At 42.2% G+C, this 57,671-nt stretch carries 49 protein-coding genes and 1 tRNA gene (1 of these 50 running past the window's edge); 19 read left to right on the plus strand and 31 right to left on the minus strand.

From position 1 onward, the window contains the following. Positions 1 to 82 precede the first annotated feature (82 nt). Complete coding sequence (locus tag BM090_RS05600; RefSeq protein WP_091508866.1) at positions 83 to 2,710, minus strand: valine--tRNA ligase; 2,628 nt, start codon at positions 2,708 to 2,710, stop codon at positions 83 to 85. Positions 2,711 to 3,000: 290 nt separating this feature from the next. On the opposite strand from BM090_RS05600, the gene BM090_RS05605 reads away from it, so the two are divergent. Then, positions 3,001 to 4,626 carry a C1 family peptidase gene (locus tag BM090_RS05605; protein ID WP_091508869.1) on the plus strand — a complete coding sequence of 542 codons (1,626 nt, stop codon included), beginning with the start codon at positions 3,001 to 3,003 and terminating at the stop codon, positions 4,624 to 4,626. Positions 4,627 to 4,705: 79 nt separating this feature from the next. Here the strand turns inward: BM090_RS05605 and BM090_RS05610 are convergent, their stop codons facing one another. From BM090_RS05610 to gatC, 5 genes are all read right to left on the minus strand, one after another. Then, positions 4,706 to 6,043, minus strand: coding sequence for a chloride channel protein (locus tag BM090_RS05610; RefSeq protein ID WP_245756685.1), 1,338 nt, complete (start codon positions 6,041 to 6,043; stop codon positions 4,706 to 4,708). A 192-nt stretch (positions 6,044 to 6,235) separates the two neighbouring features. Next, positions 6,236 to 7,033 carry a hypothetical protein gene (locus BM090_RS05615; protein ID WP_091508876.1) on the minus strand — a complete coding sequence of 266 codons (798 nt, stop codon included), beginning with the start codon at positions 7,031 to 7,033 and terminating at the stop codon, positions 6,236 to 6,238. A gap of 173 nt (positions 7,034 to 7,206) precedes the next feature. After that, entirely contained in the window at positions 7,207 to 8,184 is a 978-nt protein-coding gene (locus BM090_RS05620) for an AAA family ATPase (protein ID WP_091508879.1), read from the minus strand. Between the two features lie 47 nt (positions 8,185 to 8,231). Beyond that, positions 8,232 to 8,537, minus strand: coding sequence for a DUF4286 family protein (locus BM090_RS05625; RefSeq protein WP_091508882.1), 306 nt, complete (start codon positions 8,535 to 8,537; stop codon positions 8,232 to 8,234). Positions 8,538 to 8,541: 4 nt separating this feature from the next. Beyond that, positions 8,542 to 8,829, minus strand: coding sequence for an Asp-tRNA(Asn)/Glu-tRNA(Gln) amidotransferase subunit GatC (gatC, locus tag BM090_RS05630; RefSeq protein ID WP_091508886.1), 288 nt, complete (start codon positions 8,827 to 8,829; stop codon positions 8,542 to 8,544). A gap of 312 nt (positions 8,830 to 9,141) precedes the next feature. Between gatC and BM090_RS05635 the strand changes: the two genes are divergently transcribed. Further along, entirely contained in the window at positions 9,142 to 10,320 is a 1,179-nt protein-coding gene (locus BM090_RS05635) for a thiolase family protein (RefSeq protein ID WP_091508889.1), read from the plus strand. Between the two features lie 56 nt (positions 10,321 to 10,376). On the opposite strand, the gene BM090_RS05640 is transcribed toward BM090_RS05635, so the two are convergent. Next, positions 10,377 to 10,559 carry a hypothetical protein gene (locus BM090_RS05640; RefSeq protein ID WP_091508893.1) on the minus strand — a complete coding sequence of 61 codons (183 nt, stop codon included), beginning with the start codon at positions 10,557 to 10,559 and terminating at the stop codon, positions 10,377 to 10,379. Positions 10,560 to 10,826: 267 nt separating this feature from the next. On the opposite strand from BM090_RS05640, the gene BM090_RS05645 reads away from it, so the two are divergent. From BM090_RS05645 to BM090_RS05680, 8 genes are all read left to right on the plus strand, one after another. Beyond that, positions 10,827 to 11,402 carry a YceD family protein gene (locus BM090_RS05645; RefSeq protein ID WP_091508896.1) on the plus strand — a complete coding sequence of 192 codons (576 nt, stop codon included), beginning with the start codon at positions 10,827 to 10,829 and terminating at the stop codon, positions 11,400 to 11,402. Between the two features lie 53 nt (positions 11,403 to 11,455). Further along, entirely contained in the window at positions 11,456 to 11,650 is a 195-nt protein-coding gene (gene rpmF, locus BM090_RS05650; RefSeq protein WP_091508901.1) for a 50S ribosomal protein L32, read from the plus strand. A 113-nt stretch (positions 11,651 to 11,763) separates the two neighbouring features. After that, a complete protein-coding gene (plsX, locus tag BM090_RS05655) occupies positions 11,764 to 12,717 on the plus strand; it encodes a phosphate acyltransferase PlsX (RefSeq protein WP_091508904.1) in 954 nt (317 codons plus the stop codon). An 8-nt stretch (positions 12,718 to 12,725) separates the two neighbouring features. After that, complete coding sequence (locus BM090_RS05660) at positions 12,726 to 13,724, plus strand: beta-ketoacyl-ACP synthase III (protein WP_091508907.1); 999 nt, start codon at positions 12,726 to 12,728, stop codon at positions 13,722 to 13,724. A 104-nt stretch (positions 13,725 to 13,828) separates the two neighbouring features. Further along, positions 13,829 to 14,332, plus strand: coding sequence for an acetyl-CoA carboxylase biotin carboxyl carrier protein (accB, locus tag BM090_RS05665; protein WP_091508911.1), 504 nt, complete (start codon positions 13,829 to 13,831; stop codon positions 14,330 to 14,332). A gap of 112 nt (positions 14,333 to 14,444) precedes the next feature. Beyond that, positions 14,445 to 15,788 carry an acetyl-CoA carboxylase biotin carboxylase subunit gene (accC, locus tag BM090_RS05670; RefSeq protein WP_091508914.1) on the plus strand — a complete coding sequence of 448 codons (1,344 nt, stop codon included), beginning with the start codon at positions 14,445 to 14,447 and terminating at the stop codon, positions 15,786 to 15,788. Positions 15,789 to 15,907: 119 nt separating this feature from the next. After that, positions 15,908 to 16,567, plus strand: coding sequence for a phosphatidylserine decarboxylase family protein (locus tag BM090_RS05675; RefSeq protein WP_091508918.1), 660 nt, complete (start codon positions 15,908 to 15,910; stop codon positions 16,565 to 16,567). 15 nt (positions 16,568 to 16,582) lie between these two features. Then, entirely contained in the window at positions 16,583 to 16,888 is a 306-nt protein-coding gene (locus BM090_RS05680) for a DUF3817 domain-containing protein (protein WP_091508922.1), read from the plus strand. 1 nt (position 16,889) lies between these two features. On the opposite strand, the gene BM090_RS05685 is transcribed toward BM090_RS05680, so the two are convergent. Beyond that, entirely contained in the window at positions 16,890 to 17,291 is a 402-nt protein-coding gene (locus BM090_RS05685; protein ID WP_091508924.1) for a group III truncated hemoglobin, read from the minus strand. A 256-nt stretch (positions 17,292 to 17,547) separates the two neighbouring features. On the opposite strand from BM090_RS05685, the gene BM090_RS05690 reads away from it, so the two are divergent. After that, entirely contained in the window at positions 17,548 to 25,122 is a 7,575-nt protein-coding gene (locus BM090_RS05690) for a PKD domain-containing protein (protein ID WP_091508928.1), read from the plus strand. Between the two features lie 85 nt (positions 25,123 to 25,207). Here BM090_RS05690 and BM090_RS05695 read toward each other — a convergent pair whose 3' ends face one another. After that, positions 25,208 to 26,170 (minus strand): SRPBCC domain-containing protein, encoded by a 963-nt coding sequence (locus tag BM090_RS05695; protein ID WP_091508932.1) that lies wholly within the window; start codon positions 26,168 to 26,170, stop codon positions 25,208 to 25,210. Further along, complete coding sequence (locus BM090_RS05700; RefSeq protein ID WP_091508935.1) at positions 26,167 to 26,493, minus strand: ArsR/SmtB family transcription factor; 327 nt, start codon at positions 26,491 to 26,493, stop codon at positions 26,167 to 26,169. The genes BM090_RS05695 and BM090_RS05700 overlap by 4 nt, the downstream gene beginning before the upstream one ends. Positions 26,494 to 26,758: 265 nt before the next feature. Here BM090_RS05700 and scpA point away from each other — a divergent pair, with 265 nt between their 5' ends. Further along, positions 26,759 to 28,897 carry a methylmalonyl-CoA mutase gene (gene scpA / locus BM090_RS05705; RefSeq protein ID WP_091508939.1) on the plus strand — a complete coding sequence of 713 codons (2,139 nt, stop codon included), beginning with the start codon at positions 26,759 to 26,761 and terminating at the stop codon, positions 28,895 to 28,897. An 85-nt stretch (positions 28,898 to 28,982) separates the two neighbouring features. Here scpA and BM090_RS05710 read toward each other — a convergent pair whose 3' ends face one another. Then, a complete protein-coding gene (locus BM090_RS05710) occupies positions 28,983 to 29,867 on the minus strand; it encodes an Rpn family recombination-promoting nuclease/putative transposase (protein ID WP_091508942.1) in 885 nt (294 codons plus the stop codon). 72 nt (positions 29,868 to 29,939) lie between these two features. After that, positions 29,940 to 32,084, minus strand: a complete 2,145-nt coding sequence (locus BM090_RS05715; RefSeq protein ID WP_143083882.1) for a VWA domain-containing protein — start codon at positions 32,082 to 32,084, stop codon at positions 29,940 to 29,942. Between the two features lie 168 nt (positions 32,085 to 32,252). Here BM090_RS05715 and cas6 point away from each other — a divergent pair, with 168 nt between their 5' ends. Beyond that, positions 32,253 to 33,056 (plus strand): CRISPR-associated endoribonuclease Cas6, encoded by an 804-nt coding sequence (gene cas6, locus BM090_RS05720; protein WP_091508982.1) that lies wholly within the window; start codon positions 32,253 to 32,255, stop codon positions 33,054 to 33,056. A gap of 57 nt (positions 33,057 to 33,113) precedes the next feature. On the opposite strand, the gene BM090_RS05725 is transcribed toward cas6, so the two are convergent. After that, positions 33,114 to 34,070 carry a transketolase family protein gene (locus tag BM090_RS05725; protein WP_091509498.1) on the minus strand — a complete coding sequence of 319 codons (957 nt, stop codon included), beginning with the start codon at positions 34,068 to 34,070 and terminating at the stop codon, positions 33,114 to 33,116. A 233-nt stretch (positions 34,071 to 34,303) separates the two neighbouring features. After that, positions 34,304 to 34,912, minus strand: coding sequence for a hypothetical protein (locus BM090_RS05730; RefSeq protein ID WP_091508986.1), 609 nt, complete (start codon positions 34,910 to 34,912; stop codon positions 34,304 to 34,306). 538 nt (positions 34,913 to 35,450) lie between these two features. Here BM090_RS05730 and fbaA point away from each other — a divergent pair. Next, entirely contained in the window at positions 35,451 to 36,524 is a 1,074-nt protein-coding gene (gene fbaA, locus BM090_RS05735; RefSeq protein WP_091508989.1) for a class II fructose-bisphosphate aldolase, read from the plus strand. Positions 36,525 to 36,600: 76 nt separating this feature from the next. Here the strand turns inward: fbaA and BM090_RS05740 are convergent, their stop codons facing one another. From BM090_RS05740 to rfbC, 10 genes are all read right to left on the minus strand, one after another. Beyond that, positions 36,601 to 37,026 (minus strand): hypothetical protein, encoded by a 426-nt coding sequence (locus BM090_RS05740; RefSeq protein ID WP_091508993.1) that lies wholly within the window; start codon positions 37,024 to 37,026, stop codon positions 36,601 to 36,603. A gap of 162 nt (positions 37,027 to 37,188) precedes the next feature. Then, positions 37,189 to 37,629, minus strand: coding sequence for a hypothetical protein (locus tag BM090_RS05745; RefSeq protein ID WP_091508997.1), 441 nt, complete (start codon positions 37,627 to 37,629; stop codon positions 37,189 to 37,191). Positions 37,630 to 37,705: 76 nt separating this feature from the next. Then, complete coding sequence (locus BM090_RS05750) at positions 37,706 to 38,965, minus strand: protoporphyrinogen/coproporphyrinogen oxidase (RefSeq protein ID WP_091509000.1); 1,260 nt, start codon at positions 38,963 to 38,965, stop codon at positions 37,706 to 37,708. 21 nt (positions 38,966 to 38,986) lie between these two features. Then, positions 38,987 to 39,964 (minus strand): glycosyltransferase family 2 protein, encoded by a 978-nt coding sequence (locus BM090_RS05755; RefSeq protein WP_091509004.1) that lies wholly within the window; start codon positions 39,962 to 39,964, stop codon positions 38,987 to 38,989. A 9-nt stretch (positions 39,965 to 39,973) separates the two neighbouring features. Then, entirely contained in the window at positions 39,974 to 40,861 is an 888-nt protein-coding gene (locus BM090_RS05760; RefSeq protein ID WP_091509008.1) for a glycosyltransferase family 2 protein, read from the minus strand. Beyond that, complete coding sequence (locus BM090_RS05765; protein WP_091509011.1) at positions 40,854 to 41,996, minus strand: glycosyltransferase; 1,143 nt, start codon at positions 41,994 to 41,996, stop codon at positions 40,854 to 40,856. Before BM090_RS05765 ends, BM090_RS05760 begins: the two co-directional genes overlap by 8 nt. A 28-nt stretch (positions 41,997 to 42,024) precedes the next feature. After that, on the minus strand, positions 42,025 to 43,071 hold the full coding sequence (locus BM090_RS05770) for a glycosyltransferase family 2 protein (protein WP_091509014.1): 1,047 nt from the start codon (positions 43,069 to 43,071) through the stop codon (positions 42,025 to 42,027). A 7-nt stretch (positions 43,072 to 43,078) separates the two neighbouring features. Continuing rightward, positions 43,079 to 45,505 carry a polysaccharide biosynthesis tyrosine autokinase gene (locus tag BM090_RS05775; protein ID WP_091509017.1) on the minus strand — a complete coding sequence of 809 codons (2,427 nt, stop codon included), beginning with the start codon at positions 45,503 to 45,505 and terminating at the stop codon, positions 43,079 to 43,081. A gap of 12 nt (positions 45,506 to 45,517) precedes the next feature. Then, positions 45,518 to 46,315, minus strand: coding sequence for a polysaccharide biosynthesis/export family protein (locus BM090_RS05780; RefSeq protein WP_091509021.1), 798 nt, complete (start codon positions 46,313 to 46,315; stop codon positions 45,518 to 45,520). An 11-nt stretch (positions 46,316 to 46,326) separates the two neighbouring features. Further along, positions 46,327 to 46,848, minus strand: coding sequence for a dTDP-4-dehydrorhamnose 3,5-epimerase (rfbC, locus tag BM090_RS05785; protein WP_091509024.1), 522 nt, complete (start codon positions 46,846 to 46,848; stop codon positions 46,327 to 46,329). A gap of 144 nt (positions 46,849 to 46,992) precedes the next feature. Here rfbC and BM090_RS05790 point away from each other — a divergent pair, with 144 nt between their 5' ends. Continuing rightward, the gene (locus BM090_RS05790; protein WP_091509027.1) at positions 46,993 to 47,931 is read left to right on the plus strand and encodes an NAD(P)-dependent oxidoreductase; all 939 of its coding nucleotides are present in this window, start codon (positions 46,993 to 46,995) and stop codon (positions 47,929 to 47,931) included. A gap of 50 nt (positions 47,932 to 47,981) precedes the next feature. Here BM090_RS05790 and BM090_RS05795 read toward each other — a convergent pair whose 3' ends face one another. Further along, entirely contained in the window at positions 47,982 to 48,791 is an 810-nt protein-coding gene (locus tag BM090_RS05795; RefSeq protein WP_177199844.1) for a DUF3108 domain-containing protein, read from the minus strand. 520 nt (positions 48,792 to 49,311) lie between these two features. Here BM090_RS05795 and BM090_RS05800 point away from each other — a divergent pair. Then, positions 49,312 to 49,710 carry a hypothetical protein gene (locus BM090_RS05800; RefSeq protein ID WP_143083883.1) on the plus strand — a complete coding sequence of 133 codons (399 nt, stop codon included), beginning with the start codon at positions 49,312 to 49,314 and terminating at the stop codon, positions 49,708 to 49,710. 81 nt (positions 49,711 to 49,791) lie between these two features. Here BM090_RS05800 and BM090_RS05805 read toward each other — a convergent pair whose 3' ends face one another. From BM090_RS05805 to BM090_RS05820, 4 genes are all read right to left on the minus strand, one after another. Next, positions 49,792 to 50,247: an LIC_13387 family protein gene (locus tag BM090_RS05805; protein WP_091509038.1), complete on the minus strand. Its 456-nt coding sequence runs from the start codon at positions 50,245 to 50,247 to the stop codon at positions 49,792 to 49,794. 80 nt (positions 50,248 to 50,327) lie between these two features. Next, on the minus strand, positions 50,328 to 51,152 hold the full coding sequence (locus tag BM090_RS05810) for a DUF6597 domain-containing transcriptional factor (protein ID WP_091509041.1): 825 nt from the start codon (positions 51,150 to 51,152) through the stop codon (positions 50,328 to 50,330). 129 nt (positions 51,153 to 51,281) lie between these two features. Further along, positions 51,282 to 51,929 (minus strand): ribulose-phosphate 3-epimerase, encoded by a 648-nt coding sequence (gene rpe / locus BM090_RS05815; RefSeq protein ID WP_091509044.1) that lies wholly within the window; start codon positions 51,927 to 51,929, stop codon positions 51,282 to 51,284. A gap of 51 nt (positions 51,930 to 51,980) precedes the next feature. Then, positions 51,981 to 53,432 carry a sodium:solute symporter gene (locus BM090_RS05820; protein ID WP_091509048.1) on the minus strand — a complete coding sequence of 484 codons (1,452 nt, stop codon included), beginning with the start codon at positions 53,430 to 53,432 and terminating at the stop codon, positions 51,981 to 51,983. A 176-nt stretch (positions 53,433 to 53,608) separates the two neighbouring features. On the opposite strand from BM090_RS05820, the gene BM090_RS05825 reads away from it, so the two are divergent. Then, positions 53,609 to 53,679 (plus strand) — tRNA-Cys (locus BM090_RS05825). Positions 53,680 to 53,769: 90 nt separating this feature from the next. Here BM090_RS05825 and ispG read toward each other — a convergent pair. Continuing rightward, positions 53,770 to 55,761, minus strand: a complete 1,992-nt coding sequence (ispG, locus tag BM090_RS05830; RefSeq protein ID WP_091509053.1) for a (E)-4-hydroxy-3-methylbut-2-enyl-diphosphate synthase — start codon at positions 55,759 to 55,761, stop codon at positions 53,770 to 53,772. A 525-nt stretch (positions 55,762 to 56,286) separates the two neighbouring features. Then, a complete protein-coding gene (locus BM090_RS05835; protein ID WP_245756686.1) occupies positions 56,287 to 57,051 on the minus strand; it encodes a biotin--[acetyl-CoA-carboxylase] ligase in 765 nt (254 codons plus the stop codon). Positions 57,052 to 57,194: 143 nt separating this feature from the next. Between BM090_RS05835 and rsfS the strand changes: the two genes are divergently transcribed. After that, a complete protein-coding gene (gene rsfS, locus BM090_RS05840) occupies positions 57,195 to 57,563 on the plus strand; it encodes a ribosome silencing factor (protein WP_091509058.1) in 369 nt (122 codons plus the stop codon). A gap of 65 nt (positions 57,564 to 57,628) precedes the next feature. After that, on the plus strand, positions 57,629 to 57,671 hold the beginning of the coding sequence (gene ftsH / locus BM090_RS05845; protein ID WP_091509062.1) for an ATP-dependent zinc metalloprotease FtsH. It continues 2,057 nt past the right edge of the window; the window shows 43 of its 2,100 coding nt (coding positions 1-43); the start codon lies at positions 57,629 to 57,631; its stop codon lies beyond the right edge, outside the window.

Below are 57,671 nucleotides of genomic sequence, written 5' to 3' on the forward strand. Positions count from 1 at the left end.
TGTCAATCAAAAACTCCCACCGCGTGCAAAATGCTGCAAACGGTGGGAGTTTTTTGTTTTATTTATTTTCTCAAAAAAACAATTACAGAGCCGCTAAAGCCTCTTCCAAAGTTTTGAGTTTGGCTTCTGCATCGGCAAGTTTTTGGCGTTCGCGCTCCACCAAATCAGGTTTGGCGTTAGACACGAATTTCTCGTTAGCCAATTTCTTGGTTACGCTGTCCATGAAACCGCGTGTATAATCCAACTCTTTCAATAAGTTTTCGCGTTCTTTGGTCGCGTCGATTTGGTCGGCCAACGGAATATAAAACTCATCAGATTTGACCACCAAACTCACCGCACCCGCAGGTTTTTCGGTTACAAAACTCAATTCGCTGGTGTTTGCCAATTTTGCAATTACACCGCCAAACTGCTCATATTGAGCCGCTTCCGATGTTTTTACAGATAATTCCAACTGTGTTTTTGGGCTAATCTGTTTGCTGTTGCGAAGGTTACGAACTTGAGCAATTACCTCAAACGCCTGTGCGGCGGCAGCCAACACGGCAGCATCAGCGGCTTTGGCTTCAGGGAATTGCGCTACACAAATACTGTCGCCTTGCTTGCGTTCGCGGATTTCTTGCCAAATTTCTTCGGTAATAAACGGCATGAACGGATGAACCAATTGCATGAGCGTTTCAAAGAAATTGATAGTTGCTTCCAGCGTCGGGCGGTCGATTGGGCTGCCGTAAGTTGGTTTTATCATTTCCAAATACCACGCGCAGAAATCGTCCCAAACGAGTTTGTAAGTAGCCAACAACGCGTCCGAAATACGGAATTTGTTGAAATGCTCGTGAATTTCGGCCAAAGAAGCATTGAGTTTGGCTTCAAACCACGCCACCGAAACCGTATTGGCTTGCGGCGCAGGCACGTCGGCCACTTCCCAACCTTTCACCAAACGGAAAGCATTCCAAATTTTGTTGGAGAAATTGCGGCCTTGTTCGCAAAGTTTGTCATCAAAAGGCAAGTCATTGCCCGCAGGCGAGCTAAACAACATACCAGTACGCACGCCGTCCGCACCAAATTGCGCGATAAGGTCAAGCGGGTCTGGCGAGTTGCCCAACGACTTACTCATTTTGCGGCCAAGTTTGTCGCGCACAATGCCCGTCAGATATACGTTGCTAAACGGTTTTTCTCCGAAATATTCATAACCCGCGATAATCATACGCGCCACCCAGAAGAAAAGAATTTCGGGAGCTGTTACCAAATCGTTGGTTGGGTAATAATATTTTACGTCTTCGTTGCCAGGGCGGCTCAAACCATCAAACACCTCAAACGGCCAAAGCCAGCTACTAAACCACGTATCCAAAACATCTTCGTCTTGTGTGAGGTCTTGCTCGCTTAGCGCGAAAAGTTGGTATTTGTCGCGGGCGATTTTGAGGGCTTCGCGTTTGGTTTTGGCCACAATCACCGTACCATCTTTCATGTAGAAAGCAGGAATACGATGTCCCCACCACAACTGGCGCGAAATACACCAATCGCGTACATTTTCCATCCAAGATTTATAAGTATTCTTGAATTTGGCGGGGTGAAGCTGAATGTTATCATTCATTACATTCTCCAAAGCTGGCTTGCTCAATTCCTGCATTTTCAAGAACCATTGCAAAGACAAACGCGGTTCTACTACTGCGCCAGTGCGCTCCGATGTGCCTACGTTGCTTTTGTATTCTTCGAGTTTTTCGATGTAGCCTTTTGCTTCTAATTCTTTGATAATCTGCTTTCTGGCCTCAAAACGATCAACACCTACATAGATTTGCGCTTTTTCGTTGAGCTTACCATTTTCGGCCAAAATGTCCGTTACTGGCAAGTTATGTTTTAAACCCAATTCGTAGTCGTTCAGGTCGTGGGCTGGTGTTACTTTCAGGCAGCCTGTACCAAAATCCATCGTAACGTACTCGTCCGTAATAATTGGTATCTCTTTGCCAATCAACGGAATGCGTACTTTTTTGCCGTGCAAATGTTTGTAACGCTCATCTTCTGGGTGAACGCAAATCGCGGCATCGGCCATGATGGTTTCGGGGCGAACTGTGGCAATCGTCAGGAACGTATCAGGTGCGCCAACTACTTCGTATTTGATATAACAAAGTTTTTGCTGCACTTCCTTCATGATTACTTCCTCGTCGGAAAGAGCCGTCAGACCTTGCGGGTCCCAGTTCACCATGCGCACGCCTCTGTAAATGTGGCCTTTGTTGTACAAATCCACAAACACAGAAATTACGGCATCGTAGTAGCTGGTGTCCATCGTGAAACGGGTTCTGTCCCAATCGCAAGAGCAACCCAATTTTTTGAGTTGTTCGAGGATAATGCCACCGTATTTGTCTTTCCATTCCATTGCATAGACCAAAAACTCCTCACGTGTAAGGTCTGTTTTCTGGATACCTCTCTCGCGCAACATGGCCACCACTTTGGCTTCGGTAGCGATAGAGGCGTGATCAGTACCTGGCACCCAACAAGCCTCTTTGCCTTCCATACGCGCCTTGCGGACAAGTACGTCTTGGATCGTATTGTTGAGCATGTGACCCATGTGCAACACACCCGTAACGTTTGGCGGCGGGATTACGACACAATATGGTTCTTTGTCGGGGTTGGGCTTAGAGGCGAAAAAACAATTTTCGAGCCAATAGCTATACCATTTACTTTCGGTTTCTTGCGGACTGTATGTTTTGGAAATGGACATAAAAAAAAGAAATATCAATACTAATTAAACCACAAAATTAGTAAATAATACAGATGCCAACCTGATTTTTTTTATATAAAAGAAAATAGACAAAGTGCCGCACAAAAGAGAGCCGCAGTGCATTGACCCCCAAACCTTACCAATAGACTTAACGGTCAGCAATTCGAATGTATATTGGTGATAGAGAGAATATTGTTTGGTAATTAAATTCAAATAAATTACATTTTTTGTTTTATTATTTTAATTAAATATTGGTAATATTGTAGTCTATTTTCAAAAACCAGTATTTTATGAATAAACTTACTCGATTTGGCTATACTTTGGCCATTGCTCTCAGTCTCTCTTCTTGCGACGAGGAAACAACCAACAACCTAAAAGATGCCGCTCAATCTTTGGGGCTTAATTTTACTTCAACAGACACCACAAATATCGAATCTGATTTGTATTTGGGTGCACAAGCTGGTAGCGGTTCATTACCTGCTTCAGTGGATTTGACCAGCAAATTTCCACCCATCAACGACCAAGGCCAGTACGGAACTTGTGTGGCTTGGGCGGCTGGCTACAATATGAAAACCTTTTTGGAAGGGGTTGATAAAGGTCTTACAACCAGCCAATTGGCCAATACAAACAATCAATTCAGTCCGAAGGATTTATTTTTGGCAATTCCCAGCGACGACAAAGGTTCTGGTTGCAACGGCACTTATTTCGAGGCAGCTTTGGACTTGATGATTTCCAGAGGTATTGCCACGCTTGGCAGCGTTCCGTACGCCGACATCAATTGTAGCAGCAGTGCTTCTTCCAGTGTGCAAACCTTCAAAATCAAAAATTATAGGCAAATCAAACATAACAGCATTAGCGAACTGAAAAGCTATTTGGCAGGCGGTCGCGCAGTGTTGTTTGGGGCAAAATTGGGCAACAAATTTATGTCGTGGGAAGGAAATAGCGTCATCAAATCTGATCCCGTACCCAACAACGGTCAACATGGTTACCATGCGATGGTTTTGGCGGGTTATGATGATAGCCGCAATGCATTCCGTGTCGTAAATTCGTGGGGAACGGAATGGGGCGATAATGGTTATATCTGGGTGGATTACACCTATTTTACCACAGACTTTGCTTATGCTGCTTACGTTGTTTCTAACGAAAAAACTGATTTTAATCCAGATGGCGGCGGCGGTAATGTAAATCCTGATGTAATTGTCAATAATAACATTGACCTCATTTCGTGGAGTTTAACAGACGAAAAAAATACCAGTGTGAGTTCGGGTCGTGGCCGCAACATTACGTACAATGTTTACAATCTTGGTACTAATGCCATTCCAGCCTCCAAGAAATGGAATATCGTGTATTGCATTTACGACGCTTACGATGCCAATAATTTTGAAGTATTATTGTATGATTATTATACCAATGAATACGGTACTTTAGGACAAAATGGCGATATGAGCAGCCTTTCGGGCAGTCCGCACCGCCCAGGTACATCGGGCAATTGGTGGAATTATGTCAATATTGCAGGTGGAAAAAGTGCCACAGGCTCCGATGAACCTTTTAGCTGGGGTTATACCATGCCCAATGTAACGGGAGATTATTATTTGGTATTGATTTCTGATGGCTACGATGTATTGAAAGAAGCCGACGAAGATAATAATTACCTTTTTGTAACGGCAGATGGTAGCACAGAGCCAATTCATTTGGAAAATGGCGTGGTTACCAGTGGTATTACGGGTGGTCGTTTGGCTGCACCTGCTGCGGCGTTGCCTAAAGCCGTTCATGCACTCAACAGAGCTAAAAATCCCAATACTTACACGCCACAAGAGCTAATGCAAGTAATTCAATATCAGAAAAAAGCAGGAATTTTGGAGGCCAAAATTAAGCAATATAATGCCGCTCAAAAAACTAAAAAAGTAGCATATTAAGCAGCTGTATTTTTATAACAAAAAAGCGATTGTAGAATTTTACTTCTACAATCGCTTTTTTTATTTTCTATCAATGTCATCATTTTGGTGGTTGATGTGTTGCCTCCTCTTTTTCTAATTCGGCAAGATATTGTTCTTTGAGTGTATCGTAAAAAGAATGTTTATTGATAAAATTCCCAACCAAATTGGCGATAAGGGCCGTAAGCATAATATAAAAAATGACGTTATGGCTGTTGGTCATTTCGAGCACCAAAATACTGGAAGTAAAAGGGCTACGTGTGATACTGGTCAGAAAACCTGTCATGCCACACAAAATCAGCAAGTTAGATTCGGTAGCCGACAGCTCCAACCAACCCGCCAGCACCGCCCCAATACTTGCACCCGCACCCAACGAAGGCGCAAATATTCCACCTGCTCCCCCAATCGGAAACGTAAGAATAGAACCCAAGATACGCATAAGCGGCACGTACCATTCCAGATATTTGTGATTGCTAAAAAGCGTAGAAACCATGATTTCTTTACCCGAACCAAACGCCCTGCCATCCAGCAGCACAGCCAAACCTGCCATCGCCAAACCGCAAACGCAGATAAAAGCAATGTTTTGCCACTTTGTTTTGAGTTGTTTTTTCTGGCGCAAAATGTACAGGATAATTTCCCCCATACCACTACCCGCCAAACCCGTAACAACGGCCAACGGTATAATGCTAAAAATAATCCCTAAACCAAAATTAGATAATTGCGGATAGCCCAAATAAAGATAGGGGCCGAGCAAACTAAGTGCCGTAAGTCCCGCGATAATAACCCCCGTCAGCAAGGCCGATTTGAAAAAATTAAAATGCGTTTTGGTAAGTTCTTCGATGGCAAAAACAATCCCACCTAATGGCGTATTAAAGGCGGAAGCCAATCCAGCGGCAGCACCTGTAATTATCATATTTCGTTTAGAAATCTTGGGATACCACGCAGGAAGCCAGTCATTTACTTTCTTGAAAACGGAAGCTGCAATCTGAATAGTAGGCCCTTCGCGCCCAACTACGCCACCGCCAATGACGGCAATAAGGCTCGAAACTATCTTAACAACCAACACACGAAAACCTAACAAAGCATTGACTTTGGAAAATTGTTTGGGATTGGCCAGCTCAATGGCCGCACTTACTTGCGGAATGCCGCTGCCTCTAGCAAAAGGAGAATATTTATCGACCAACCACCACGAGACCACAAAACATAGCGGCGTAATAATGAAAAAAGCCCAATTCGCTTCCTCGTAAAGTAGTTGTGTGGCGTGTTCCGCCCACGCAAATAATTTGGCATACAACACGGCGATGCCTCCCGTAACCAATGCAGCCACCCAAAACGGTAACGCATTGAGTATGTTTTTTTTGAGATTTTCATTATTGATTTTATCAAATTCCCTTTTCAAAAAACGCCTGATATCGCTGATAATTTCCATAACCCAATACAAAAAAATGAATAAGTAACGCTAATTAGCCTGCGCAAGTAAGACATTATTTTAAGACAGCCCAAGAAAAAACAACTAATTTTATATTAAAACAAGAATAAATACAATAAAAATGCCATTCCAAACCAAAATTAGAAACGGCATTTTTGTTTTCTATTTCAAGACAAAAGGCAGCAATGTTTTTTGTGCTTCGTATTCTTTTCGTAGTAACTTTTGAAGTTTTTCATTTCGTCGCAGCAGCATATACGCCGCACCTTGCGCACGCAAAAGCCTTTCATTTTTATCTACACCCAAATGAAGCGCGTAAAGTTCGCGCAGCGTTTCAGCCATTTCTTTTTGCATATCAAACTCCTCATTATCAATACTATTGAAAATAGAAGAAAAACAAAATGCTTCTACAAAAGGCTGCCGTTTACTTTCGGTTTTCTTGATGTCGTTCAGGCCAACGCAAATTTTGGCTACGTAATAACCTTCGTCGGAGATGCGCAGAATCGAAAAGTATTTGACGGCAATGTTCAAAAGCCCATCAAAAGTAACAGTATCTTTGGGTAACTGCTGGTCTGCGGTTTTGGCCAAAAGTTCTGTCATTACAGCCCCGAAAAGGCTATCACTTTGCAGCGCAACAATTCCTTTTTTCTGAATGCTACTGCTATCTTTTTCGTTTTTAAGTAACTGATAATAAGTATTTTTAGAGAAATTTTGGAACAAATAATCTATAAATACGGGGTTTTGATTAATCAGCGGCGAGAGACAATTTTTATTATTAACAGTCGATTCTGTCGCTTTATAAATTATGGTGTCTTTTTCTTCAATATAACGATTGAAGCGCAGAAAATCGCCATATTGTTTTTTGATGTCGCAAGTAGTTTGCTTCTTTTTTTGAGCAAAACTTTTTTGAATATTTCCAGCACACAAGGCCAGCACGAGCAGTAGAAAAAATGTTTTTTGCATGAGTTAAAATATAATTTTAGGTTAATGAAAATTAATAAACGGCCATATCTCCCAAATCTTATATTTAATGCAGAAAATCAACAAATAACAAACCTTGAAACGCTTGCCAAGCCCACCCTTTTTCTTCTAAATTACGCAAAAAAAGCCCCGCTATTACGGCGAGGCTTCTTGTATTATTTAGTGATAGAAACTTTGCTTAAAATGCGGTCTATAATCTGCCTTGCCGTTACGCCATCGGCTTCCGCCTCATAGTTGAGCGTAATGCGGTGGTTGAGTACGTCGGAAGCAACTTCCTTAATATCTTCTGGCAACACATAGTCTCTTTTATTGAAAAATGCGATAGCTTTTGCCGCACGATTCAAACTGATACTCGCGCGTGGCGATGCTCCAAACTGGATGTAATTGGCTTCTTCACGCAAACCATATTCGGCAGGCTTGCGAGTTGCAAAAATCAATTCTACGATATATTGTTCGAGTGATTCTGAGATATTTACGGCGTTAATAGCTTTCGTTATTTCAGCAACATCTTCTTTGGTCAATATGGTTTGGACTTCTCCCGCAAAACTCATATTGGCCATGCGGCGCATTACCTCCAACTCTTCGGCTTTGGTCGGATAGTCCACATACACTTTCATCATAAATCTGTCCACTTGCGCTTCAGGCAACGGATACGTTCCCTCCTGCTCCACTGGGTTTTGGGTAGCCAACACCAAAAACGGACGGTCAAGCATATAGGTTGTCTCACCGATGGTTACTTGCTTTTCTTGCATGGCTTCCAGCAACGCCGATTGTACTTTGGCAGGAGAACGGTTAATCTCATCGGCCAAAATCATGTTGGCAAAGATTGGCCCTTTCTTTACTTCAAAAACGCTTTGTTTTTGGTTGTAAATCATCGTTCCGATAAGGTCGGCGGGCAGCAAGTCGGGCGTAAACTGAATACGCTGGAATTGCAAATGCAGGATTTTTGATAAAGTATTAACTGTCAGTGTTTTGGCCAACCCAGGAACGCCTTCCAACAGAATGTGTCCGTTGGTAAACAGCCCAATGAGTAGCCGATTTATCATATAGCGTTGTCCCACGACAACCTTTCCCATTTCCGAGAAAATAGACTCAATTTGTTGATGATAGCGTTCTGTTTGTGTATTTTCCATTGAGCAGGCAAAACGGTTTTATTATAAAAACAACAAGCTAATAGCTGTTATTCAAGTATTTCTAATAAAGTTCTGAACGCTACAAAACGGTCTTTGTAACGCTTTGTGTGGTCGGCTTGCAAAGCTGCGGCATACGTGTTTTGATAGTCCACATACGCTTCCATCGAAGGGGCGAAATATTGGAACGAATACGTTGTGCCCCCATTTTCTTCTTCGGTGAGCAAACGCGCAATTTTATTTTGCACAAAACAGCCCGTAGCCATTACTTCTGGCACGTGTACGGTACGCATCCAATTGAGCCATTCGTCATGCACGGCATTGTCAATATTGACGGTTACGTTATAAAGTATCATGTTGTTATTCAATTACTTTTGGCACACGGAAATAATCTGAGTCTTTGCGAGGCGCGTTCACAAGGCCACGTTCGTGTGGCAAAGGCTCTTTGTTTTCGTCTTCGCGCAAAACGTTTAGCTCTGCCGAAAGGTGGATAAGTGGCTCTACACCAGTAGTATCCAATTCGTTAAGCTTGTCCATCCAATCCAAAATGGTGGTCATGCTTTTCATCATTTCGGCTTCGGCGGCTGGATCAAACTCCAAGCGTGCCAAATGCGCAATTTTATGTATGGTACTTTTATCTACTTGCATCTTAAATTTATTTTGGCCTCAAATATCGCAAAAAATGAAAAACTACTGTTACGAATACTCAAAAATTAGCAACCAAAAGCAGAAAACCTTTTGCGTCAAAGCATTGTTCGCAGAAATGAGATTGTATAACATTGCAGCAGAAATTTAATTTTACATATTCTTGTTTGTGCTATATTTTCTGTGAAGAAGTTATTTATATTTGTGCGCTGCAATCGTTTGAAATATGCTATTTTCAAACCGCTACTGATTTGAAAATCAATTTTATAACATTGCAAACGTCTTATCCTATTCATCAATTCACACCTTAAAAAAATGCAAGAAGTATATATTGTTTCGGCTGTTCGTACTGCTATCGGCAGTTTTGGCGGAATGTTCGCGGGTCTTTCAGCTACGCAATTGGGCGCGGCTGCTATCAAAGGCGCAGTAGAAAAAGCTGGTATCAAGCCAGAGCAAGTACAAGAAGTTTATATGGGTAATGTGGTTTCGGCTAATTTGGGTCAAGCTCCTGCACGTCAGGCGGCTTTGGGTGCTGGTTTGCCTGTAAATACCATCACCACTACTGTAAATAAAGTGTGTGCTTCGGGTACAAAAGCGATTATGTTGGCTTCTCAAAGCATTGCGCTTGGTCAGGCGGATATTATCGTAGCGGGTGGCATGGAAAGCATGAGCAACATTCCTTATTATGTGCCAAAAGCGCGTTATGGCTACAAATACGGACATGGCGAATTTTTGGACGGTTTGGTACGCGACGGTTTGGAAGACGTGTATCAGAAAAAAGCAATGGGCGTTTTCGCTGATGCCACAGCCAAAAAATACGAAATCACACGCGAAGAGCAAGACGCTTACGCGATTACTTCATACAAACGCGCTGCCGAAGCGACACAAGCAGGCAAATTTAAAGCTGAAATCGTGCCTGTAGCCGTTCCACAACGCAAAGGCGACCCGATTTTGCTTACAGAAGACGAAGAATACAAAAACGTATCTTTTGATAAAATCCCAGGTTTGCGTGCAGCCTTCACACCAGACGGTACTGTTACGGCGGCCAACGCTTCTACAATCAATGACGGCGCAGCCGCTTTGGTATTGATGAGCAAAGCAAAAGCTGAAGAGTTGGGCTTAAAACCATTGGCGCGTGTGGTGTCTTACGCAGACGCAGAGCACGAACCAGAATGGTTTACAACTGCTCCGACGGTGGCTATGCCAAAAGCACTAAAAGCTGCTAATTTGAGCGTTAGCGACATCGACTTCTTTGAAGTAAACGAGGCTTTCGCAGTTGTAACAATGGCATTTAATAAGGTGTTGGGCGTTGATGCTTCTAAAGTGAACGTAAACGGCGGTGCTGTGGCTTTGGGTCACCCATTGGGTTGCTCAGGCGCACGTATCGTAACGACACTCGTACACGTGTTGCACGCCAACGGCGGACGCTATGGCGCGGCTGCTATCTGTAACGGTGGCGGTGGAGCTTCTGCAATTGTTATCGAAAAATTATAATTATTCTGCTTAAATACTCCAAAGGTCAAGTTCTGTACAAAGAACTTGACCTTTTTTTATTGGTCGTCGGCCTTTTCGTTTTTGTCGCGCACGAGCTTAAACCAAAACAAAAATCCGAGCGTAAACATGAAAAGCCAGTAGCTATTGACTACGCCATAAAAAAGAGATTGATGTATGCCAATCACGAAAGTAACAAGCGAAAATGCCAATAAAATGATTTCGGATAATGTAAATTTCATGGATAAAACTTAATAAAAGGTTAAAATTTTGAAGCAAGCAAGGCAAGCAAACACGCGCAAGTCCCGTAAAGTTTGCCGCAAAATTAAGGGCTTTAGGCCGAAAACAGGCCAGTTGCTGCATTTTTAGTATAAAAAATTTACCTAACTCTCTGAAAAGCAAATAATGAGCAAGTGAGCAGCATTTGTTTAAAATATAGAAATGTTGGTTAATTATTTGTTATCTCATTTCAAGTATTTATCTTTGCGCCCTTTGAATTTGTGAATTAGGTGAAGACGCTGGATAAATATTCGATTGATATATTTGGGCTTTCTAACAAACGCCACGAATACGACTTTGAAGTCGGCAATGCTTTTTTTGAAGCATTCGGAAGCGAGTTAGTAGAAAAAGGCGCATTGCAAGTGCAGGTTGTTTTGGATAAAACCGAGACAATGATAGTGGCAACGTTTTCAATTGTAGGCTCAGTTGAATTAATTTGCGACCGCAGTTTGGAATCTTTCGAGCAGCCAGTAAGCGTAAATCAAAAAATGATTTATAAATTTGGCGAAGAAGACGAAGATCTTTCAGACGAAATTTGCATTATTGCCAAAGATACGCACCGTCTAAACATTGCGCAGCCGATATACGATTTTATTGCGTTGTCGTTGCCGATGAAGCGGATTCATCCCAAGTTTGAGGATACACAATATCCAGAAGACGCGGAACAAGAAGGTTTGTTGGTGTACAGCACTGCCACGGCAGAAGACGACGAGCCAACCGACGAAAACAACGACACTCCCAGCGATGAGGACACCATTGACCCGCGTTGGGCTGCTTTGCAAAAGCTGAAAGGTCGTGAAAACTAATAGATTAGCATTAATTTTAAATCAATTTATAATACCATAATTCTAAATTAACGATGGCACATCCTAAGAGGAAGATCTCGAAAACGCGCAGAGATAAAAGAAGAACGCACTACAAAGCAACTGAAAGAACAATTGCTGTATGTGCAAACACTGGTGAAGCTCATTTGTACCACAGAGCCTATGTTTCAGAAGGCAACTTGTTCTACAAAGGCAAAATGATTATCGAAAACTACGCAAAAACTGCTTAGTTGGAAATAAATTAACATTGATAAACGGCTGTGTCTGCGTGTGTTAGCGACAAGCATTTGTCCAGATACCCAACGGATACAGCCGTTATTTATGGCCATAACCCTTTTTTAAGATGAGAATTGCATTAGACGCAATGGGTGGCGATTTCGCGCCCCAAGCTGTAATTGAAGGTGCAATATTGGCAAAAAGCTCCTTGCCAGCAGACGTAGAAATACTGTTGATAGGCCGTGAGGCGACTATCAGAGAACATTTAGCAAAACACAACGTAAGCCCTTCTTTATTTGGTATTATCAATGCCGATGAAGTAATAGAAATGGGAGAACATCCCACGAAGGCATTAACCCAAAAACCGAATTCGAGCATCGCCGTAGGTTTTGGACTATTAAAAGCTGGCAAGGCTGACGCTTTCTGTAGCGCAGGAAATACGGGTGCTATGCTCGTAGGCGCTATGTTTAGCATCAAAGCCATTGAGGGCGTAATGCGCCCTGCGATTGCTGGTTACGTGCCAAAAGAAGATGGCCGTACTGGTATTATTCTTGATGTCGGTGCAAACGCCGACTGCAAGCCCGAAGTGTTGAATCAGTTCGGGGAATTGGGTTCTTTGTACGCACAATATGTGTTGGGTATCGAAAAACCAAAAGTTGCCCTCATGAATTTGGGCGAAGAAGAACAAAAAGGTACGATGCTTACGCAAGCAACGTATCAACTACTCAAAGCTAATACAAAAATTAATTTCGTAGGCAACATCGAAGGTCGGGACATGTTCAACGACAAAGCTGATGTAGTAGTGGCTGATGGTTTTACGGGTAATGTAATCCTGAAAATGGCCGAATCTATTTACGAAATCATGCACGCTCGCGGCATCAAAACCGATTCATTTTTTGACCAAATGAACTATGAGGCCATTGGCGGCAGCCCTATCATTGGTGTGAATGGTAACGTAATTATTGGTCATGGTGTTTCCAGCCCTCTGGCCGTTACGAATATGCTTCGCCAAGCCCAACAAATGGTAACAGCGGACATTCATACTAAAATCAAAAATGCGCTCAACGAACACTCCTCCTAACTTTTAATATGAGTAAAATACGTGCTGCTATCACTGGCGTACAAGGCTATGTGCCTGAGTATGTACTCACCAATGCCGAATTAGAGGGCATGGTAGATACCACTGACGAATGGATTGTTACCCGTACAGGTATCAAGGAAAGACGAATTTTGAAGGGTGAAAACAAAGGTGCTTCGCACATGGCTATCCCTGCTGTAAAGGCTTTGCTTGAAAAAACAAATACCAAACCTGAAGAAGTAGATTTGCTTATCTGTGCCACCACAACCCCTGACATGGTGTTTCCTGCTACGGCTAATATCATTGCCGCAGGTGTTGGTGCAAAAAATTGTTTTAGCTTCGACTTACAGGCGGCTTGTTCTGGCTTTCTTTACACACTTGTTACGGCCTCACAATATGTGGAGAGTGGCAAGTATAAGAAAGTAGTGGTAGTAGGCGCAGACAAAATGTCTTCTATCGTAGATTATACAGACCGTAGCACTTGTATTATTTTCGGCGATGGTGCTGGAGCAGTTTTATTAGAGCCAACTACCGATGGTACTGGTCTGATAGACTACATTTTGCGTTCAGATGGCACAGGTGAACCACACTTGCACATGAAGGCAGGTGGTAGCCGCAAGCCCGCCTCGCACGAAACCATTGACGCACGTTTACATACGATTTATCAAGAAGGTTCGGTCGTATTTAAAGTGGCGGTTACTAACATGGCCGACACCGCAGCCGAGCTCATGGAACGCAACGGACTGGTAAATGATGATATTGCTTTTCTTGCGCCACATCAGGCCAACAAGCGCATCATTGAGGCGACAGCCAATCGCACGGGCATTCCTTTGGAGAGAGTAATGATTAATATCCAGAAGTACGGCAACACGACTAACGCAACGATTCCGTTGTGCCTGTGGGAGTACGAAAAACAATTGAAAAAAGGAGACAATATCATCATGGCGGCTTTTGGCGGTGGCTTCACATGGGGAGCTATCTACCTGAAGTGGGCTTATGATCCTAAATAATCTACAAATCAGTTGCCTATTAGCTTGCCTTCGGGCAAATAGTGGGCAACTATTTTTTTGTTCTTGGTAAATTAAACATAATCCAAACCCAAGCATTTTTTCCAATGAAACCAAACGAAATACAACAACTTATAGGTGCAATTGCTGCTTCAGGTCTTGAAGAAGTAAACATTGAGTCGGAAGACATCAAGATTTCTGTAAAACGTAGTCCTGCTACAACCGTAGTACAAACTTTGGCTGCTGCGCCTGTGGCTGCTCCTGTATTTACGCCTGCTCCAGCAGTTGCTGCTGCACCTGTGGCCGCTACTCCAGTAGTTGCTGCTGCGCCTGTAGCCGAAGCAAAACCAGCTGCCGAAAACACAGCTAACCAAGTAACCATCAAATCTCCAATGATTGGTACTTTCTATCGTTCTTCTAAGCCTGAAGTTCCTTCTTTTGTGAACGTAGGTGACGAAATCAAACCTGGGCAAACAGTTTGCATCGTGGAAGCAATGAAACTTTTCAACGAAATTGAAAGCGAAATTTCTGGCCGTATCGTAAAGATTTTGGTAGAAAATGCTTCACCTGTGGAATACGACCAACCTTTGTTCGTCGTAGAAAAACTATAAGGTTTTTCCTGTATAGTTTTCGTGTTTTATTCGACATAAACACCTCCAAACACCTTCTTATTGCGTGAACTAATTTTTTTTAAACAGTTCATCATCAAAGAAAAAGACACTTATGTTCAAAAAAATACTTATTGCTAATCGTGGCGAAATTGCCTTGCGCATTATTCGTACTTGCCGCGAAATGGGCATCAAAACAGTAGCCGTGTACTCAACTGCCGACAAGGACAGTTTGCACGTGCGTTTTGCAGACGAAGCCGTTTGTATTGGGCCTCCCGTAAGCAAACAATCCTACCTTAACATCGCCAACATTATTGCTGCTGCCGAAATCACAAACGCTGACGCTATTCACCCTGGCTATGGTTTTTTGTCGGAAAATGCAGAGTTCTCGAAAGTTTGCCGCGATTATAATATCAAGTTTATCGGTGCAACGCCAGAGCAAATCAACGCAATGGGCGATAAGGCAACGGCTAAAGCAACCATGAAATTAGCTGGAGTACCTACTATTCCAGGTTCGGAAGGTTTGCTTGGCTCGGTGCAAGAAGGCTTAGAACTTGCCAACAAAGTAAAATATCCGATTATCCTAAAAGCAACAGCAGGCGGAGGCGGACGCGGTATGCGTGTAGTTCGCAACGACGACGAGTTTGAAAAAGCTTGGAACGATGCCAAAACAGAAGCTGGTGCGGCTTTCGGTAACGACGGTCTTTACTTAGAAAAATATATCGAAGAACCTCGCCACATCGAAATTCAAATCGTAGGCGACCAATTCGGGAAAGTATGCCACCTTTCAGAACGCGATTGCTCTATCCAACGCCGTCACCAAAAATTGGTAGAAGAAACGCCTTCGCCAATCGTAAGCGACGAGCTTCGCGAGAAAATGGGACAAGCTGCCGTAAAAGGTGCTTCTCATATTGGTTATGAAGGTGCTGGTACTATCGAGTTTTTGGTGGACAAATACGGTGAGTTTTATTTCATGGAAATGAACACTCGTATTCAGGTAGAACACCCTATTACTGAAGAAGTTACGGATTTCGACCTTATCAAAGAACAAATCAAAGTAGCGGCTGGCATTCCAATTTCGGGACGTAACTATTACCCGAAAGTTCACGCCATTGAGTGCCGTATCAATGCCGAAGACCCAATCAATGGCTTCCGTCCGTCGCCAGGCAAAATCACGAATTTGAATATACCTGGTGGTCATGGCGTGCGCGTAGATACACATGTTTACGCAGGTTATACCATTCCGCCAAACTACGATTCAATGATTGCCAAACTAATCGTAAGTGCGCAAACACGCGAAGAAGCATTGGTTCGTATGAAACGTGCATTGCAAGAGTTTGTAATTGAAGGAATCAAAACAACTATTCCGTTCCACATCAAGCTCATGGACGACCCCTCGTTCAAAGAAGGTAAATTTAATACCGCATTCCTTGAAACCTTCGATTTCTCGGATTTATAAAATAAAAACCACAAAACGCCGCACTCAACAAGCGGCGTTTTGTACTAAACAGATTTTGGTTCTGCCCTCAATTTGTTTAAAATTGCACTAGATTAGAACTTTCACTGATACTTACATACATGACAATCCACAAAGAAGGCTATACATCATTAGCGATTGCGTTGGTTTTTGGTGCGGTACTTTATGCGGCTGCACGCTTTGGTTTGCCAGATTACCCCGTAGTGCACACTGTTGCGCTCTCTATCGCCATTTTGGTGTTTTTAATTGTATTACAATTTTTCCGTAGCCCTACAAAAAATATTGTGCGTAATGCTAATCATGTGTTAGCTCCCGCCGACGGAAAAGTAGTGGTAATTGAAGAAATATTTGAGCCTGAGCATCTTAAAACAAATTGTATTCAGGTTTCTATTTTTATGTCTCCCATCAACGTACACTCCAACTTAAACCCAGTGGCGGGCGTGGTGAGTTATTTCAAATATCACCCAGGCAAATATTTGGTAGCGTGGCATCCGAAAGCCAGCACCGAAAACGAACGTACAACCGTAGCCGTGCGCATGGACAATGGCGTGGAAGTATTGTTCAGACAAATTGCGGGGGCTTTGGCCAAACGTATCGTATGGTACGTGAAAGAAGGCCAAACCGTAGAACAAGGTGCTGAATTTGGTTTTATTAAATTCGGTTCGCGCGTGGATATTTACTTGCCTTTAGGTACGAAAATAGACGTTAAAATCGGCGATAAAACCACAGGTGGCGAAAGTGTAATTGCACACTTTAATTAATAGAAAATCTTGATTATGAATAAATTTTTATATAATCATCGCGACCGTTTCAGAGGAATTGCATTGTTAGAAGGAATTTCTTACATCTTGCTTCTTTTTGTAGCAATGCCTTTAAAATACATATGGCAAATGCCCGCCGCAGTAAGAGCAGTGGGCATGGCGCATGGCGTGTTGTTTGTAGTGTACGTGTTAGCTTTGCTTTTGGCGGCTACCGAACGCAAATGGTCATTGGTTAAGTCTGTAAAATTGTTTTTGGCTTCGCTTATTCCGTTTGGCGCATTTGTGGCCGACAAATGGATTATGCAAGAAGAGAATAAATAAGTTATTCGATCGTTTTGTTGTGTATAAGCAACTGGTTTACAGATACTTTATACAACATAACTTCTGCTATATTTTCGGCGCGTAGCTTGGCATTGGCGGCGTTATCTCCTTCAAAATGCTCGTCTATGGTTTCATAGAAAAGTTTTTTCCAACGATCAAAATGCACGGAAGTCATGGGCGTAATCATACTCAACCGCAAGTGCGGCAGCATGGGACTACCTTTATAATTTCCCGTTCCGAACAATATATTCTCCCAAAAGTCATACATCTTGGGCAAATGCGTCTCCCAATTAACATGAGCTATGTGGTTGAAGATTGGACCGATCAGTGTATCTTCTCGTACTTTATTATAGAACTCATTGACCATCAGTTCTATATCTTCGCGGCTTTCGAGTGTTCTCATAGTTGTATTCATTTAACCAATACAAAAATAAAGTGATGCCAATCAAATGAATATGATTTTGGTCAGGGAGGATTAGGAGTTATTAGCTAAAATATAAAAATTATATGTGTAAATATGTATTATGTAAGCATTTATAAATAATCTTACCTTTACATAATAATTTAAGACATAAACAGTATCTTGTGCCAGCTTTTAATCCTACATCTTGTAATAAAACACTTTTATTATTTACAATTTACAAAACCCACAAATTTCTATGAGAAAATTTTTCCTATTTCTTGGCACAATTGCCTTGATGGGATTTAACAGTTGGGGACAAACAAGTAGAACGACTAAACAAACGTTTACCTCTTCCAATGTTGGTCTTCGCTCCCAACCTGCTAAATCTACCTCCCAAGTGCCAGCCGCCATACCAACGCCACCAGCACATCGAACATGTGCTTCGGTAGAGTACAATAACCGATTGGCACAACAATATCCGCAACAACGCGGCACTAATGCACAATTTGAACAATGGATTAGCCAAAAAATGCAGGAAGAACAAACAAAACGTTTGGCTAACAACAACAATACCAATAGCACACAGGCTACGCTTATCAAAATACCTGTGATTGTCCATGTAATTCATAATGGGCAAGCAGTTGGAACTGCACCCAATATTTCGGCAGCTCAAATCCAGTCACAAATAGACGTTTTAAACGAAGATTTCCGCAAGAAAGTAGGAACAGCAGGTTATAACACTAACGTTGTTGGTGCTGATATGGAGATCGAATTTGTGTTGGCATTGCGCAACCCAAGTGGTACTACATTGGCCGAGCCAGGTATTCACCGCTACAATGGCGGAGCAGCCAGCTATACAGAAGCTACCTTAGAAAGCACTATTAAGCCTGCTACTTCATGGGATCCGACCAAATACCTAAATCTTTGGACTGTCAACTTTGGTGGTGCAGACGCTCAAACATTAGGTTATGCGCAGTTTCCAAATTCTTCGGGGCTTGCGGGACTTAATGCCAACGAAGGAGTTTCCAATACCGATGGTGTGGTGATTGGTGCTAGTTACTTTGGTAGAGTCGGTTCTGTATCTGCTCCTTTTAACAAAGGGCGTACAGCTACACATGAAATTGGACACTGGTTAGGCCTACGCCACATTTGGGGCGATGCAAGCTGCGGTACAGATTATTGTAACGATACTCCTGTACACGCTGAGGAAAATTATGCACCAACAAGCAACCCGAACGGCTGTTTTACACACCCAAAATCTAATACGTGTGGCACAGCAGACGAAATGTTTGAAAATTATATGGATTACACCAACGATGCGTGTATGAATATTTTTACAAACGATCAAAAGAGTCGTATGAGAACCGTAATGACCAACTCTCCACGTCGTGCGGAACTTATTAACTCTACGGTAGCAACACCAGCGGGCGTACCTGTTCCGTCGTTTACTTCCAATACTGATGGCGGTTGTGCTCCTGTAACAATCACTTACACGAATACTTCTACAGGTAGCCCAACAGCTTATTCTTGGTCGTTCCCTGGCGGTACGCCTTCTACTTCTACGGCTACAAACCCAACCGTAACATATAGCACGGCAGGTGTTTATGACGTAACGCTAACAGCAACCAATGCCAGCGGTTCGGCTTCAACCACCTCTTCTCAGTATGTATTTGTAGGTAACCCAACCACCTATACATTACCTGCTAGTTTTGGATTTGAAGTAGCCAATATGCCTGTGGGTTGGTTGATTGGAAACCCTGATGCAGACACGACATGGCGTAGAATTGGGGTAGGGGCATTTGGTACAAGTTCTTATTCAGCTTATATCAATAACTACGAATATGACGGTGTCGGCAAAATAGATGCTATTTATACGGCAAAGTATAGCTTTGCTAACGCTACCTCAGGTCAATTAAAATTTGATGTGGCTTATGCAGCTTATAGTGCAACTAGTGCAGATACGCTATTGCTTTATTATTCTACGGATTGCGGAAATACATTTACGCAGTTCTACAAAAAAGGAGGAAATACCTTATCTACCAATGGAGGTGTATATGTTACTAGCTCTAAGTTTCTTCCTACGGCTTCTCAATGGCGTACCGAAACAATCACCTTGCCTACGATTCTGAATGGTAAGTCTAATGTGATGTTTGCTTTTGTAAACAAATGTGATTATGGTAATAACTTGTATTTGGATAACATCAATATATCTACGACAGTACCTGCCATTGTAGCCAATTTTGGTTCGTCATCTCCGACGGTTTGTATGAGTAATACAGTGTCTTATTATAGCACTTCTACGGGTAGCCCAACAGCATTTTCTTGGACGTTTGCAGGTGGCACCCCTTCTACTTCTACATCAGCAACTCCTGTAGTTACTTATAACACACCTGGTACTTATTCTGTTACGATGACGGCCAGTAATGCTAGTGGTTCAAACACTATTACCAAGACAAATTACATTACGGTTTTGGGTAGTGCGGTTTCTTATCCGTTACCATTTTCAGAAACCTTTGAGTCAACCACATTCCCACCTACAGCAGATTGGAAAGTGGCGAACCCTGATGCGGATAGCTACACTTGGGTTCGTTCAACGGCGGCTGGCGGATTTGGTACTTCTACGGCTTCCGCTATGGTTAATAACTATAACAATAGTGTAACTGGTAGAAAAGATACACTTTATACTCCTTACATTGACTTTACGGGAGCAAATAATCCTAATTTTGATTTTGATATAGCGTATGCACCTTATAATGCGACAAGTACAGATACACTTATTGTATTATATACAGTAGATTGCGGACAGAGCTATCAGCAACTATTCAAAAAAGGAGGATTGGAACTCTCAAGTACCAATGCCACGTATGCAGGATCTGGAATATTTCTCCCAACCGCAACACAATGGTACACACTCACTTCTGTTGCCAGCTATTGGGTGAATAAAAAAGTAAAATTTGCTTTTGTAAACAAAACAGGCTTCGGCAATCAATTATATATTGATAACATCAAAGCCTATAATGGCACATTGCCAACTGCGCCAGTGGCCAACTTTACATCTAACAAAGATGGAGGTTGTGCACCGCTTGCGGTTAGTTTCACGGATCTATCAACGAATAGCCCAACATCTTGGTTGTGGTCATTCCCTGGAGGTACTCCTTCTTCTTCTACCGCCCAGAATCCAAGTGTAACTTATAGTACACCAGGTATTTATAACGTAACATTAACTGCAACCAATGCAGGAGGCTCTAACACGATTAAGCAAACCTCATATATCATCGTAGGTTCAACTACGCCGACGGCTTTACCTCTTTCAGAAACATTTGAAGGAAGTACATTTCCTGCAACCAACTGGGATATTTATAACCCAAATGCAGATACGACTTGGCGCAAAACTACGGCTGTTGGAGGGTACGGCAACAGTACATCTTCTATTTTTATCCGAAACGCTAGCAATACACTAGTAGGCAGTTTAGATGGTTATTCTTTCCCAACGGTTAATCTAACAACCATTACTTCTCCGCGCCTTATGTTTGATGTGGCCTATGCCCGTTACTCAGCCAATTATTCTGATACGCTTATAGTAGCTTACTCTGCGGATTGTGGAGTTACTTATTCTGTGCTTTGGAAAAAAGGTGGTACCGAGTTGTCTTCTATTGGTGTAGATCAAACAGCAACATTTACGCCAACAGCTACACAATGGAAAACAGAAACCGTTTCGTTGGCTTCTATCGCTACACTTGCTAATGTAAAATTGATGATGATTAACAAAAATGGGTATGGCAATAACCTGTATTTGGATAACATTTTGATTAATTCATCTGCGGTGGCCATTGCACCAAATGCGTTATTTACTTCTAATAAAATGGGTGGTTGCCTAGGTACACAAGTGCAATTCACAGACCAATCTACGAATACGCCAACAGCTTGGGCCTGGTCCTTCCCTGGAGGTACACCTGCCAGCTCTACAGCACAAAACCCGTTGGTTACTTACAATACCGCTGGTAGTTATAACGTAGTGCTCACTGTGTCTAATGGGGCGGGAAGCAATACCATTACCAAAACAGGGTACATTACTGTTTTCAGTAATACAACTACGTCTTTGCCTATCACTGCTGATTTTGAATCTACAACATTCCCTCCATCTGGTTGGTTGTTGTATAACCCAAATGCAGATACTACATGGAGACGCACAACCACCGCCAGTGGCTTTGGAACAAGTACAGCCTCTGCGATGATTAACTATTTTGGATATAGTGGTGGTACTGGACGCCTTGACGGTATTATGTCGCCAAAAGTAATGTTTAGTGGTTTGGTAAATCCAGAAATTAGCTTTGATGTGGCTTATGCTCGTTATAGTGCAAGTAGTTCAGATTCGTTGTATGTAATGGCTTCTACTGACTGCGGCGCAACATTTAGCACGCTCTGGAAAAAAGGTGGTACAGAACTTTCTACAAATGGAGGTACTGACTTAATGAGCTCTTTCACACCGACTGCTGCGCAATGGAGACGCGATGTAGTGGCTCTTCAAGCCCTCAAAAACGCAGGAATTGTACAATTAGCCCTTATTGGACGTAATGCTTTTGGTAACAAATTGTATTTGGATAACATCAATATTGCAGAAAGCAACTGTACCAAGCCTGTAGCGACGGTTACGCCATCGGCAAACAGCATCTGTACTGGCAACATTGCAGCATTGGTATTGTCGAGCACAATTCCGAATACAACTTATAGCTGGACTGTAACAACCACTGGTACTGTAACTGGCGCAACAGCTGGTAGCGGTGCTGGAATTGCCCAAACACTTTCAGGTGTAGGTACAGTTACCTATACAGTTACACCTGTGGCTGGTACTTGCTACGGCTTACCTGTAAGCAAAACTATCACAGTAAATGCAATCCCAACAGCTTCGGCTTCAGCTACCGCAACAGACGTTTGTGCTGGCTCTGCTATCCAACTAAATGCTACGACTGTAGCTGGTGCAACTTACACATGGTCTGGCCCGAATGGATTCACTTCATCTCTGCAAAATCCAACCATTGCTAATGCCACAACGGCAGCTTCGGGTAACTACGCCTTGACGGTAACCGTAAACAGTTGTACAAGCCCTGTTTCTTCGTTTGATATAGTTGTAAGTGCAAAACCAACGGCTTCTGCATCTTCTACTACTACCATTGCTTGTGCTGGCACTACACTGCAATTAAATGCAGCCACAGTAGCCAATGCTTCGTATGCTTGGACGGGGCCGAACGGATTTAGCTCGACAAGCCAAAATCCAAGCATTGCCAACGCAACAGTTGCAGCTTCGGGTACGTATTCTTTAACAGTAACTACCAACGGTTGTACAAGTACAGCTTCTACGGTAGCTATTACGGTAAAACCATTACCAACCGTAACGGCATCTACAACTACTGCATCTATTTGTGCAGGTGGTACGATCCAATTAAATGGTTCTACGGTAGCTAATGCATCTTACGCTTGGACTGGCCCGAACGGATTTAGCTCGACAAGCCAAAACCCAAGCATCAGCAATGCAACGACGGCTGCTGCTGGCAACTATGCCTTGACGGTAACTGTAAACGGTTGTACAAGTGCTGTTTCTTCGGTTGATGTGATGGTAAATGCCAAGCCAACGGCTTCTGCTTCTAGCACTACTACTATTGCTTGTGCTGGTACTACACTGCAATTGAATGCAGCAACAGTAGCTAATGCGTCTTATGCTTGGACAGGGCCTAACGGATTTACTTCTACAAGTCAAAATCCAAGCATTGCCAACGCAACAGTTGCAGCTTCGGGTACGTATTCTTTGACGGTAACTACTAACGGTTGTACAAGTACAGCTTCTACGGTAGCTATTACGGTAAAACCATTACCAACCGTAACAGCATCTACAACTACTGCATCTATTTGCGTTGGTGGAACTATACAGTTGAATGGCTCTACTGTGGCTAATGCATCTTACGCTTGGACTGGCCCGAATGGATTTAGCTCGACAAGCCAAAACCCAAGCATCAGTAACGTAACTACATCTGCTGCTGGCAACTATGCCTTGACGGTAAGCGTTAACGGTTGTACAAGTGCTGTTTCTTCGGTTGATGTGGTGGTAAATGCCAAGCCTACAGCTTCCGCTTCGGTTACAAATGCTTCGGTTTGTGCTGGTTCTACGATTCAATTGAATGCCGCTACTGTAGTTAATGCGTCTTATGCTTGGACAGGCCCTAACGGATTTACTTCTACAAGTCAAAATCCAACGATTACTGGCGCGACAACAGCAGCCTCAGGTAATTACTCTTTGGTAGTAACAACAAATGGTTGTACAAGCGCACCTTCGTTTGTTGATATATTCGTAAACACAATTCCAACGGCTTCGGCTTCGGCGGCTGCTACTTCGGTTTGTGTGGGTTCTGCTATTCAATTGAATGCTGCCACTGTTGATAATGCTACTTACGCGTGGTCTGGCCCTAACGGATTTACTTCGACAGAACAAAATCCATTGGTTGCAACAACAACAACCGCCGCCACTGGTACTTATTCTTTGACCGTAACAACCAACAGTTGTGCAAGTACCGCTTCTACGGTAACTGTAACTGTGAATGCGATCCCGACAGCACCGACAGTAACGAATACAACAACAACTGTTTGCCAAAATGCAGCCTTAACAACGCTTCCTACAGTAGCAGGAACAGGTTTGCAATGGTACGCTGACGCGGCACTTACTCAACCGATTACGGTAGCCAACCCAGCAGCACCAACAGCAAGCGAATTGGTTTCTACCGCCACTGCGGGTGAGTTTACGGTATTTGTAACGCAAAATGTAGCTGGTTGCCAAAGTACGGCTTCTACTTATACGGTGTTGGTTAATCCCGCTCCTTCTTCTGTGGCAGATGTAGCCGCTTCGGTAGTTTGTGAAGGGTCGCCAATCAATTTATTAGCTACTGCTGTGTCGGGAGCTACTTACGCATGGTCTGGCCCTAACGGATTCAGCTCTACCCAACAAAATCCAACGATTGCCGCTGCCACAACTGCTGCAACTGGTACTTATACCCTTGTAGTAACATTGAATGGTTGTACCACCACTTCTACAGTGAATGCAGCCGTAAATGCGCTACCAAACGTTTTGGTGATTACACAAGCTCTTTGCGATGGAGGTACATTAAAGCTTTCTACAGAAGAAGTGAATGGTGCTTCTTACGCATGGTCTGGCCCTAACGGATTTACTTCGACAGACCGCGAACCAACAGTAAGCCCACTTACAGGCGCAAACTCAGGTTTGTATAGCGTAGTCGTAACACTTGTTGGTGGTTGTTCATATACTTCAGTTAATTTCCAAGTAATCGTTTCACCTATACCAACTACGCCAGGTATCACAGTAAGCAATGATACATTGTTTGCAACGGCTGGTGCAGCTACTTATACTTGGCTTTTGAGTGGAGATTCTGTAGCTATTACAACCAACAACTTCTATGTAGTACCAACGACTGGTTCTTATTCAGTGATTGTAACTAATACAGGCGGTTGTGCTTCAGATACTTCTGCAACTGTATTAGGCACTGCCATTGGGGTAAAATCTACGCTTAACAAACAAATAAGTGTATATCCAAACCCAAGCACAGGTATTTACCAAGTTACAGCAACAGAAGGCCTTGCAGCAGGTACCGTTCGCATGGAAGTTTATGATTTGAATGGCCGCAAGCTCAATACTTTCAGCACAGAAAGCACAGCGGGTCGTTTGCAACATACACTTGATTTGCGCGAGTATGCAGCAGGTTCTTATATCCTAAAAGTAACAAATGCCGCAGGCGTTGGTACTTATCGTTTGGTAAAATCTGAATAGTATATTTAGGTTTTAGATAAACAAGCTCGCGGGGGGCTGGCCATCGGCCAGCCCCCCGCATTTTTTAGATATTTACAAAAACTCTTTATTGCTGATAATTTATCATCCAATTGATGCCGTATTTGTCCGTAAAACTCCCAAAATACGCGCCCCAAAACATATCTTGCAAAGGCATCGAAACTTGACCACCCGCCGATAGCGCATCAAACAAGCGTTGCGCTTCCGCCCGCGATTCGGGTTCTATATTCAGCTGCATATTATTACCTGCCTTTACCTTAAAACCCATTTCTTCGGGCGCATCAGTTCCCATCAGCACGTGGCCGCCCGTAATCGGTAGCTCTACGTGCAAAACCATATTTTGAAGTTTTTCGGAAACTGGCGGCTGGCTTGGGTCGGCGGGAATATCGCTAAACAGCTGAATGCCGCGCACATAATCCGTACCGAATACCGATTTATAAAGAGCAAAAGCCTCTTCCGTATTGCCCGCAAAATTCAGGTAAGTTGAAACTCGTACTTTATTTGTAGTAGGCTTTTTTTGTTTGCGTAAATAAAATTGTGCGTTAATGTATTGGTCAAGATTTTCCATGCCCATCGTAAAGCCTTCTTTAAAGCCCATTTGTACGAGAGCTTCCAAATCTTCGAGTTTATCGAAAGTAATTTGCACGTTTACCACCGTACGTTCGCCGTCTGGAGTAAAATGATTGTTCCAGCGCGTGCGGGGCATGGTCATATTGATGTTTGCATTTGCGTCGGCAAAAGCGTCGATGGCTTGATAATGTTGTTCGGGCGAAATCTGCTCATAATCGCACACGCACCAATGCTTTTCGCCTTCGGGACTCACCATCGCGTAATGCCAACGGCCTCCTTCCACAAAATTCATGGATTTGGTCTCAGCTCGCCAAGGCTTAGGAGCCCACCACAAATCCAGCAAATCGGCTTCCGTCCAAGCCGCCCAAACCAATGCTACGGGAGCATTAAAGCTGCGCTCAACCAAAATCTTTTTGTTGGGTTTATCCACCCTAAAATCAAATAAAATTGCTTTGTTCATGATTGCGGTCTTTGTTTTTTGAGGTTTTCCAATACGTCATCCAATTGCTCGAAGCGTTGCGCCATCAGTTGCCTGAACTGTTCTAGCCATTTTTCTATTTCATTCATTTTCTGCGCGTTAAGGTGATAATAAATTTCTCTTCCTTGCTGCTGCTGCTGAAGTATTTCGCACTCTGTCAGAATCCGAATATGCTTGGACACGGCTTGGCGCGTCGTATTAAAATGTTCTGCAAGGGCGTTGGGCGTCATGGCACTGACGGCCAACAGTAAAATAATTGCCCGTCGGGTCGGGTCGGCTATCGCCTGAAACACATCTCTACGCATAAAGATTTTTTATTCACGAAACCAATCAGTTGCAAATATATGCGCAACCAATCAGTTTCACAATTTTTTACAAAAAAATAAATTATATTAGAGGTATCAATTATACTATTCGCACATCCGAATATATTGGTTTATAGGATGCTACGGCCAGCTAATTTTATAAAGGCATTGAATCAAACAGAATTTTTCTTAAATTTTTACTAAAAAAATACGCTCAATGCTAACGTTTTCGTAAATTGACCGCCACAAATAACGCAATTCAACCATGAAACCTAATTTTACACAAATTCCCTACACCCCAACTTCGGCTGCAAGCCCCGAAGCTGTGCCTTCAGCCAAAAACTGGCGCACAGCCGAAGGCATCAGCATTAAGCCTTTTTATACGGCTGCCGACCTGAAAGGGCTTGAACATCTGCACTTTGGGGCAGGTTCTCCGCCTTATTTGCGTGGGCCGTATAGCTCCATGTACGTCCAACAACCTTGGACGATTCGTCAGTATGCAGGTTTTTCGACAGCCGAAGAATCCAATGCTTTTTATCGCCGCAACCTTGCCGCAGGCCAAAAAGGGCTTTCGGTGGCATTCGACTTGCCAACGCACAGAGGCTACGACTCCGACCACCCGCGCGTGGTAGGCGACGTGGGCAAAGCTGGCGTGGCGATTGACTCGGTTTTGGATATGAAAATTCTTTTCGACCAAATTCCGTTGGATAAAATGTCCGTGTCGATGACCATGAACGGCGCGGTATTGCCGATTATGGCGTTTTACATCGTAACAGCAGAAGAACAAGGCGTAAAACCTGAGCTTTTGAGCGGAACAATCCAAAACGACATTCTGAAAGAATTTATGGTGCGGAACACCTACATTTTCCCACCAGAACCAAGTATGCGCATCATTGCCGACATTTTTAAATATACGTCGGAAAATATGCCTAAGTTTAACTCCATCAGTATCAGCGGCTATCACATGCAAGAGGCAGGCGCAACGGCTGATTTGGAATTGGCCTATACCTTGGCCGACGGCTTAGAATATTTGCGTACAGGTATTGCCGCAGGCATGGACATTGATGATTTTGCGCCGCGTTTGTCCTTTTTCTGGGCTATTGGCATGAACCATTTCATGGAAATTGCCAAAATGCGCGCAGGCCGTTTGCTTTGGGCTAAAATCGTGAAGCAATTCAACCCAAAAAATCCAAAATCGTTGGCTTTGCGCACGCACTGCCAAACGTCGGGCTGGAGCTTAACCGAACAAGACCCATTCAACAACGTAGCGCGTACTTGCGTGGAAGCGATGGCCGCCGCTTTGGGTCATACGCAATCTTTGCACACCAACGCCCTCGACGAAGCCATTGCCTTGCCAACGGATTTTTCGGCGCGTATTGCTCGTAACACGCAATTGTACATACAAGAAGAAACCTACATTACGAAAGCCATTGACCCTTGGGGCGGCTCGTATTATGTAGAAAATCTCACGCACGAACTGGCCAACAAGGCTTGGAAACTCATCGAAGAAGTAGAAAGTTTGGGCGGCATGACCAAAGCCATCGAAACGGGACTTCCGAAAATGCGCATCGAAGAAGCTGCCGCACGCAAACAAGCACGCATCGACAGCAGCAAAGATGTGATTGTGGGTGTAAATAAATATTTGGCAGATGAGCCAACCAATATTGAGCTTTTAGACATTGATAATCAAGCTGTAAGACAAGCACAAGTAGCGCGTTTGGCGGCTATGCGTGCCGAGCGCGACAATGCAGCCGTAGCCAAAGCCCTTGACGCAATTACGGAATGTGCCCAAACTGGCAAAGGCAATTTGTTGGCTTTGGCCGTGGACGCAGCGCGTTTGCGTGCTTCTTTAGGCGAAATATCGGACGCTATGGAAAAAGTATTTGGCCGCCACAAGGCTACGATTCGTTCTATTTCGGGCGTATATGCGGGTGAGGTTTCCGACGATGAAAACTTTGCTTTGGCACGCCAGCAAGCCGACCAATTTGCGGAAGTGGAAGGCCGTCGCCCTCGTATCCTGATTGCCAAAATGGGGCAAGATGGCCACGACAGAGGCGCGAAAGTAATCGCGACGAGCTTCGCGGATTTGGGCTTCGACGTGGACATTGGGCCATTGTTCCAAACGCCAGAAGAAGTGGCACTCCAAGCCGCCGAAAACGACGTGCACGTAGTTGGGGTGTCGAGTTTAGCAGCAGGCCACAAAACACTTGTACCGCAACTAATCGAAGAATTAAACAAAATTGGCCGCTCAGATATTTTGGTAGTCGTTGGGGGCGTTATACCTCCGAAAGATTACGATTTCCTTTATCAAGCGGGTGCGGTGGGCGTATTCGGGCCAGGAACAATTATTTCAGTTTCTGCTCAAAAAATTCTCACTCGCCTCATGAGTGTCCCAGAAAATTAATATTTGTTGATTAATTTCATAGTAACTAAAAAGCCGACAGTCTGCATAGATTGTCGGCTTTTTTTATTTGTAAGTCATTGATTCATTATCCAATTTTTCCATTTTTTATTTTTAGGATAAACTCAACGGATACATCAAATACAGCAGCAATTTGCTCTATATTTAAAATATTTTGTGCTAAAGCCTTTTGAATCCCTTTGATAGTTGCAAGCTCCATTCCAATTTCAATACCTTCTTCTATCCCTTCCTCGCGGCCTTCTTCTTTAGCGGTATCCAGTGAGTTTTTGACATCGCGGTAATATTTCAAACTGTCCTCGTAGGCCGTGCGCTCGGTTGCGTCCAGTTTTGCCAGTTCTGCCGTGTCGAAAGCCTGCGCAAAAACGCGTTCTTGCAATCGCACAGGCCGATTTTGTAACTTATGCAAATTCTTCAACAAATATAACCACTTGTCTTCCAGTGTTTCCAGTTCATTTTCTGACTTTTGGAAGTTGGGCATTTGCAAATACAAAAACGTGAGTTTTTCGTAAAAAACACGGTTTTGCGCCTTGTCTTTGAGCTGAACTTCTACTTTCAAATCGTCTTTGAATTGGTCTTCAAAGCAAAAATCCAGAATCGCGACGGTATAAACCGCCTTCAGTTCGTAGTTCCAATCGCCTTTTTCCGCTTGTTCTTGTATCGGAAAAGTGGCATAGAAAATAGAACGGTCTTTAAAGAAACTTTGCCGCGCTTTTTGTAGCTCCACGATAAATTTTTCGCCTTGCTCATTTTCACAGTATAAGTCAAAAATGACTTTTCTGTCCAAATCCGACGCGCCCAAATGTTCGGTTTTCTTATAAGTAAGCTCCACAATATCGAGTTTCAATATTTCATTTAAAAAGCTCACTAACAAGTTTTTGTTCGGTTCTGAACCAAACAATTTCTTAAAACCAAAATCCGTAAAAGGATTTATATATTTTTCTTGCGTAGTCATGGGCTAAAGCGATAAAAAGCAAATGACAATTTACAAATATTTCCTACAAAATCGACTGGTAACCAACAGATTCTAATAACTTCCACGCCATTTGCGCAAGAACCATTCGGCACTAATCAGCCCCAGCAGCACCCAAAACAACCAACGCAGATTGATGAGTTCTTGCGTTTGTTCGTCGGCGTGTACCAAGCCTTTGGGCTGGTTTTTCTTCAAATAATCTTCCAATGCGCCAAGCTGATTCGCCTTGAAAAATGTGCCCGCATTTTGGCGTGCCACCTCGCGCAACAGCCCAAAATCGGCGGTGGTGTTGAGCTTTTCAAGTTGCTGCTCGCGTACCGTAAACTCTCCTTCCGACTTTTCTATTTTGCCGCCCAAAGTAGTGGTAGCCACATATTTATAAATGCCATTGGGCAAATTTCCAACCTCAAAACGTGAAGCATTTTCGCCCGTAACAAACGAGAATTGTTGTACTTTGCCCGCTTCGGAGATGACGCGCAAATCAACTTTTTGGTTATAAATTTTCTCGTAAATGTTATTGTACGTCTCGGCCTCAAACACTACTTTTTCCGACTCAAATACTTCTGTTTCAAGCGGATATACTCTAAATTTGCGTTTGTCTTCTTTGGCCGAAAGATATTGCACCAACTTACGGATTAGCTCGTCTGTTGCCGCGTGCGATTTGGTGTCGGCGTACTCCTGCAAACGCCATTGCCACAGGCCTTCACCCAACAAAATCGCAGATTTTTTGTTTTGCGACTGCCCCACCGCCAACAACGGTTTTTCGCTTGCCAAAGCCCCAATTTGTTGTTTGAGCAAAATTTCTGTGCCACCCGCCAGCGTATAATCGCCATACGGCACGGTCATCGGCGGCAATTTCGGGAACACAAATTGACGTTCTTCTTCAAAAATAAATTTGTCGAAAGTTTTGTTATAACTGGCTGTTACTTTGTCGGTTTGGCCTACACGCGCATCAATTTTAAGAATATTATTCAAACTATTAACCATCTGAACGTTAGAATTTGTACCCAACATAAACCAAACAGGCGTAGTGCCGTCGTTTATCCATTGTTGTAAGGCGGTAGGCAAACTGCCGCGTTGGTCGGGCAACTGATGCAAAATCACGAGGTCGTAACGTTCGCCTTCTTTGAGTTGGTCGATGCCCTGAATGTAGGTAACTATCTCGTAGTTAGCTTGTTGTTCAATAGCACTGCGTACGGCTTTGATGTCGGGATGCGGCGCGGCGGCGGCAATCAAGATTTTTTCTTTGCCGTCAATTACGTCTATGTAAGCGTGTGCAGCATTGTTTTTGGTAGAAAATTCGCCTTTGAGCGGTACGACTTCTATTACCAAATGTTGCAGTCCTTTGGCGTTGGCCGTTACCAAAAAGTCGGCTTCCACAAAACCATTTTTGAAGGTTACAGATTTTTTGTCCAAAATCTTACCGTTTTGTTTGAGCAAAACATCTGTTTTTTGGCCTGTGTAGCCCGACTGTTGTATTTCGACTTTGAGCGGAAATTTATTTCCCAAATAAGCTATCTTATTGAAATACAAAGCCCTGAGTGTTACATCAATTTTAGGAACAGTATCGCCCAAACCCACCGACAACACTTTGTAGTTGTAGGCCTGATACGTCGGGGAAACGCCCGCGTTGCTGATACCGTCCGAAACCAATACCACATTAGCCAAATTCCTATTTTCGTAAGTGCTTTGCAGCCCCGAAAGCATTTGGTTTAGGTCAGTAGATTTTTGATTAAATTTTATGCTGTCTAATTGGCTATTATGTTGCCCATCAAGTGTTTGTACGGCTACATTAATGCCATCGGCTTTGAGTTGGTCGGCCAAATGCTGTAACTTTTGTTGCAAATGCGCCAGACTGTCGGGGCGCGTAGTAGCCGCCACCGACTCGGAATTGTCTATGGCCAACACCACCCAAGGTTTTTCGATAAGGCTCAGGCTGGTTTTAATAAGCGGATTGAGCAACAGAAACGCCAAAAAGCTCACCACCACAAAGCGCAAAAAGGCCAGCGTGTAGTTTAAATTTTTGCTCCAAGGAGCTTTTTTGCTGTACAAAAGATACGCATACACGACTCCCGCCAACAGGCAAGGCAACAAATACCACGCCGAAACGGGCAATAAAAAACGAGTTTGTTCCATCGAAAACCAAAGAAAAAAGGCTTTTCCGTAGCAGAAAACGCCGCAACCAACATACTGGCTCAATTTTCAAAAGTAAGAAAACATTACCTAAGCAACAAACGTACAAATGGCCATTGGTGTTTTGTTTAAAAATATGCTAAAAAAACATTTTGTTATACATTAACATCTGCATATATTTAGCCTACGAAATTATAAACCTTAATTTTTATCATCATTTACCCGAACCATTCAATGAGAGTACGCATTATTTTCTCGCTTCAGAACAAGGGGGCAACGCTACCGTTTCACCACCAATATCTGTTGGCTCAAGTTTTTCAGGAACTCGTCCCGAAAACCTACGCAGACTACGATTTTTATTCTTTTTCGGGGTTAAAAGGCCAAATGAAAATTTCGGCAGCAGGCCTTACGGTATTGTCAAATCGAGTAACTATTGTATTTGCGTGCCCAAATGAAGTGCTTATTAGTGAAATGATAGCACAATTATTTGAAAAAAAGCATATAATGGTGGGGCAGCTACGCCTTAGCCCCGAAAGTGTTTTGCAAGAAGACAACCCTATTTTATCGCAAGAGCAGAAATACGTTTGTATTTCTCCGATTGTCCCCTGCTTGGAAGATGGCAGCACAGACCAACGCCGTTTTATCAGTCCACAAGAAGACGAATTTTCTGATTGGCTTTACGAATCTACCATGAACCGTATGGAAAACTCTGGCTTGTTTACGCACGAGCAAACAGCACAATTCTATAAGTTTCAGGTAGTTCCCGACAAAGATTATTTAGAGAAACTAAAATCTGAGGACAAAAAATTTGCACGCGTGTACGCGGCTTATCCCCAACACAAAAAAGTAGAAGTGCGTGGCTACACCATGCCTTTTACCTTGTTAGCCGAGCCTGCCGTACAGCAATTTGTATATGATTGCGGCTTTGGGGAATACTCTAATTTGGGGTTTGGAATGCTGGATTTGGCCAACGCAGGAAATTTTTCGTCTCGTGTACGCGGCTACGAAACCAAAAACAAAAAAGAAGATTTGGTTTAAAACAAAAAGGTGCAGCTCTGATCAGTTGCACCTTTTTTGTTTTCTTGGAAAGAAAAATTATTTGCGGCGAGCTATTGCGCGTTTGGCAGCAGCTACGATGTTTTCAGCATCAAGGCCGTATTTTTTCATTAGTTCGTCTGGCGTACCGCTTTCGCCGAAGCTGTCGTTTACGGCAACCATTTCCAATGGCGTAGGCAATTCTAAAGCCAACAATTGTGCGATGCTATCGCCCAAACCACCATGGCGTTGGTGCTCTTCAGCCGTTACGACGCAACCCGTTTTGGCAGCAGATTTAAGCACAGCTTCCGCATCTAATGGCTTGATTGTATGTATGTTAATAATTTCTGCATCAATACCTTCAGCCTCCAACATTTCGCCTGCTTTGATGGCTTCCCATACCAAGTGGCCTGTTGCAAAAATACTTACGTCTTTGCCTTCGTTGAGCATTACACCTTTACCAATTTCAAATTTTTGGTCGGCTGGCGTAAATACTGGCACTACTGGGCGGCCAAAACGCAAATAAACAGGACCTTCGTAGTCGGCAATGGCAAGGGTTGCGGCTTTGGTTTGGTTGTAGTCGCAAGGGTTAATCACGACCATGCCTGGCAACATTTTCATCAGACCGATGTCTTCCAAAATCTGGTGCGTTGCGCCATCTTCGCCCAAAGTAAGCCCCGCGTGCGAAGCACAAATTTTTACGTTTTTGCCCGAATACGCGATAGACTGACGGATTTGGTCGTACACACGTCCCGTAGAAAAGTTGGCAAACGTACCTGTAAACGGAATTTTGCCGCCGATAGTCAAACCAGCCGCCACGCCCATCATGTTGGCTTCGGCAATACCTATTTGAAAAAAGCGGTCAGGAAATTCTTTAACGAAGTCGTTGAGTTTGAGCGAGCCAATCAGGTCGGCGCAAAGTGCTACAACATTCGGGTTCTTACGTCCCAACTCCAACATACCAGCTCCGTATCCAGAACGGGTGTCTTTTTTTTCGGTGAAAGTGTACTTTTTCATTTGCGATGCTTGGCTCAATGCCTTGAGCCTATTGGTAGAATTATTTTTATACAAATCAACAGCCCGACGGCTTGGGCTGCAAAGTAAATAAATTCTGTGGAAGGTTTTGCGCAATGTTCGTACAAAACATATTTTAATTTTCAAGAATTTATCTGATATAATTATTTCGTTTGGCTTGTGCTATTGCCCAACAAGTACAAAAGGCCAACACTTTAAGCGTTGACCTTTTTAGATTATTTTTTGTTCATCGAACTATATATCTCATTTTTAAAGGCTGGCGTCCAATAATCCTGAATGTCCAGATTCACTTTTATTACCGCAATTTTCGTTTTTTTGTTGCTGGCGGCCAATTCTTCCCACGCTTTTACGTGGTCTTTGTTGAGCTTGCCCGTAAAGGCCGCCCAATAAATAAACACATAATAATCCGCTTCGGGCAAAGAAGTAAAAGCATTGCCTTTCAGGTCGCGCAGGCGTTGCGTTTCAGCTTGTAGCGTGGTTACGTTCGTGTATTTGTGCGCGGTGTCCGTGCCAAGTTTGGGGATGTAACTAAAAAGCCCCGCATTACACGATTCTTCGGTGGCGCGGTATTCGATGTAGCGGCCTTCTTTGTCAAAAATATTCGCGTCGGGAATACCATTTTTTTGCAGCACCAGCAAATAATCGGCTTCGTTGACGGTAGCCAAATTATCTGTCCGAAATCCAAATTTTTTGGATTTTTTCAAAAGGCTTTGGTCGGTTTCAATCTTTGGATTTTTGATGCCGTAAGCCATTTTCATAATGGGTGTACAACTAAATGTCGTGCAAAGCAGTACAGCGGCACAAGCTCTGAAAAGTTTGTTCATGTAGATTCGTGTTAAAAAAGATAAACATAAAGACCGTTGTTGAGAGAAAAAAGTAACAGTCTTTTTCAGATGTTGTGCGAAAGCTATTTCTAAATTTTCAAAAAGTAGAGCAAAAACACATCTCAAATTACTTGAAATCCATATTTTACTGGACAAGCGGTTCGTATTGCTTATCTATCCTTATCATCGACCTGCAATTTTGCAAGCTTCACCATTATTCTTTATAACTTTTATAAAAAAATCTGCAATCGTTTGCGATACTAAAAACGCATTTTTATCTTTACAACCAAATTGCAACTAACACGAGTTTTATTGGACAAAAAACAAAATAGTTGCTCAAATTGGGAAAAAACAAACGTTTGCCAAATATCATATTGATTTTCAGTCATTTATTTCGTTTTTATATTTCTCTACTGCAAAAATGAAAGCGAATAGTTGCTTGATTTTTTTATCTAGTTTTTTTGGCTAAGTTTGACTGTGGATATTTATTTGGTCATAATATTTTAACACTTTTTTATTTCTACTCAGTTTTATTCAGATGACAACAACAACCAAATTCAGACCTGGTGTACTTACAGGCGACGAAGTACAAGCGTTATTCAACTACGCAAACGAAAATAACTTTGCGCTTCCTGCCGTAAACGTAATTGGTACAGATTCTATCAATGCCGTAATGGAAACTGCAAAGGCCGTAAACTCGCCTGTTATCATTCAATTCTCGAACGGTGGTGCACAATTCTTCGCGGGCAAAGGCGCACCAAACGATAAATTGCAAGCTTGCATTGCTGGGGCTATTTCTGGCGCACAACACGTACACACGTTAGCCGAACTTTATGGTGTATCGGTAGTTTTGCACACAGACCACGCCGCCAAAAAATTGTTGCCTTGGATAGACGGGATGCTTGATGCTGGTGAGAAATTTTATGAGAAAAATGGCAAGCCTTTGTTCAGCTCGCACATGCTCGACCTTTCGGAAGAGCCTTTGGAAGAAAACTTGGCTATCAGCAAAAAATACTTTGAGCGCATGAGCAAAATGGGCATGACGCTAGAAATTGAGTTGGGCGTAACGGGTGGCGAAGAAGATGGCGTGGATAATAGCCACTTGGACAGCTCACACCTTTACACACAACCTGAAGAAGTAGCACAAGCATACGAAACACTACGCGCTGTAAGTGAACGCTTTACCATCGCAGCCGCTTTCGGTAACGTGCACGGTGTTTACAAACCAGGTAACGTGAAACTTGAGCCAGTAATTTTGAAAAACTCTCAAGATTACATCAAAAAGAAATTCAATACAGGTGATTTGCCAGTGAATTTTGTATTCCATGGCGGTTCGGGTTCATCACGCGAAGAAATCCGCGAAGCGATCGAATACGGTGCGATCAAAATGAACATTGATACAGATATGCAATGGGCTTTCTGGGAAGGTATAAAAGATTATTATGTAGCGAAAGAAGCTTATTTGCAAGGACAAATCGGCAACCCAGAAGGTGCTGATTCGCCAAACAAAAAGTACTATGACCCACGCGTTTGGTTGCGCAAAGGCGAAGAATCTTTCGTTAAACGTTTGAAACTTGCGTTTGAAGACCTTAACTGTCTAAACCGTAACTAATTACCAATAAATACGTTACAAACAAAAAAGCCTTTGTACTATCACAGAACAAAGGCTTTTTTGTTTTTGAATGGCATTAGTTTTCTAAGGCTTCTTCGAGCAACTCGTAATAGCGGACATCAAAAAGCGAAAAATCAAAACCATGTTCGCGGGCAATTCTTTCGCGGCCAATGGCAACACTTTTTCTAAAAAGTTTGTCTTCGGGCAAAAGTTTGCGATGCTTTTTAAGCCCGATTTCGTTTAATAACTTGGTTTTCCATTCGGTATAATACCACGTCATAGCCGACTGGTCAAACACGTGCATATTACGCTTGTCAAATACGATTTTCTCGGCCAAATGCTTTTTGGCGGCCTCTCCTACTGCCAAAAACAATGCTTCAAAATCAGCGCGAACGATAAACTCTTTTTTAGCAACACAAACAATGGCTTTATGTTCCGCGACATAATAAGCATAAGTACTGAAATTATCCAGTATCAAATCATGTTGTTCTGATATAATCATATTTCTAAAATGCTTAGTGTGAAACGTAGAAATATAACCCACGGCACGTCACAATTGTTTAACAAAAAACAATAACAATTCAACAAATTTTAACACAGCAAAATAAAAAACCTTTGCGCCATCATAGCACAAAGGTTCGTGTTAATCACAAAAAATAATTTTCTAAAATTCGAGTGCCTGTTCCATCGTCTCGCAATGGCGAATATCAAAAACACTGAAATCAAAGGCGTGTTGTTTGGCGAGTTGTTCGCGATTCATTGCTACATATTTTCGAAAAAGCTTGTTTTGAGGCAATAACTTTCGATACTTTTTCAGACCAATTTCCTTAAATAATCGGGGTTTCCATTCGGTATGATACCACGTCATTATTTTTTGGTCAAAAACTTCCATTTTACGCATATCAAAAATGATTTTATTGGGCAAATAGATGCGCGCTGCAGCACCTACGGTTTCAAACAATGCCCTAAAATCAGAACGAATAATAAATTCTCTCTTGACAACGCAAACAATAGCACTATACTCTGGTAAGTACAAGGCACATGCGCTGGCATTTTCCAGTACAATCATTGCCTTTTCTAATACATTGGTTTCTGTTGCAACCATAACCTGAAACAATTTATCGTTAATATATAGTTAACAGATATTAACGACAAATTATTTCAAATTGTTTAAAAATTTATTATGCCAAGATACGACCACTCAAAGCCATTGCCGCTTCAATGGCTGCATCCATGTTATAATATTCCCATTCCGCAAAACGACCCAGCAAATACAAGCCATTGGGTTCGGTCAAATTTTTGAGATTTTGGATGCGTTCGCGCGTATCAGTTTCCTGAATAACGTACGAGTTTGCCTCATGGTTTTGGGAAATTGGCGAAAGATTGCCTGGCAACTTCTTGATTTCCTCGCACATTTGCTCGTAAGTATAATCTCCCGAAAACTCCACTACGCAAGTACTACGTTTAGAACCTCTGCTATTGGTTTCGCTGAAATTGCCTGTGTAAATAATGCGATGTGCTTTGATGTGGGCATTAGGCAAATACAGCCAAGAAATATCTGTCGCGTCAGTTTCGCAAAACAAGTTTGATGTGCCATTCGATTTGAGGGCAGTAACTGCTTCCAAAGCCTTTTTGGTAGCTGCGTCTGGGTGTACAAACAAGGAAGCAAGTTTGCGCACATCGCCACAATAAACCACTTCATCATACGTAACTTCTTCATTAAGAAGCCATTGTCCTCCATCTCGCTCAATGGAATGTAGGCCAGTATTTAACCAAATATTTAGACCTTCGGCCAAACGATTGGCAATAAATTGAGAGCCACCTTCGCGCGGATAGAAAAACGAGGCGTGAACCATTGTAGATTCTTCTTCGCGCACAATGTTGCTCAAAAGCATTTGCTTGAGGTTGGGCATCGGCAATTTGCCATCGAGCCAGCCCAGCGGCACTTGCGCCAAATCCGTATGCCAGATTTTGTAATTGTAAGGCTTAAAATACAGTTCGTATAATGTTTGGCCAAAATTGCTACGCAAAAACTCCTCAAAGTTCGGATAATCTTGTGGTTTTTTGTCCGTACCGCGCAAAGCGAGCATATCCGACAGAATATTTTCTACGGTTTGTTTAGGCAACTGGTGCAAATAATTCTCAACAGGATAACCAATAATTTTATCATTCATCAAGATTTTGGCATTGCGACGCGCCTTAATAAACTCATTTTCTTGGTCAAATTGTCCCCAGAACCAATCCAAAACAGCTTTGTTACGGCTGTTGAACACGTGGCCGCCCACTTTATGAAAAAGATTGTCGTGGACACGGTCGCATTTGACAAGGCCACCCACTTTGTCGGCTTGTTCCCAAACGGTTACTTCACACTCGGCGGATTGTAACATTCGGGCAACCGATAGCCCCGACACGCCCGCACCAATAACGGCAACTTGTTTCATTTTTTAGTATAATTTTTTGATTTATAACAATTTAGCGTACTGTCCCCAAACCTCTTCCGAATTACTAACGCCATGCATCGTTGTCCAATCCGAGTGTGTTTTGAGTCTTTCCAACTTATTTTTTAATCTTAAATAAAGAGAAATAAAAGGCATTGCAGGGCTATCATATTGCGCCAAAACAGCCTGATATTCGGGCAAATGCGCCAATGATTTAAGCGTTTTCCACAAGATATTCGTCAAAGCTAATTTATCCAACGGCGACAAATCTTGTGCGGCAGCTAACGCATCTTTCAGGCAAATTACTTTTTCTTTGTCGCGCTGCGTATTATCGAAATGTGCGCCAGTGGTTTGCGCCCCATGCAAGCGATAAATCATGGCCGCTTGGTTGGTATGAACAGGATTGGGGCAAAGTTTGCCGATGCGCCACAAATAATCCCAATCTTCGTAAGCCGTAATATCCGTGCGCCACGCGCCCAATTTCTCCAAAAATTCCCGACGAAACATAAAACCAGGAATTACGGTAAAGAAATTATAGGCCATACACGCTCGCAGCGTTTGGGTGGCAGGAAAAGGCTGGTACTGCACAATCGCACCTTGCCGCAACCAAGAGCCATCAGGTTGCTCTATGGCGTGAATATACGGACTATAAACAAGTGGCGCACCTGTTTTTTGCAAAACTTCGTATTGGGCTTGCAAGCAATTTTTCGTCATGACATCGTCAGAGTCAAAGAACTTCACAAACGCTGTATCAGCTATTTTCAGGCCTGTATTACGCGCAGCCCCTGGCCCTTTGCCCTCGTTTGGGATGCAAGTAACGCGGCCTTCGTATTTGGCTATCACCTGCGGCAAATGATCGGTAGAGCCATCGTCCACCACAATTACTTGGGCGGGCAAAAGCGTTTGAGCAAAAATATTATCCAGCGTTATTTCCAATAATCCTGCTCGATTTTTCACAGGAATAATAACAGAAATAGAAGCTATATTGGGCTGATTTGTCATAAAACAATGCTAAGAAAATGCGATTTTAAGTGTAGCAATCGCTTTTTGTAGGTCTTTTTTATTTCTTAATGAAAGCAAATGCAATGCCTTTATCAAAAAATAAAAACTCGTATAAAAATATCCTTTTTGTTTGCGCATTAATAATACCAAATTGGGTAAAGATTTTTTTAATGCTTTCTCTTCTTCATTTATTTTAGAACTGGCCGAAATATAATGATAAGCTACAGGTTTTGGTGAATACATTATATCATAGCCCAAGTCTTTGATGTACCAACACCATTGCAAATCTTCGCCATACATAAAGAAATCATCTTGTAATTTATGTTGGGGAAATTGTTGTAAAATTTTGGCTGGAAAAACAAAAAAAGCCCCCCAAACCCAACCAACATTTAATGTAGTTTCGTAGTCAAATTCATTACCTAAATAATAAATAGCACGCTGCGCAGGAGTAAGCGATTTATTTAAGCGTAAAAGCTCCTCAAATTCCATTTTGAGACTCGGCAAACGCCCCGCTACGCCCTGCACTCGCCCATCAGGATACAGTAATTTGCCTGACATTACGCCTGCTTTGGGGTTGGCTCGCATTACCATTACGGTCTCATATAATGCATTATTTATCAGCTCAGTATCGCTGTTAAGTAGCAAAATATATTCGCCTTTGGCTTGTGCTATTCCCAAATTATTTCCTTTGGCAAAGCCACCATTTTCAGCACTTTTTATCAGCGTAATTTCAGGGAATTTTTGCTTAAATAAATCGGCATCACATTCGGCAGAAGCATTATCTACCAAAATAATTTCGTAGCTAACATTTTGCGTTTTTTGAATTACAGACTCAATGCACTGACACGTAAGCGTGAAAGTATTATAATTAACAATAACGACAGAAATATCAAGCATTTTGAATTGTTTTTAGCAAGTTATCGAGATGAGTTTTAGTGTTACAGACCTGCCAAGACCACTCAAAAGCACGTTGGCTAATTTGTTGCAATTGAATAGGGTGTTGCATCGTTTGTGCTACTTTTTGTGCTAAATCTTCTGCATCTCCCATTTGATATAATATACCTCGTTCATTGTTGCCTAAAAGTTCTGGATTTGCCCCTGCGTCGGATGCAAAAACAACTTTTTTTAACTTCATTGCCTCAATTGTTACACGCCCAAAGGCCTCACAACGCGAGCAAATAAATACAAAATCAGCTTCTTGGTAATATTTATATATATTGTCTGTAAACTGAACAAAATCTACAAATGCTGATAATTGATTTTGTTGAATATAATCTTTAATTTGTTGAGAATATTCGCCTCCTCTATCACCAACAATCGTAAGTTGAGCAGGTATATCATATTTCTTTATCAGAATTTCTAATGCTTTTACAGCATCTTCTTGCCTTTTTCCCTCTCCCACTCTACCAGTAATCAATAATTTTAAGGGAGAATTTAATGCTATTTTATATGGATTTTCAGCAGAAATAAATTGCTCTGAATTTGGGATTTCAACGCTACAATATATTGTTTCTATCTTATTATCAGGAATGTATCCCGCTACTTTTTTCTGTACTAAAAAAGACGTTGTTATAATTCGATTAGAGAGTTTATTGATCAAATAATAAGATTTTTTTTCACCAAAAAAAAAGGACAAATGATGATCTTCCTTACCCAATTCATGTATATACCAAATGTGTTTAACACTTGCCAAAGCGGCGGCTATTGCTGCTACTGGTGTCGCTATTGTATTGGTAATCAGTGTATCAGGAGATATATTAGTTATAATTTTCTTTATTTTAAGTGTTGAAATAATATAGCCGCGCGTAAATTTTATCTTTTGAATAAACGTAAGTGAATGCGTAGCAATCCACCAATCAAAACGTACAATATGTACTATAATTTTAGTGCCTTTTAATTTTTTAGAAATCGTTCCTTCGGCAGGCAATATGACATGAATATCGTGGTGCGCCTGTAATGCCAGCATATCTTCAATCAGAACCGCTTCTGCACCACCTATCTCGCTATTTGGGCTAAGAAATAATAATTTCATTTTTGAAAATTATAAGGAATTTGTGCTGCTATGAACGTAAAAAAAGAAAAGGATTAAACTCTTTTTCTTCTACTTTTCGCGTAAAAAATCTCGTAAATAGCCCCCAAAACCATCTTTTAAAAACGAGTGTTGGTTGATATTTAAACAATTCAATCCAGTATTTTCTAGCCTCTGAGATATTTCCTTGAAAAATATTTCTTTTGATTATCACTTGATAATACTCTACTTGAATTTGATGTATTTTATCCAAAATTTGCTTTTGGGCAGGCGCATTATTTCCAAAAAATTGATTTAAAATAGATTTTTGGAGTGCAATATTCTGCAATAATGCTTTTTCAAAATCAATGGATTTACAGGAGCTATGATAACGCAAACCCGCCAATGGCTCTTGAATAATAGCAGGGAGCAGCCCATGAAGTTCTAATTTTATCCAATAATCGTAGTCGAGTATATCTATCGGCGCAAAAAAACCAATGGTATCAAACGTTTTTCTACTCAAAAAAGTAGCGGGATGGCGAATCCAACAACGATCCAAAAAAGACAAACCAGCCACTTTAGTCTGAGGCATTTCTGGGAAAAACGTATATTTCACTCTCGAAAACTCATCAATGGAATGCGTGGTAGCCGTAAGCCATTGGCAATCTGGGTTTTGCCTAAAATAATCCACAGCCTGTGCAATGGCATTGGGCATCAGAATATCATCAGAATTAACGATACACCAATACTGTCCAGTCATCTGGGCAAGGCCTTTATTCATCGCCTCATACGTCCCCTTATCTCTTTCACTTACCCAATGCGTAATCCATTTTTCATATTTTCGGATTACCTCTACGCTTTCATCTTTGCTACCACCATCAATAATAATAAACTCCAGATTAGGATAGTTTTGCAACAGAATCGAGCGAATCGTTTCCTCTAAATATTGCCCTTGATTATAACTTGGCGTAATAATGCTTACTTTAGGCAAAAAAGAGGCCTCCAAATGATTGGTTTGGCTTTCAAGAGTCCATGGCCAGCCTTTCTTTTGCTGATTATAGGACTGGGGTTCAGGCAATTGAGAAAGTAATTGTATCATATATGCCCTATTGTTTTGTAAACAAGCTTCTCAGCCACATAAGATCCAATCCTTTCTTAGAAGACTTGTCTTCACTATAATATTCGTAGCCGTAGCCGTAGCCGTAGCCATACGTTTTAAAGTTGTCCAAGCCATTGAGCACAATAGACAGGTTTTTGAAACCATTCACGCGCACCAACTTATTGATATTTTTGGCATAAGTTCGCTTAGAATACTCTGAACGAACCACATAAATAGGCAAATCCACATGTTGCATTACCAAAATACCATCGGTTACTAAACCCACTGGCGGACAGTCAATAATAATCGTATCATAACTTTGATGCAATTCGTTGAGTAAGTCCTTGAAGCTCGGGCGCATAATCAACTCTGATGGGTTTGGCGGTACTGGTCCTGCCGTAATGAGGTCAATGTTTTCTAAATGTGTATTATGAATACACTCTTTCCATTGATGTCTTCCGCTCAGAATCGTACTCATACCTTTGTCATTATTGGAGCTAAAAGCCAAATGTAACTTAGGTTTACGCATATCCATATCCAGCAATACAACCTTCTGATTTGATAAGGCCAAAATACCCGAAAGGTTGATAGAAATAAAGGTTTTTCCTTCGCCAGAAATAGTAGAAGTAACTGAGAGAATACGTTTATTCCCGTTTTGAGGCAAAATAAATTCTATATTGGTTCTGATAGAACGCAGGGCTTCACTAATACTGGATTTGGGGTTTTTGTCCACTACCAAGGTAGCCACTTTCAATTGTTCTTTTACATAAGTGGGAATAACACCCAGAATAGGAGCAATTGCCACCTTTTCAAGTTCTTTTTGTGTAACAATGGAGTCTTGCAGGAAATAACGGATAATCACTAAAGCACTGCCCGCAATAATAGCAACCGCCAACCAAGCCAAATACACGTTCGCACGTTGAGGCAATACAGGCACGGTGGGCACTGTGGGAGCTGTAAGGATTTGAAATTCAGGGACAGTACCTGCTTTAGCAATACTAAATTCTGCTTTTTTCTCTACCAAAAGCAAATAAAACTTTTCGTTCAAATCGTAAAAACGTTTGATGCGATTCAGTTCTTTATCTTGAGTAGGAACAGCCAAAAATCTATTTTCGTACTGTCTTATTTCCGAATTAACTAAAGAGATTTTTTTACCCAAAAAACGAGTTGTTTCATTGATAATTTTCAACAAGTCTTCCCCCATTGAGCCTATTTTTTTATCTCTGAGTCGTGCGGCAAGTGTCCCTTCTTTTGCCGTATAAGACATCATTTCTTTTTGATTCTGCAAATCGCTTAGTGCTTCTGCTAAATCAACCAATTCTTGGTCATTAATGTGCTTTAATGCTGGGATAATTTTTCTTATATCTTGGTTATTAATGATAGTATTGCGCAAATCCATTAACAAGGAGTTTTGGATTTCGAGCTCAATTTTATCTTTTTTGAGTTTTTCCACGTGCGTAATCATTTCAGCCACTTGATCGCGCACATCAATTACTCTATTTACTTGAATAAAGCGTTCCACTTCCTTTTCGGACATTGCCAGTTTTTGAGCAGTCGTATCCAACTGAGAATTCAAAAATGCTAAAGTCTGTTCATTAACTTTATTTTTTTGTTCCAGTGTCTGCTCTAAATAAACGCTATCAATCGTAACCATAATATCATGCGCTTTTTGCGGATGATGATCTTTGATAATAATCCGAATGGTATTCGCACTCTGATTCAGAATATAAGCAGACGTATTAAAAAACATCTGCATCAATAATTTATTTCGACTATTGATAGTAAAGAAATATTCGTAATTAATTACGTCTGGCTTATAAAAAGGTGTTTTAGTTATTTTAAATTTAACATCCTGATTTTCGTATGTTTTATCAAAATTAAAATTACGAGAATAATTTACATTTCCGAGCTTGTATTTCAGCGAAAATTGTTTTTCATCTATAAATAAAACATCAACGGGAATATCATAAAATGCAGGATTTTTAACCTCATACTCTACCCTAAATGGAGAACTTTTATACATTTCTGAAAACACAAAATTACCTTTTTGCATATAGGTGATATGTATATTTTCTCCCATTTTATCGATTACCTTATTGTATAGCATAAATGAAGTAATCAATTCTATCTCACCAGAAAGATTAGAGCTTTGCATCTCCTCTCCTGTTGCCGAATAAACGCGACTAAGCAATCCAGAAGCCTGTTGCTTAATATCTAGTTTTAATACAGAATATGCTTCATAAGTGGGCCTTGTATAACGAACATAAGTATATGCTCCCAAAGTTGCGACCACAACGAACATAATAATCCACCAAAGACTCTTATTAAGAATTGAAAGTAATTTATCACTATTAATTCCCTTCTCTGCTCTTAATTCTTCTTCTTCCTCTAATTCGACAAGTGCATTATTAATAGCTTCTGCGTTTTGCAACATACTAAAAAAAATTTAACGAAATAAAACAACGATCAACGACAACGTGGTTGTCAAAATAGTCAAATAAGGGCCAAAATCTTTTACCGCTTCCCTAACCACACTTCTGCCAGGCTCTATGTAAATAATATCATCAGGAAGTAGCCTTAAATCTGATTTTTTCATTCCTTCTATGGTCGATAAATCAATCAACATAACAGACGGATTTCGTAAATCACCCCGAATCAATCGTATATGACGAATATCAGATTGAGGACCCAAACCTTCTGGTAAAGCAGCAATAGCCTCAATAAGATTCATGCTTTCTTGCCCTAAAGGAATGATTTTACTTTGCGTGCCATTTAAAATAACAATGTGTCTGCTGCTGACCTGTGATGTAATGAAAGGTTCTTGATAATAGGCCGAATATTTAACTGCCAGAAGGCTATCAAATTGGGGATGTGTAATACTATCAACGAATATTTTCCCTATCATTGGTAATAATAAATATCCCCTGTTATCCACAACATAAGACAACTGTGTAGCGGATCCATCTTGTTTGGTGAATCCTTCTCCTTCACGGCTTGAGCCCAATAGTTTTGCCAAATCGTAGTTAGGGTCTATGACCACTTCACCTTTATTTGTAAACAAACGAAACGAAATCACATCTCCTTTTTTGAGACGATAGCCTTGTTTGACTTTTTCCAAGGCAGTCGTAAACTCACCCTCATTGAGTGAGGTCTCTGTCCTAAACATGAGGTCTCGCTTGTAATAACAACTTGACATCACCCCAACCAAAAGAGCAAACAATACAAGACTTTTTAATATTTTCATAGATTTGATTACTAGTTAAAACGGGGCAAAATTCTATCTTTTTCTGAAACAATAGGATTTTCTACTTCCCAGTCAATATCCAATGTTTCATCTGCCCAGTAAATGCCAGATTCCGATGCTTTATTGTATAAATTAGTACATTTATACACAAAAACAGTGTCTTCTAAGGCCGTAAAGCCATGCGCAAAGCCCGCAGGAACATAGAGCATATTTTGCTTTTGAGCATCTAAAATCACTTTCAAATGCTGGCCATAAGTAGCCGAATCTGGGCGAATGTCCACGATAACATCCAATACTTGACCACTAATTACACGCACTAACTTAGCCTGCGCATAAGGTGCATTCTGATAGTGCAAACCTCGCACTACATTCTTCAGTGAAAAAGATTGATTGTCTTGGACAAATGTATCCGCTATTCCATTTTCTTTAAAAACTTTTTCGTTGTACGACTCAAAGAAAAAGCCACGTTCATCTTCAAAAACACGTGGTATAATCTCTATTACTCCTTGCAGAGATAATGCCTTAAATTCCATATTATACGGTTAGTCTTGCCCCAAAATTAGAACGTTATACGGAATTTCCCATAAAAACACATAAAAAAACGCCTTTTTATTTGATAATGCCTTTTTTGTACCTTTAGCCCCACTATAACCCTTTTTAACCAACTTATACCTGCCATGCGATGCCTCATCATAGACGATATGCACCCTAGTATCTCCCAAATGCTACTAGACATTGAGATTACGCCCAACTATCGCCCCGACATCAAACGCGAAGAAATACTCGATATTATAGCTGATTATCAAGGTTTAATCGTGCGTAGCAAAACCCCTATCAACGCCGAAATTTTGGCCAAAGCCTCCCAACTTCAGTTCATTGGAAGGGCTGGTGCAGGCCTCGACAACATAGACTTAGAAGCCGTAAAAGCCGCCAATATTCGGTTATTTCATGCCGCCGAAGGCAACCGCGATGCTGTTGGGGAACACGCCGTCGGCCTGATGCTTTGCCTGCTCAACAAACTGCACACTTCCGACCGACAAGTACGCCAAAAACAATGGCTACGCGAATACAACAGAGGTTACGAACTGGGCAGCCTTACCGTCGGAATTATTGGCTACGGCAATATGGGACGCGCCACTGCCCGCAAACTCAGCGGTTTTGGTTGCCGCGTGTTGGCTTACGACAAATACCTGACCCAGTGGCCAGACACGCATGCCCAACAAGTAAGCCTCCAAACGCTCCAGCAAGAAACCGACCTGCTCAGCCTGCATATTCCGCTTACTGCCGAAACCAAAGGCATGGTAAACGAAAGTTTTATTAATGCTTTTCATAAAAATATTTGGCTCGTCAATACGGCACGCGGCGAAATAGTCCCGCTACAAGAGTTGGAAAAAACACTCGAAACGGGCAAAGTACGTGGCGCGGCCTTAGATGTGCTTGAAAATGAAAAACTGGCCAGCCTCTCCCCTTCCCAAATCGAAACCTTTGACCGACTCGCCCAGCGCGAAAACGTTGTATTTTCGCCACACGTGGCAGGCTGGACTTTTGAATCGTATCAGCGTATCAATGAGGTGTTGGTAAAACAATTAGCCTCGTTTGTGAAGGAAAATATTTAACCACAAAAAATGCCCTACTTACATTATATATGAGTAGGGCATTTTGGCTTTTAGTCTTCTTCGCCTGAGGCTTTGAGCGTGGTCGGGAATCTTAGATTTTTATAACCTTTCAAATCCACTTCCACCGCACCCACAAACATATCCGCTTGTATTTTGAGTGGAATTTTGTTGCCATCGTCCGAGAGCCAAACCCGAATCGAGTTTTCGCCATCAAATAATTTATTTTCGGGCATTACAGGCGAAATTACATGCGCATATACTTTCCCGAATTTGGTTTTCACACGCGCTTTTCCACGATACACGATTTTCATTTTATAAATTTTGTCCTCATGCATCCCAGACACCTTGATAGTATCGTTGATTTTGAGTTTGTCGTAGCTAATAAACCTTAGGTACGCATAGCCACTCACCATGTCCATTACGCGGCCAAGCCCCAGATTCACAACCTTCGTTTTTTCGTCGGCCTCCTCGATTCGGGCTATTTTTTGGTCGTAATCAAAAAAAGTTTCGTCGCGTTGGCGGTATTTTCCTTCCTCTATATTACGAAAAGCCTTTTGTGGCAAAAAAGCCGACGTGTCCATATACGAAGCCCACGTATCGCGTATGCGCAACACACGTTCAAATGCTCCCGTAGAACGTCCAAACACTTCCATTCGGTAGCAATACTTGTCGTTGATGTTATAATAATTGTCGGCAACTCGGATAGTGGCCTCACCTGCATTGATGAATCCATAGTGTACGCGAAAATTCAGTTCTTCCCCAAAACCCAAAGGAATGTTAGTGCGCTGCGCTAAAGCTGGCAAGGCCAAACACAGCAAAAAAAACGACATAACAATATTTTTACGAAATATACTTTTCATATTTTTTGCATTTGTTGATAAAAAATAGCCCACATAAGCCATATACCAAATATTGTACCAAAATTAACGCTCAGATGTATTCAATGTTTTTACCAAGATTTATGCGAAAATAGTATTTTTCGGTAACAAGCAGGCACTTCTAGTAGCGCAATAAAGACATAACATTACAAGTCCTACCCTTTTCCTTCTTTTAAGAAAAATCTATTTAGGTATAAAAATACCGCCTTACTTTAATCAAAGTATCAAAAAATTTGCCAGTTTTTCAACATATCGGCAAAATCCAACACCCATATGTGGACAATTTGTGTAAAACACTTATTTGCAAATACTTAGAAGTGCATCAACATTTATAATATGTAATATTTTGAAGTGATGTAGTAACTTAATTTTAATCATTTTTTAAGAACTTTGAATCAAGCAAAAGCAGTAAAAAATGCTGCTGATGTACTCTAAATAATTTATACACTCCTACTTACAACTTCATTATCAATCTTAATTCAACATCTAAACGCTGAATGTTATGAAAACCTTGTTAATTGCCTCCGTTACATTCCTTATGACCAGTGTGTCAGCATTTGCACAACGCTCTGCATCAGAGCTTCCTATTATGGCTGGAGAGGACGTTTATGCGCATCTTTCAAGCAACAATCCATTCAAATTCTGCTCGGACGTTTGGGTGCTTCGCGAAAATGCTGAAGGTCAAATGGATACCGTTCAGCATTTTACATCACACCTTGCAAAACCACTTTTCAGCATTGGAAAAGCCACCGATTACGATGTAACCGAAGGCGAAGTACACATTGTAGAAGTTTACAGACGTCGCAGCGATGGCCGCACCGTAGAGTACGATTCTAACGTACCGATGAGCTATCACCTCCGTGATTTGACAACAGCTCACGTGGCACACGCTCGCAAATAGCTTTAATTTAGCTAATCATCAAAAAAGGCCAACCCCCAAATTGAAGAGGAGTTGGCCTTTTTATTTTTAAAAAATGTAGCACTAAGAAGGTAATTGTCTTATTGCCAATACAATACAAACACAAGCCCCCACGCACGAAAATGCAGGAACTGGGAAAAAATACATAAAACTCGTCGCGGCAAAACCCGCCACACACAAACCCACCACCGCCAGCAGCAGTTTAGACATTTGAGGTGCCGCCTGCAAATGCTTGGCAATAACCAGCAACAATACCGCAAAAGCCAACAAAGTAAAAATTAGGTTCAGGCTCATGCCCGTATAATTTTCGTCGTAGCTGCGCATCTGCCCGAACATATCAAATTTGTGCGTCATCATTTGCAGCAATACGGCTTGCGCCTGCGGGTCAGCTACTTGATGGCGCGTAAAATGCCCGATGCTATGTCCCAACGCAAAAAACAGCAAACAGCCCGCCGCACCGCGCACCAACCATACAGCTTTTACACTGTTTACCAATGAGTTATCCGTTATTGTTTTCATGTTTTTTAGAAAATAATTGATGAAAAAGAATAGCTCAAAAGTAAAAGACGGCTTTCTGGAAAAATTGTAAAAACGGGCAATCAGGGCGCGGAACGATAAAAAATCTTGCCAAAATCATTAGGCAAATTGGCGTATTGCTTGGGCGCGTGGCCTGTAAACTTTTTAAATTCTTTGATAAAATGCGCTTGGTCGTAATAATGTTCGTACAGATTTTCGGCATAAAAATTAGTCATCTGGGCATTGGCCCAACTATAATAAAACCGCTGAAACCGCGAAATAGCCGACAGCGTTTTGGGCGAAATGCCAACGTATTCCCTAAAAAGCAAGTCAATGTAACGTTTGGAATAGCCCGTTTTTTCTACCAAATCCCCGATCGTAAGCAAACCCGCGCTGCCGTGAATGAGTTGCACGGAATAATCTATCAACGAATTATGGCGACTTTTTTCCAACAAACCCACCAAAAACAGTTGTAGCAGCTCCACTTTTTCGGTTACGTTGGGCGTATTGCGCAGTCGTTCGATTAGTTGCCGACCACGACCGCCATACACATCCGCGAAGCTGTATATCTGATTTACAATTTCAAAGGCCGCAAAATCAGTGAATCGGTGCAAGCCACTGGGACTCAATTCTATGCCAATAGTGCCCGTTACTTGCGCCGTAGAGGTCAGCGTAACGGGTTTGTCCCAAATTCCAATAAAAAAAATGTCTTGTTCGGGATAACTTGTCAGTACGCCGTTGTCGATAGTAGCCAGTGCGTTGGTGTACGGATAAATAAATTTTGCTTTGCCGTTGGGCGCAATAATGCGGCTGTCGGTCACGGGAACGCCAAAATCAGCTTCAAAAACCCAAAAAGTGTCTATAAAATCGCGCAATTCGGGACGCGGACAAATGTGTTTGAGTATCATGTTAGCAAAGACACAAAATGAATTTTATCAAAAATTATTCTTGAAATTACCGCTTTTCATTGAATAAAAAAATAGGGCTGCACGGCTTTTTATTCCATACAACCCTATTTATCAGCTGATTGACTTTTACTAAATATTTTTGAGAGCTTCGATAGCCGCCGCAGGATTGGCCGCCGCAAACACCGAACTTCCAGCCACGAGCACATCTGCACCCGCCTCTACCAACGCTTTGGCGTTGCCTTGCCCCACACCGCCATCTATTTCGATAAGCGTAGCGCAACCCGCCTCTTGTATCATGGCTTTGAGCGCACGCACTTTCGCGTAAGTATGCTCAATGAATTTTTGGCCACCAAAACCAGGGTTTACGGACATGAGGCAAACTACATCGGCCATCGGCAAAATATCCGACAACAACGACACGGGTGTATGCGGATTAAGTGCGATACCCGCTTTGCAACCTAAGTCTTTGATTTGCTGCAAAGTGCGGTGCAAATGCGGACACGCTTCGTAATGCACAGAAAGCACATTTGCGCCAGCATCGCGGAAAGCCTCCAAATAGCGTTCGGGTTGCTGAATCATCAGGTGCACGTCCAGCGGCTTGGTAGCGTGCTTGGCAATGGCCGCCGTAACGGGTAGCCCAAACGAAATATTAGGCACAAAAACGCCGTCCATAATGTCCACGTGAATCCAGTCGGCAGTACTGGCGTTGAGCATTTGGGTTTCGGCCTGAAGGTTGGCAAAATCTGCGGCTAATACCGACGGAGCAATAAGAGGCATATTTTTATTTTTTTATGAAAAAGAAAAGAAACAAATGCTTATCAAATAATCTTATTGGTTTTCATTTTTACGCAAAAACCACAAGCCCACAAACGTAATTAAACCATTGATAATGAGCAATTCAAAACCAAATTTATAGCCCGAAAACCACGCTTCCGAATGCGTGTTGAGCTGCCAACAAATCAACGGCGAAAGCACACACACCACAGGCACAGCCTTGTCTTTTACGGCTTGTTTGGTAAAAAGCCCAAACGCATACAACCCCAACAAAGGCCCATAAGTGTAGCCCGCAATTTTGAAAATGGCCGTAATCAAATTTTCATTGTTATACACATCAAAAAGCAAAACGATAACCAGCAGCAACACCGAAAACCCGATGTGTGTCCGCAGGCGCAAACGCTCTTTTTGCTGCTCGTCTGTTTTTTTATTAAAATCCAGCATATCAATACAAAACGACGTGGTTAAAGCCGTCAGGGCACTGTCAGTACTGGCATACGTGGCCGCAATAATGCCCAAAATAAACACGATGCCCGCTATCGGGCTAAAGTGCTGCAAAGCCAACATCGGGAAAAGTTGGTCGGTTTTGGCAGGAATCGCCACGCCTTTGGCCTGCGCGTACATGTACAAAGCCGCGCCCAAAATCATGAACAATACATTCACGAAAACCAGCGTCAGGCTAAACCAAAACATGTTTTTTTGGGCTTCGCCGATATTTTTGCAAGTCAGGTTTTTTTGCATCAAATCTTGGTCAAGGCCAGTCATTACAATCGTGATAAACATTCCCGAAAAGAATTGTTTTGGGAAAAAATCGCGGCTGTTCACATCATCAAAAAAGAAGATTTTGGAATAAGCACTTTCGTTTACACTATTCAGCAATTGCGGCAGCGACTGGCCAAGCGTGTCGGCAATCAAATAAATGCTGATTCCCACCGACAAGAGCATAAAAAGCGATTGGAGCGTGTCCGTCCAGATAATTGTTTTCATGCCGCCTTTGAAGGTGTAGAGCCAAATCAGGCTGATAGCCAACACCACCGTAAGCCAAAACGGCAAACCCAACGGCGCAAAAACGGCAAACTGCAATACATTGATTACCAAATAAAAACGTGCCGCCGAACCAATCGAACGCGACAGCAAAAAGAAAAACGCCCCCGTTTTGTACGACCAAAAACCAAAGCGTTGTTCCAAATAAGTATAAATCGAAATGAGATTGAGGCGATAATACAGCGGCATCAGCACGCCTCCCACCACCAAATAGCCCAGCAAATAACCAAACACCACTTGCAAATACGACCATTGCGTTACGCCCACTTGCCCAGGCACGGAAATAAACGTTACGCCCGAAAGTGACGTACCAATCATTCCGAAAGCCACCAAATACCATTTGGCTTCTTTGTTGGCACTAAAAAAAGAGGCATTGTCCGCACCTTTGGATGTGAAAATGGAGATAACAAACAATCCCAAAAAGTAGCAAATAATAATACTGAGGATAACAATAGGGTTCATCTCTTACAAAAAAATTAGTGGGCAAAGCTACTAATTAAGTTTTCGTTGCGCAAAGGGATTCGCAATACATTTGTCAATCAATACTTTACAAGAAAAATATAAAAAATTTAAAAGTTTTTGGGCTAAAAATTTGACAAGTATCACAAAAAAGGTAGTTTTGCAGTCCCAAAACAAAGGGTTTCATGGCCGAGTGGCTAGGCAGAGCTCTGCAAAAGCTCCTACAGCGGTTCGAATCCGCTTGAAACCTCTTCGCAAAACGCTATAACTCAAAAAGTTGTAGCGTTTTTTTATAAAAAAAATAGATACGCACTGTTGTGCGTATCTACTAAATATGTTGTTATTCCTCCAATGCCTCTGGCGAAATCCATTTGCCATCTTCACGGATAATCTCAATGAGTTCGTCCACAGCATTTTCGGCAGGAACAGCCTTTTTGACTACGTCTTGGCCTCTGTACAGCGCAATTTTGCCTTTGCCCACGCCCACATAACCGTAATCCGCATCAGCCATTTCGCCCGGCCCATTCACGATACAGCCCATAATTCCGATTTTGATACCTTTCAGGTGGTCGGTACGCTTGCGAATCATGGCCGTAGTTTCTTGCAAATCGAACAGCGTGCGGCCACACGACGGACAAGAAATATATTCCGCTTTAGACATACGTGTACGGGCGGCCTGCAAAATGCCAAAAGCGGTGTTATTGCAATTTTTTGCAATTTCTAAAGCCTCCGTTTTTTCGTTGGTTTCGGGGCGCATACGAATCATTGCACCATCGCCCAAACCATCTATCAACAAACCGCCTACGTCGGTGGCGGCGTAAAGTTGAAATTCATCGTCTGGCAAATGCGCAAATCCTCTTGCCGTAATTACGGGCACATCTATTCCGCGTTGCATTAGCTCCACGAAAAGGCGACGCAATTCGGGCATGGCGTGCGCGTTGGCGGTTTCGGCCACCGCTACCAGCGTTTTATCTTGCTGCAAAGCCGTTGCCAAATCCGCGTTTAATTCTGCTAAAGAAAATTTGATAAAATTCAGTTGCTCATGCTTTTGCGAAGCCTCAAAATATGTTTTTGGGTCAAAAAGGGGAAATTTATTGACCTTGTCGGCGGCATTGAGCCAAGTGCCATAATCCAAAATTTCTTTAGAACCATTGGCCAACATAAACGGCACTGGATTTTGACCCGAATACAAATAATCTGCGCCCAAATCATTGAGTTTCCATTTGTCGAGGGCAGGCAAATAAAAATGTCCTGCTACTTTCAAATCGTCCATCGTAAGGCCAGCGATTTGGCTAATGTCCGTAACAACGCGCGGCACATTTCCCCCCCCAATATTCAAAACCTCGCGCGTATGGCGGCGTATATGCTGAAACGGATTAATAGGGCTTTCGTCGATGCTCGGAATGGCGGCAGCTTGCGCGGCGCGTTGAGTGTAGCGGTCGGCCAAAGCACGCGCCACAGGGATTTCCAATTCAGGTTCTTCGGTCAGCGAAACGCGAATAGTGTCGCCTAGTCCGTCTTCCAGTAATGTACCGATACCAACCGCCGATTTGATACGACCGTCTTCGCCTTCACCCGCTTCGGTTACGCCCAAATGCAACGGATAAGGTTTTAGATTTTCTTCCGCCAACTTTTGCACCAAAAGTCTGTAAGCCTGCACCATTACTTGCGTGTTGCTGGCTTTCATGGAAATAACAATGTTATAGTAGTTTTCAGCTTCGCAAATTCTCAAAAACTCCAACGCACTTTCCACCATACCCAGTGGTGTATCGCCGTAGCGACTCAAAATTCTGTCCGAAAGTGAACCGTGATTTGTCCCGATGCGCATGGCCGTGCCATATTCTTTGCAAATATTGACCAGCGGCACAAAACGCTCTCTGATGCGTTCCAGTTCAGCGGCGTAAGTGGCATCAGTGTAATCTATGGTTTCAAAACGTTTTTTATCAGCGTAATTGCCAGGGTTAATACGAACTTTTTCCACCAATCGGGCAGCCAATTCGGCGGCGTTGGGCGTAAAGTGAATGTCGGCCACCAACGGCGTGTTATAACCCATGCGGCGCAACTCGGCTTTGATGTTGCCCAAATTTTCGGCTTCTTTCAGGCTCGGTGCAGTGATGCGGATATACTCGCAACCTGCCTCAATCATGCGGATACATTGCGCCACCGAACCCGCCGTGTCCATGGTGTCCACCGTGGTCATGGACTGCACGCGGATAGGGTGATGTGCACCCATCGGTACATCTCCGATTTTTACTTCTTGCGTAAGGCGGCGATGATAAGCCGTCAGGCTTTCACAATACTGCCACGCGGCAGCCAAATTTGTTTTATTCATAACAGGAAGAAAATGCTTGCTTTACGATTGGCTTTTTAGACTTAACCCAATAGCCGTTACAAAGTTTGCGTTTTTCGGGCAAAAGTAGAAACGATTGGGCAAAATGCTGGTAAGTTTTCAGTTGCAAGCCAAAATCGGTTATTACAGTTTGGTGTTTAAAGTTACTTCAATTGATTAAATATCAATAAACCTAGTATTTATTTTATTGTAAAATCAATACTAGCGAAGAAAGTACTAAGCAATAATATCCTTGTTATGAGTTAATTACGTCAAAAGCCCTTATTGGTTTCCAAAATCAATAGGAGCTTTTTAGTTGACATAAAAATGTGTGAATACTTAACCGTTCAGATATTAGGCCACCAACATTAGAAACGTTGCGCGTATAGCCTTCTGCTACAAAAATTTTAACCTTAGCTGATTGCACATAGTAAAAACTTGGTATCTTGGTAGTAAAAAATGTCGGTGTGGAAATGCCGTAAGTATGGTATCTTTGTTATAAGCTCAATAAGAATGTGATAAAATCGCCTACAAATACACAATCTCTTTAAAGGAAAAATAACGTAGTGTGTTGTTGGTCTGTACGGCCAGTTGCCCAGTATCATTGATGCCAATGATTTCGCCTTCAAATGGTTGGCCTGCGGCATCAGCGAAGTTGGCCAAATCGCCGCGGCGGTAGAGTTGTTGCAAATATTTGGCTTTGAGCGTGGTGTAGTTGCCTGCGCGAAGCTGCAAATAATATTTTTCGATGAGTTTGCACAAATGCCCAAACACTTCGGGTAGCGTGGTAGTTGTTCCTCGCAGCAGAGCCAACGAAGTGGCGCGAGGATTTCCGAAATTGATTTGATTGATATTAAGCCCAATGCCCACGATACTTTGACCGATTTGTGCGCCTTGCAAAATATTTTCGATCAAAATCCCACAAATTTTTTGTTCTTTTACATAAATATCGTTTGGCCATTTGATGCGCACGTCATTTATGGCATAAACATTGCCCAATAATTCGGCAATAGCCAGCGTAATTGCGACGTTTAATTGAAATTGAGCCGTAGCCGTAACAAATACGGGTTTGAGAATCAAGGAAAACGTCAGATTTTGGCCGCTTGCCGCTTCCCAAGTGTTACCACGCTGCCCGCGCCCAGCCGTTTGAGTGTCAGTAATCAGGCAAGTTCCTTCGGGTGTGTGTGGGTTTTGTTGCAGTAATGCAGCCGCTTCGTCATTAGTGGACTGACAAGTTGGCATATAAATTATTTTCTGCCCCACAAAAAGTGTATGAATAGATGTGTTATACAAGATAGTCTTATTTTGGCTAATATTTCTGAAAAAAATACGATACAGGCACAAAATTAGCGCGTAAGTAGTAAGTTTGCAATTCGCGCCAAAACTGGCCGATATATTTAAGATTTAGCAATTATTTTTTGAACAAAGATAGTACAGTGAAGAAAAATCAAATTACATCCACCCAACTCAGCGAATTAGTAGTAAAGGGTATGCTTGAAAAAAAAGCACAGGAAATTGCCGTGCTTGATTTGCGTCATGTGAAAAATGCCATTGCCGATTATTTTGTTATTTGCTCTGGTGGCTCAGACACACAAGTAGATGCCATTGCCGATTCTGTAGAAGACGAGGTGTACAAGGCTGCGAAACAAGACGTATGGCACAAAGAAGGTAAAGAAAACAAAGAATGGATTTTGTTGGATTATTCCGATGTAGTGGCACACGTTTTCAAAAAAGACCGCCGCAAGTTTTATGCCCTTGAAGAACTTTGGGGTGATGCCAAAATCACTTACTTAGCTTCCGAATAAGGCGTTTAGGAACATTTTTTCCTAAAGTATGTTTATATTCTCAAGAATGTTACTAAGAAAAAACAATGACCGAAAACGAAAATAAAAGCACTCCCAACGGAGATGCAA

The organism is Flexibacter flexilis DSM 6793 (assembly GCF_900112255.1).
GTDB classification, from domain to species: domain Bacteria; phylum Bacteroidota; class Bacteroidia; order Cytophagales; family Flexibacteraceae; genus Flexibacter; species Flexibacter flexilis.

Bases quoted from the DNA above. Each gene is read 5' to 3' on its own strand.
- BM090_RS05600 (WP_091508866.1), bottom strand. From the start codon at position 2,710: ATGTCCATTTCCAAAACATACAGTCCGCAAGAAACCGAAAGTAAATGG.
- BM090_RS05605 (WP_091508869.1), top strand. From the start codon at position 3,001: ATGAATAAACTTACTCGATTTGGCTATACTTTGGCCATTGCTCTCAGT.
- BM090_RS05615 (WP_091508876.1), bottom strand. From the start codon at position 7,033: ATGCAAAAAACATTTTTTCTACTGCTCGTGCTGGCCTTGTGTGCTGGA.
- BM090_RS05620 (WP_091508879.1), bottom strand. From the start codon at position 8,184: ATGGAAAATACACAAACAGAACGCTATCATCAACAAATTGAGTCTATT.
- BM090_RS05625 (WP_091508882.1), bottom strand. From the start codon at position 8,537: ATGATACTTTATAACGTAACCGTCAATATTGACAATGCCGTGCATGAC.
- gatC (WP_091508886.1), bottom strand. From the start codon at position 8,829: ATGCAAGTAGATAAAAGTACCATACATAAAATTGCGCATTTGGCACGC.
- BM090_RS05635 (WP_091508889.1), top strand. From the start codon at position 9,142: ATGCAAGAAGTATATATTGTTTCGGCTGTTCGTACTGCTATCGGCAGT.
- BM090_RS05640 (WP_091508893.1), bottom strand. From the start codon at position 10,559: ATGAAATTTACATTATCCGAAATCATTTTATTGGCATTTTCGCTTGTT.
- rpmF (WP_091508901.1), top strand. From the start codon at position 11,456: ATGGCACATCCTAAGAGGAAGATCTCGAAAACGCGCAGAGATAAAAGA.
- plsX (WP_091508904.1), top strand. From the start codon at position 11,764: ATGAGAATTGCATTAGACGCAATGGGTGGCGATTTCGCGCCCCAAGCT.
- BM090_RS05660 (WP_091508907.1), top strand. From the start codon at position 12,726: ATGAGTAAAATACGTGCTGCTATCACTGGCGTACAAGGCTATGTGCCT.
- accB (WP_091508911.1), top strand. From the start codon at position 13,829: ATGAAACCAAACGAAATACAACAACTTATAGGTGCAATTGCTGCTTCA.
- accC (WP_091508914.1), top strand. From the start codon at position 14,445: ATGTTCAAAAAAATACTTATTGCTAATCGTGGCGAAATTGCCTTGCGC.
- BM090_RS05675 (WP_091508918.1), top strand. From the start codon at position 15,908: ATGACAATCCACAAAGAAGGCTATACATCATTAGCGATTGCGTTGGTT.
- BM090_RS05680 (WP_091508922.1), top strand. From the start codon at position 16,583: ATGAATAAATTTTTATATAATCATCGCGACCGTTTCAGAGGAATTGCA.
- BM090_RS05685 (WP_091508924.1), bottom strand. From the start codon at position 17,291: ATGAGAACACTCGAAAGCCGCGAAGATATAGAACTGATGGTCAATGAG.
- BM090_RS05690 (WP_091508928.1), top strand. From the start codon at position 17,548: ATGAGAAAATTTTTCCTATTTCTTGGCACAATTGCCTTGATGGGATTT.
- BM090_RS05695 (WP_091508932.1), bottom strand. From the start codon at position 26,170: ATGAACAAAGCAATTTTATTTGATTTTAGGGTGGATAAACCCAACAAA.
- BM090_RS05700 (WP_091508935.1), bottom strand. From the start codon at position 26,493: ATGCGTAGAGATGTGTTTCAGGCGATAGCCGACCCGACCCGACGGGCA.
- scpA (WP_091508939.1), top strand. From the start codon at position 26,759: ATGAAACCTAATTTTACACAAATTCCCTACACCCCAACTTCGGCTGCA.
- BM090_RS05710 (WP_091508942.1), bottom strand. From the start codon at position 29,867: ATGACTACGCAAGAAAAATATATAAATCCTTTTACGGATTTTGGTTTT.
- cas6 (WP_091508982.1), top strand. From the start codon at position 32,253: ATGAGAGTACGCATTATTTTCTCGCTTCAGAACAAGGGGGCAACGCTA.
- BM090_RS05725 (WP_091509498.1), bottom strand. From the start codon at position 34,070: ATGAAAAAGTACACTTTCACCGAAAAAAAAGACACCCGTTCTGGATAC.
- BM090_RS05730 (WP_091508986.1), bottom strand. From the start codon at position 34,912: ATGAACAAACTTTTCAGAGCTTGTGCCGCTGTACTGCTTTGCACGACA.
- fbaA (WP_091508989.1), top strand. From the start codon at position 35,451: ATGACAACAACAACCAAATTCAGACCTGGTGTACTTACAGGCGACGAA.
- BM090_RS05740 (WP_091508993.1), bottom strand. From the start codon at position 37,026: ATGATTATATCAGAACAACATGATTTGATACTGGATAATTTCAGTACT.
- BM090_RS05745 (WP_091508997.1), bottom strand. From the start codon at position 37,629: ATGGTTGCAACAGAAACCAATGTATTAGAAAAGGCAATGATTGTACTG.
- BM090_RS05750 (WP_091509000.1), bottom strand. From the start codon at position 38,965: ATGAAACAAGTTGCCGTTATTGGTGCGGGCGTGTCGGGGCTATCGGTT.
- BM090_RS05755 (WP_091509004.1), bottom strand. From the start codon at position 39,964: ATGACAAATCAGCCCAATATAGCTTCTATTTCTGTTATTATTCCTGTG.
- BM090_RS05760 (WP_091509008.1), bottom strand. From the start codon at position 40,861: ATGCTTGATATTTCTGTCGTTATTGTTAATTATAATACTTTCACGCTT.
- BM090_RS05765 (WP_091509011.1), bottom strand. From the start codon at position 41,996: ATGAAATTATTATTTCTTAGCCCAAATAGCGAGATAGGTGGTGCAGAA.
- BM090_RS05770 (WP_091509014.1), bottom strand. From the start codon at position 43,071: ATGATACAATTACTTTCTCAATTGCCTGAACCCCAGTCCTATAATCAG.
- BM090_RS05775 (WP_091509017.1), bottom strand. From the start codon at position 45,505: ATGTTGCAAAACGCAGAAGCTATTAATAATGCACTTGTCGAATTAGAG.
- BM090_RS05780 (WP_091509021.1), bottom strand. From the start codon at position 46,315: ATGAAAATATTAAAAAGTCTTGTATTGTTTGCTCTTTTGGTTGGGGTG.
- rfbC (WP_091509024.1), bottom strand. From the start codon at position 46,848: ATGGAATTTAAGGCATTATCTCTGCAAGGAGTAATAGAGATTATACCA.
- BM090_RS05790 (WP_091509027.1), top strand. From the start codon at position 46,993: ATGCGATGCCTCATCATAGACGATATGCACCCTAGTATCTCCCAAATG.
- BM090_RS05795 (WP_177199844.1), bottom strand. From the start codon at position 48,791: ATGAAAAGTATATTTCGTAAAAATATTGTTATGTCGTTTTTTTTGCTG.
- BM090_RS05800 (WP_143083883.1), top strand. From the start codon at position 49,312: ATGAAAACCTTGTTAATTGCCTCCGTTACATTCCTTATGACCAGTGTG.
- BM090_RS05805 (WP_091509038.1), bottom strand. From the start codon at position 50,247: ATGAAAACAATAACGGATAACTCATTGGTAAACAGTGTAAAAGCTGTA.
- BM090_RS05810 (WP_091509041.1), bottom strand. From the start codon at position 51,152: ATGATACTCAAACACATTTGTCCGCGTCCCGAATTGCGCGATTTTATA.
- rpe (WP_091509044.1), bottom strand. From the start codon at position 51,929: ATGCCTCTTATTGCTCCGTCGGTATTAGCCGCAGATTTTGCCAACCTT.
- BM090_RS05820 (WP_091509048.1), bottom strand. From the start codon at position 53,432: ATGAACCCTATTGTTATCCTCAGTATTATTATTTGCTACTTTTTGGGA.
- ispG (WP_091509053.1), bottom strand. From the start codon at position 55,761: ATGAATAAAACAAATTTGGCTGCCGCGTGGCAGTATTGTGAAAGCCTG.